Here is a 57,523-nt window from a genome sequence, read left to right on the forward strand (position 1 = left end):
AAGCTGACGGTCGCCGATTCATTTCGAATCGGCTGCATTGGCCGGATCGGCGAGCGCGAGATGCGCGGCGCGCTCGAAGCGGTACGCGACATGCTGCAAACGATGGGCATAACGGGCATATCGACGCAAGCCGCCTGATTCCGAGGCGGCGGCCGGAATGCAAATCGCAGCCGCGAGTCAGCCGCTTCGAGAGTTCATACGCCGCCCGAAGGCTGGCTCACGAAGCCTGCGCGTAATACAGATTCTGCGGATGCCGGGCCTCGGCGAAGAAGAACCATCGTTCCGCGACCAGCCCCGCGTATTGCGTAACGAAAGCGGCACAAACCAGCCCGATCGACGACACGCCCGTCCCCATCATCATCACCATCAGCACGATCGGCACGCCGAAGGCGCCGGCAAGAAACGTCCACTTGATGCGGCGCAACGCGCCGGGAGTCTTCCCGTGGAAGAATTCACGCAGATTGAACGCGCCGGCCGTGAAGCCACGCGATTTCTGCACGACGTTCGGGCCCTTGATGCCGGTCGCGCTTTGCACCGTCGATTTCGGACGCAGGCGAGCATTGCGCACGAGCGACGCCACGCGACTCGCACAGCCAGCAAGCGTCAGAATGCAGGCGCACGTCGCGAGTCCGACGGTGAGTGATGGCGCGAGCCAGGCCGCGCACACGGTCGCGAGCGTAAAGCCGGACGCGCAGCCGAGCAGCACGAAGTTGACCATCGTGAGCGGCGTCGCCCATTCCTGCAGAAAGCGCAGGCACGCATAGATCATCGCGGTGCACACGAAGAGCGCGCCGCTCGCAACCACGCCGAGCGCGCCGATCGCGAGCGACCATGGCGACGCGAACCAATGCGCGACACCGTACGCGAACGCGCAGGAAAGGAACGCGGGCAGGCACAGGCATTCGCGCGAGAGCCACGACGTGCGCCACATCGCGATGGCGCGCCACGCGCGCTCGGGATGTCCGAGGTGGAAGAACGAAGCGATGAGCCCAAGCACGCCGAGCACGACCGACACTGCCGCGCCGACGACGAAGAACGTCTGCGTCGGCGCCGCGACGATGCCGAAACGCAGCGCGGCTTCGACGCCGACGAGCGCGATAAAAAGGCCCTGCGCGGCGCCGCTCAACGTCGTTAAGAATACGACCGAGAATGCGGGTTTCATTGGCTGCTCCGAAAGTCGATGAAGTCGATGTAGGGAATCACACGCGCACCGCCAGCGAGGCGAGATGCAGTTCGCCGCGTTCGGGTTGCGCATCCTGCGGCTGACAGGAGCACGCACCGCTACCGCACGACGTGACCGGCTGCCGCGGCAGATAGTGGTTCGCGGGCTTCGTGTCCCACTCGGGCATCAACTGGTATCCGCCGCGCTCGCGTATCGCCTTCGATACGACCGAGTCCGGGTCGTGAATATCGCCGAAGAGCCGCGCCGAGGTCGGGCAAGCGAGCACGCACGCGGGCTTGCGATCGCGCTCGGGCAGCGCCTCGTTATTGATGCGATCGGCGCAGAGCGTGCACTTGGTCATCTCCTGGCGCGCTTCGTCGAGTTCGCGCGCGCCGTACGGACACGCCCACGCGCAGTACTTGCAGCCGATGCACTTGTCGAAATCGACGAGCACGAGGCCGTCCTCCTTGCGCTTGTAGCTCGCGCCCGTCGGACACACGGGCACGCACGGCGGGTCCTCGCAGTGCAGGCACGACTTCGGGAAGTGGATGGTGTCGGCGAGCGGGAATTCGCCCGCCTCGTAGGTCTGCACGCGGTTGAAGAAAGTGCCGGAAGGATCGGCGTCGTAGGGACGCGAGTCGGAGAGACTGCCCGCCTCGCCCGACGTGTTCCATTCCTTGCAGCTCGTCACGCACGCGTGGCATCCCACGCAGACGTTCAGGTCGATCACGAGCGCCATCTGGGTCATGTGCGGCTCCTGTCAGGTGTTCTTGATGCTGTTGCGCAGGCGCGCGGCGAATTCCCCGCGACCCGCGAAGTAGGTCTGCACGACGCGCTGGATCACGCCCGTCATGCCGGGCGCGGCGCGCATCGGTGCGAATTGCGGGAGCGTGTGGTCCGCGTCGGCTTCGGCCGGGTAGACGCGCACGCGCACGTCGTACCATGCCGCCTGGCCCGTGACCGGATCGGAATTCGACAGGCGCGAAGCGGTGGGTGTCGCGCCCGGCAGTTCGTCGGTGATCAGGTGATTGAGCAGGAAGCCGCGCTGCGATTCGTTCGCATCGGGACCGAGATTCCACGCGCCCGCCGCCTTGCCGATCGCGTTCCACGTCCACACCGTGCCGGGCTCGACGGTCTCGCTGTAGCGCGCCATGCAGCGCACCTTGCCCCACTGCGATTCGACATAAATCCAGCCGCCGTCCTCGATACCGTTCTCGCGCGCCATCAGGGGATTCATGTACAGATGGTTTTCGCCGTGAATCTGCCGCAGCCACGCATTCTGCGAATCCCATGAGTGATACATGGCCATCGGCCGCTGCGTGACGGCCGCGAGCGGGAAGCGCGCGAGATCGGTTGAATCGCGTTCGAGCGGCGGATACCAGAACGGCAGCGGATCGAAATAATGCTCGACGCGCGCACGCAGATGATCAGGCGGCTGGCGTCCCTTCGTGCGACCCTGCGCGGCGAGGCGGAACTTCTGCATCACATCGGAGTAGAGCTGGATCAGGATCGGCTCATTGAACTTGCGAAAGCCTTTTTTGACCGCCCAGTCGAGATACGGTCCGTTGCAGTTGCGCATGTACTGCAAGGTTTCGGGCAGCGTGTAGTGAAAGACGCAATCGTTCTTCGCGTATTGCTCCCACTGGTTCGGATTCGGCTCGCCGACGAGCGCGTCCTTGCCGTCCTTGCCGCGCCAGCCGATCAGAAAGCCCACGCCCGAGCCCGGCGACGTTTGATGATTGACGATGAACTCCGGATAATCGCGATACTTGCGCGTGCCCTCGGGCGTCGTGAACGCGGGCAGCTTCAGGCGGCTCGCGAGCTCGATCAACACTTCCTGGAACGGTTTGCATTCGCCCGTCGGCGGCACGACCGGCACGCGGACCGAATCGACCGGACCGTCGAATTCGGAGATCGGACGATCGAGCATCGACATCGCGTCATGGCGTTCGAGATAGGTCGTGTCGGGCAGGATCAGGTCGGCGAAGGCGGTCATTTCCGACTGGAACGCATCGCACACGACGATGAACGGGATCTTGTACTCGCCGTTACCGCGCTTGTCGGCGAGCATCTTGCGCACTTCGACCGTGTTCATCGACGAATTCCACGCCATGTTCGCCATGAAGATCATCAGGGTGTCGATGGGGTAGGGGTCGCCGCGCCACGCGTTCGTGATGACGCTGTGCATCACGCCGTGGACCGCGAGCGGGTATTCCCACGAGAACGCCTTGTCGATGCGAACCGGGCCGCCCGCATCGTCGATGAAGAGGTCTTCGGGCGCGGCCGGCCAGCCGAGCGGACCGCTCGCGAGCGGCGTGTTCGGCTTGACCGCGTCAGGATGATTCGGCGGTTTCGCCGACGGCGGCACCGCGCGCGGAAACGGTGACTTGTGCCGGAAGCCCCCCGGCCGGTCGATCGTGCCGAGCAGCGACATCAGCACGGCGAGCGCGCGGATCGACTGGAAGCCGTTCGAATGCGCGGCGAGTCCGCGCATCGCGTGGAAGGCGACCGGGTTGCCCGTGACGGTCTCGTGCGTCTTGCCCCATGCATCGGTCCAGCGGATCGGCAGCGTGATCTTGTGGTCGCGGCTCACTTGCGCCATCTCGGCGGCGAGGCGCCGGATCGTCGCGGTGGGGATGCCGGTGATGTCGGCGGCCCATTCGGGCGTGCAATCGGCCACGCGTTCGCGCAGCAACGCGAACGACGGCGTGACGGGCGTGCCGTCGTCGAGCGTGTAGCGGCCGTCGAGCGCGGGGTCGGCGTCGTGGGCGTGATGCGGCACCGCGCGATTCGTCGCGCGATCCCACCACAAGTGGTTCTGCGGGAAGAGCGGGTTGCCTTCGGACGTTTCAGGATCGCGCACGAAGAGCCCGAATGTGTCGCTCGCTTCGTTCATGTCGAGCAGTTCGGCCGCGTTCGTGTAGCGCGCAACGAACTCGTGATCCCAGGCATCGGCGGCGATCAGTTCGTGGATCAGCGCCATGAAGAGCGCGCCATCGGTGCCGGGTCGGATCGGCACCCATTCATCGGCGATCGCCGCGTAGCCGGTGCGAACCGGATTGATCGCGATGAAGCGCCCGCCCGCGCGCTTGAACTTCGAGAGGGCGATCTTGAGCGGATTCGAATGATGATCTTCCGCCGTGCCGATCATGAAGAAGAGCTTGGCGCTGTCGAGATCGGGGCCGCCGAATTCCCAGAACGATCCGCCAATCGTATAGATCATGCCCGCCGCCATGTTCGCCGAGCAGAAACCGCCGTGTGCCGCGTAATTGGGCGTGCCGAACTGCTTCGCGAAGAGGCCGGTAAGCGCCTGCATCTGGTCGCGGCCGGTGAAGAGCGCAAACTTCTTCGGGTCGGTCGCGCGCAGGTGGGCGAGACGGTTTTCGAGTGTGGCGAAGGCGGTTTCCCACGAGACCGGCTCGAATTGCGCGGTGCCGCGCTCGGCGTCGGGCTTGCGCATTAGCGGCTGCGTGAGGCGCGCGGGCGAGTACTGCTTCATGATCCCCGACGCGCCTTTCGCGCAGATCACGCCCTGATTGAGCGGGTGATTCGGGTTGCCGTCGATGTAGCGAACTTCGCCTTCGCGCAAGTGCACGCGGATGCCGCAGCGGCACGCGCACATGTAGCAGGTCGTGGTCTTGACTTCCAGCTTTTCGTCTTGTGTGCGAGCGCCGTGTTCCATCTGTTGCCCCTTCGTGAGTGTGCTTCAACGCTTGAGCGTGCGCCTCTCGAATCGTTCAGCCGAACAGGTGCTGCACGCCATAGGTAATTGCCAGCCCGCCGCAAACAGCCATGCATACAGGATCGCGCCAGTTGCCAGCGCACGCGGACTAGCCTCGCGAATTTGCGAGAAGCGCGTTTCCATGCCAAGGGCGGTCATTGCCATCGAGAGGGCGAAGGAACATGGGAAGCACGGAATAGGTTGTTGGATGCTGCTAATCCTATCCGTGGAATATCGATATGAAAAATCGTGATTTGGGATGGGAAGTATCGGAGTCGCTGATAGATTCGCTAGGAATCTGTTGTTAGGCCAATGATCTGCGGCAGGACGCCCGCGCGACCAGCGTCGAGCTCAGTCGGCAAATGGCGAAACGAAAGGCTCCGCTTCGGCATCGACTGAACGAGTCGTCCCGACGCCAGAAGTGCAAATCGAAACCACGCGCGGCGCGTTGACCAACCGCATCGGATTGCTTGCCGCGGGTTTATCGGAGGCGATGGTCGGCCGCGTGAGGGCGAACGTGGTTTAGTGGTTTCTATCGGCTTGTAGCCAGCAAACCATGAATCTGCGCGACGACCGCCGCGCCTTCACCGACAGCCGAAGCGACTCGCTTCGTCGATCCCGAGCGGACGTCGCCAATCGCGAACACGCCCGGAACGCTCGTCTGCAACGGCAGCGCCGCGACATCGGCGCCCGTCAGCACGAAGCCTTTATCGTCGAGCGTCACGCCGCACGTCCTGAGCCAGCCCGTGTTCGGCTGCGCGCCGATGAACACGAACAGATGATGCGTCGCCATGCTTCTCTCGACGCCGTCTGCATCGCGATAATGCACGCGTTCCAGACGCGCCTCGCCTTCGAGCGCACCCAGTTCGATACGCCGATGCAGCGTCACGTTCGGCAGCGCAACGATGCGCTCGATCAGGTAATGCGACATGCTGTGCTCGAGGCTTGCCCCGCGAATGAACACATGCACGTGCTCCGCGTGCGACGCGAGGAACACCACCGCCTGTCCCGCCGAATTACCGCCGCCGACCAGCAGTACCGGCTCCTTGCGGCATAGCCGCGCTTCGATCGGCGTGGCCCAGTAGTAGACGCCAGCGCCTTCGAAGCGCGCGAGGCCGTCCACGTCCGGCCGCCGATACTCCGCACCGCTCGCGATGACTACCGTGCGCGCCGTGATGCGTTTCCTGTCGGCAAGCTCGACGGCAAGGGGCTGCGCATCGCAATACAGCGCCTTGACCTCGCACGGGATGCCGATGTGCGCCCCGAACTTTTGCGCCTGCACGAACGCGCGGCCCGCGAGCGCGTGGCCTGTGATGCCAGTCGGAAAGCCCAGGTAGTTCTCGATACGCGCGCTCGTGCTCGCTTGTCCGCCGGGCGCGCTGCAGTCGAGCGCCGCAACCGACAGCCCTTCCGATGCCGCGTAGACCGCCGTCGCGAGCCCGGCCGGCCCGGCGCCGACGATCGCCACGTCGTAGACGTGCGCCGGATCGAACTCGGGGATCAAGCCGAGACAGGACGCGAGCTGGCCTTCGTCGGGATTGCGCAGCACGGCGCCGTTCGGACAGACGACGAGCGGGAAGTCGTCCGGTTGCGGCGTCAGGCGTTCGAGCAAGGCGACGGCTTCGGCGTCGAGGTTCGCATCGAGCGTCATGTTCGGAAAGGCGTTGCGGCGCAGAAAATTCTGCAGCGCGAGGAGCCGTGCGTTTCCCGACGCGCCGACCAGCACGACGCCTTGGCCGCGTTCGATCACGAGCACGCGCCGCAGGATCAGCGCGCGCATGATCTTTTCGCCGAGATCGGCTTCGCTGATCATCATCGCGCTGAGTTCGTCGGGCCGCAGCAGTATCGCCTCGACCTCCTCGATGACGTGCGCATCCACGACAGCAGGCTTGGCGGAAAGCTGCGTGACGTCGGACGTGAAATCGCCCCGGCGCGTGTAGGTGTGGATGATCCGCTCGTGGCCCAGGCCATCGCGTCCGACGATCCGCACCTTGCCCGAAAGCAGGACGAACATGCCGGGGCAGCGGTCCCCCGCGCGATAGAGCAATTCGCCCCTGGCATAACGCGACGGATCACCGAAGCGCCGCACCCGGCCGATTTCGGCTTCCGTCAGAAGAGGAAACATCTGCGCGTAGCGCGGATGGCTGAGCACGCTCGGGTCGTCGGCGCTTTCGCTGTCGGGCGCTTTGCCTTGCGGCGTCGGCGAATTGTCCCCTTCCATATCCGATTCTCCTCAGGCTAACGGAGAGATTGCTACTGACTCACGGTACGGGATGTAATGTTTTTGTAAATCAGGGTTTTTACCGGACAGTTCGTCAGGCGCTTGAAGATCGCCCGAACGCGATGCCACGTTCACCGATTTGTCATCAGACGGGTCTAGCTTTTTACAAATTGCATACGTCGCTTCGGGAGGGGCTATGCATACGTCCGGATTCGCAATGATTGGCCTGACTGGCTTGCTCGTCGCCGGGGTGGCGCACGCCGCGGACATCACCGGCGCGGGCAGTACGTTCGCGGCGCCGATTTACAACAAATGGGCCGATGCCTATCAGAAGTCCGCTGGCGGCGGCAGGGTCAACTATCAGGGGATCGGTTCGTCGGGCGGTGTGAAGCAGGTGATCGCGAAGACCGTCGACTTCGCCGGCTCCGACGCGCCGCTCAAGGATGACGAACTGGCGAAGGACGGACTCTTCCAGTTTCCGACCGTCGTCGGCGGGGTCGTGCCTGTGGTCAACCTGCCGGGAGTCAAGCCAGGCGAGATCACGCTCTCGGGCCAGGTGCTCGGCGACATCTACCTCAACAAGATCAGGAAGTGGAACGACCCGGCCATCGCCGCGTTGAATCCCAACAAAAAGCTGTCCGATGCGGATATTGCCGTGGTGCGTCGCGCGGACGGATCGGGGACGAGTTTCATCTGGACGCACTACCTTTCGCAAGTGAACCCCGAATGGAAGGCGAAGGCCGGCGAGGGCGCGACCGTCAACTGGCCGACGGGCATGGGCGGCAAGGGCAACGACGGCGTCGCCGCCTTCGTGCAGCGCATACCGGGGGCGATTGGCTACGTCGAATGGGCGTACGTCAAGCAGAACCGCATGACGTATGCAGCGATGAAGAATGCGGCCGGCACGGTCGTTCAGCCGAGCACCGACACGTTCAAGGCGGCCGCCGCTGGCGCCGACTGGTCCAAGTCTTTCTATCAGATCCTCACCAACGAGCCGGGCAAGGAGGCATGGCCCGTCGTCGGGGCGACCTTCGTCCTGCTGCATGCGAAACAGGACAAGCCGGAACAAGGCCGGGAGACGCTGAAGTTCTTCGACTGGGCGTTCAAGAACGGCGAGCAGGCCGCGCAGAGTCTCGACTACATCACGTTGCCCGCATCCGTCGTCACCGAGATTCGCTCGCAGTGGCGCGCGAAGATCAAGGACGCGTCAGGCAAGTCACTTGCCGAATAGGGTTCGTGCTGACTGCGCATTAAATACTTGCCGAATAGTTTCGGGGCCGCGCATGAGCGAGACGGCGTTTTCGATTCTCGTCCTCTATGCGCGCAACAGGGCATGCAACCTGATGGCGGGAGGCCTTGTTAATGCCTTGGTCGCTCCAAGGCTTTTCGCGCCAGTCACGCGGCCAGCGCGCGAAGTATCTTCACCGCCGCCTGCGATTCCACTTTCTTTTCCTTGTTCAGCCAGCGGACCGCTTCCTGCACCGCGTCCTTGTCCGTCGAGCGGGCGGCGACGCGGCGCACCACCGCTTCGCTCGCGATCACGCTGTCGAGTTGGCCGAGTGCGGCTTGCGCGGCGCACAGATTTTCCATCGTGTGCCGATGTCCGCGTTCGAGAACGGGCGAAAACACTTCGATCATGCACTGAAAACGCGTAGCGGCTTCCTCGATGCTGCGCAGCGCCTTCACGTCCATGCGCTTCATCTTCACGGCGCGCCGTTCCTTCTTCCTGAGCGCATCGCCGGCGAGCGAGACGCGCGCCCGAGCAAATTCTTCGAGCGTCTGGTTCACGACCCGCGCTTCGAGGCTTCGACGTGCATCGGCGAGCGCGCGCCTGAGCATCACGTCGATGCCCGCGTTGCGGATCGCGTCGCAACTCGACATCGACGCATCGCGCCGCTCCCTGCTGATCGTCCGCATAACTGGCGCGACGCGCGAGCCGGTCTTGCGCGCGCGAGAAAGCAGGCCGCACGCCGCTTCGAGATCGTGCGGTTCGCGGGCGATATCGGCGATCCGCTTGAAGCGCTTCCTGACCACGCGCGCCTCGCGTTCATCGAGCAGCGGCTCGAAGGCCCACCAGATTGCGCGCAAGCGACGCAACGTCGTACATAGCGCACGCAAGCCATGTGCGTCAGTATCCGATCCCAATTGCTCGGTCTGGTGCAGCGCTTCGCTCGCGAGGGGCGCGGTCAGCATGACGAACGCATCGGCGACGGGCTGGTCGCGGAGCATGAACGACATCGAACGGCGGGTGCGTGCCGCATGCCGGGGCGGGGCGGACAGCGGTGTGCGCGGGCTCGTTGCGCCAGGCGTTGGAGCGAAAGTCACAGTCATCGTCTCGAAGTTGCACGAGTTCGGCACGACCCGATGTCTTGATTGTGATCGTCGTGCTTTGGGGCCGGATTGTCCCGCCCGAAACCATAGACGTCTTTGATGTCACCCATGTGACAGCGCGGCTCACGCGTTCGACGGGCGTCCCGTCTTGACCGCTTCGAGGCCGTTGACCGCGGCGAGCAGGCGCTTCGGGGGAACGCCGTCGAGCATCGCGAGCGCGGCACGCAGCAGTTCGCTTTTTTTCACGCGAACGCCGTTGTCAAGGCACTTTTGCTTCAGCGATGCGAGCTTCGCGTACTCGGACTTGGGCATGGTGAAGCTGTCGCGTACGACTTTTTCCTTCTTCTGGCGCTTGGCTTTCGCTTCAACCGATGCGTCGGCTTTGACGGCGAGTTTTGGTTCGCTTTTCTTTGCCGGTTTTGCGGCAGGTGCCTTCGCTTTCGTCCTGGCGGCCGGTTCGGCCTTCACCGCAGTTTTGGCCGCGGCACGTCTCGTGGATTGAAGCGTCTTCTTCACCGGTGTCTTGCTGGCGGTCGTCTCCATCTGTTTCTCCTGATCTTGTTGGCGGAAACAGTATATACAGTTTGTGGAGGGATGCCACAGGATCGTACAACGAGTGCAAGATTGATCCTGCGGCAGGGCATCTACGCGCTTTAAATGATTTATATCGCTTGAAGGGTCATCGGTTTACCTTCGATTAAATGACTCGTCACCCTTTCCCCCAGCGCAGGCGCGACACTCATCCCGACGCCGGCATGCATGAACACGCCCGTGACATTCGGCGCCACGCGCAGCACTGAAAATGGTGCCTCGAAAGCCTTGGTGCGCGCGCCATACACGCCTTGCCACCGCTCGACGACTTGCAATTCGCCACCCAGCGTTTCCTCGGCAAGCGAAAGCAGCATCTCATCGATCGCGGAAGAATTGAAGGGCGAAGGATCGTCGGCGTAATCGTGCGAATCGCCAACGATCAAATCACCGTCCGGCGTCGGACTCACGAGCAAGTGGACGCCGTGCTCGAGCAGCGCGGGATGACGCGTCGCCACTTCCTCGCGTAGCACCTCAACTTCAGGAAGATCAGAGAACGCACCGTAGTGCAGGCAACTCAGGCCAGTCAACACCGCGTGATCGAGCGCAAAAGGCGCAGCAGGCCGCACCCGCAGCATCTGCAACCGGCATACACGCGGCTTGAGCGCGGCAAGCTGCGGAGCGAGGAGCGAAAGGTAGTCGTGCCCCGCGCACACCACCACATGTTCCGCCCGCCACACGCCCGCAGTGGTGTCGACAAGCGCACCGTCGATGTTCCGCGCCAGCGTCCCGAAGCGAAACTCCACGCCGTGCGCGTGCCGCAAGTAGTCGATGATCGAAGGCACTGCCGCGCGCGAAAACACTTGCAGATCGTCGCGCCCATGCAGCGCCGCGCGATGCCTGGCGAAGCGTCCATCGTAGAGATCATCGAGCGCCGGGCGCGACAGCAGCTCGGCTGCATACTCAGCGCGAGTCGCAGCAAACGCCTCCATCACACGCGCTTCGGCGTCGCTACGCGCGAACATCAGCGAGCCTGAACGCCGCACATGAAACCCCGCGCTCGCGCCCCAGCCGAGCCATATCTCCCGCGATGCCCGCGCAAGCGCGTGCATCGCGCCGGGCGGCTGTCCGGTCACGAGCACCATGCCGAAGTTGCGCACCGATGCGCCAAGCGGTGTGCCGCTACGCTCGAACACGGTCACGCGCAAACCGCGCCTGGCGAACGCATACGCATGCGAAAGCCCGAGGATTCCGGCCCCGACGATCGCCACGTCCGTATGAAAGTGAGAGTGAGTCATGGTCATCCGTGTAGAAGCGTGGCGCGTACTACAATACGCGCGGTCTCGTCCGATCGGACCGGTAGAGCGGCCCGATCGATTGTCCCCATGTTCATCGCCGGCATCGCCGGCCGCACGCGATGCTCGCCGAACAACGCCATCAATACATCCTGTCGGAACTGTCGAAGAACGGCGCGCTGTCGGTCGCCGAACTCGTGCGCGCGCTCGACGTATCGCGCGAAACCATCCGGCGCGATCTCAACGCGCTCGCCGAACGCGGACTGATAGCGACCACGCACGGCGGCGCGCTGTCGAACGAACGTCGCGAGCCGGACCTCGACGTGCGTGATGCCGCGAACACCGCCGCCAAGCGCGCAATCGGCGAGCGCGCGGCGCAACTGGTGCCGGACGGCGCATCCGTCATCATCGATTCGGGCAGCACGACGCAAGCCGTCGCGCGCGCGCTCGGCGACCGTCACCGGCTGACGGTGTACACCAACGACTGGCGTATCGCGCTCTTGCTCGGACGCCGCAACGACAACAAGGTCACGCTGCTCGGCGGCGAACTGTCCGATCAGGAAGACGCGGTCTTCGGCCTCGATACCGTGCACCAGCTCTCGCAATATCACGCGGATTTCGCATTCGTCGGCGCGGGCGCGATCACGCCGGACGCCTTCCTGACCGACTACTCGCGCCTCGCGGCTGAAGTGCGCAGCCGCATGATCGTGGCGGCGAGCGCGGCGGCGATCGTCGCGGATCATTCGAAGTTCGGCCACGTCACGCCGGTTCGTATCCGCGATTTCGACAAGGCGCGCTATCTCATCACGGAGCTCGCGCCCGACAAGGCACTGCGCCGTGCGATTGCGGCTCGCGGTCCGGAATTGCTGATCGCCTGACAGCACGTGAAGCCTGACCATCACGTCGCTACAGAGACGTTCAGCGTCTGCAACGCGCGCCCGATCGCCGCGACGGCACCGCGTATGTCATCGGCATCGATCGCGCCGATGCATCCCACGCGAAACGTCTCCACGTCCGTGAGCTTGCCCGGATAGAGCACATAGCCCGCATCGCGCACGGCTTCGTAGAAGCGCTTGAAATCGTAGGACGTATCGCGCGGCGCGTGAAACGTGACGATCACGGGCGCTTGCACGTCGGCATCGAGATACGGCTCGAAGCCGAGCGCCGTCATGCCGTCGATCAGCGCGGCGCAGTTGCTTCGATAGCGCGTCCCACGCTCCGGCTGGCCGCCTTCTGCAAAGAACTGATCGAGCGCCGCGCGCAATGCGGCGACGACATGCGTCGGCGGCGTGAAGCGCCATTGTGTCGTCTTCAGCATGTACGCGTACTGATCGTGAATATCGAGCGCAAGCGATCGCGCGATACCTGCCGACGCTTCCAGCAACGACCGCCGCACGATCACGAAGCCCATGCCCGGCACGCCTTCGAGGCATTTGCCGCTCGCGGAAATCAGCGCGTCGATGCCGCCCTTCGATACATCGATCGGCAGCGCGCCGAATGAACTCATCGCATCGACGATCAGGCGCTTGCCGTGCTGTGCGCACAGCGCCGCGATTTCGTCGAGCGGATTCAGCAGACCTGCGCTCGTCTCCAGATGCACCTGCGCGACATGGGTGATGCGCGGATCGCGCTCGAACATCGCCTGGATGCGCGCAACGCTCGCGGGCTCGTCGTCGTGGAACTTCAACTCGACGGCAGCGATGCCAAGCCGCTCCAGAATTTTCAGCATGCGCGCGCAATATGCGCCGTTGTTCGGCACGAGCACGACGGCATCGTGCGGCACGAGTGAGCCTAGCGCGGCCTCCACGGCAAACGTGCCGCTGCCCTGCATCGGCACGCAGACGAAATCGTCGTGACCGGAGACTATCGCGAGCAGATCGCGGCAGATGCTCTTCGTCATCCGGTTGAAGGCCTCGTCCCACGATCCCCAGTCGTAAAGCATCGCTTCGCGGGTCGCGGCCGACGTGGTGAGCGGGCCAGGGGTCAGCAAGACCGGGCCATTTCCGTGGATCACGTTTCCTCCGTTCGATGTTCAGTGACTTCGCCGAGACTTGAACCGTCCGGCGCATCTGAAAAAGCATAAGCCAAAAAGTGGCGAAATGTGTTTATTGTGGGAGAAATGTTGCATCGTCATGGCTTTGTCACGAAGTTCTGTGATGCTTCGGTTGCGCTGCTGGCGAACCCGTTGCGGGCGCCGCGCGAAACGAACAAACGTGTGTCCATCCTCACGAAACTGGATGAATCCGCCTTTCCGGAGAACTGGCAACATGACAAGCAATCGCCTTTTCACATCGAACGAGTTCGCGCAGCGTGTGCTGTCGGCGCTCGCCGTGGCCGCGTTCACGAGCTTCGCGGCGCTGCCTGCGCAAGCCGCCGATGCCGTCGTGCTTTACACCGCCGACGGCCTCGAAAACCTCTACAAGGATGTCCTGCCGGCCTTCGAGAAGAAGGAAGGCGTGAAGGTCAACATCGTCACGGCAGGCAGCGGCGAAGTCGTGAATCGTGCGACCGTCGAGAAGGATTCGCCTAAAGCCGACGTGATCGTCACGCTGCCGCCGTTCATCCAGCAGGCCTCGCAAAACGGCTTGCTGCGCACGTATCAGAGCGTCAACTACAAGAACGTGCCCGCGATTGCGAAGGCCCCGGACGGCGCATGGGCGACGTTCGTGAACAACTACTTCTCGTTCGCGATCAACCCCGAAGTCACGAAGACCACGCCCAAGACATTCGCGGACCTGCTGCATCCGGACTTCAGCGGCAAGATCGCGTATTCGAACCCGGCGACCGCTGGCGACGGTATGGCCGTCATCATCCTGACGAGCGCGCTGATGGGCGAAGACAAGGCGTTCGAGTACCTGAAGGAACTGGAGAAGAGCGCGAAATTCCACACGAAGGGCACGGGTTATCTCGACGTCCTGCTCTCGCGCAACGAGATCGCGTTCGCGAACGGCGACCTGCAGATGGATCTCGACGATGCAGCTAATGGCGGCCTCTCGCTCAAGCCGGTCTTCCTCTCGGCGAAAGCGGGTGACGCGCCGACGACGTTCCAGTTGCCGTACGCCATCGGGCTGATCAAGGGCGGTCCGAATCAGGCGGCGGGCGAGAAGCTCGTCGACTATCTGATGTCGAAGGAAGTGCAGGCGAAGGTGCCGGATATCTACGGCATTCCGGGGCGCACCGACGTGCCACTCGCCGGCAAGAACGGCGAGGCGGTCAAGCAGGCCATCGCGGGCGTGAAGCTGATTCCGGTCGACTGGAACCATGTGATGGACAAGAAGGCGACCTGGACGACGCGCTGGAAGAGCGACGTGATCGGCAACTCGGGCAAGGAAGTCGAAGTGGTCAAGCCGAAGTCGTAAGCCTTCCACTGCAATGCAAAGAGGACGCGAACCGTGAACACCCTGACGCTGGCTCCGGCCACGCTCGACGCCGCAGCGCCTGCCCAACGGCACGAATCGGGCGGCGTGCGCATCGAGAACCTGAGCGTGCGCTTCGGCGCGCGCACCGTGCTCGACGATCTGTCGCTGACCATCGAACGCGGCGAGTTGCTGACGGTGCTCGGCCGCAGCGGCTGCGGCAAGACGACGCTGCTGCGTTTCATCGCGGGCTTCGTTCAGGCGGACGGCCTCGCGGGCAGGCTGACGATCGCAGGACGCGACCTGACGCATGTGCCGCCCTTCAAGCGCAACCTCGGCTTGCTGTTCCAGAGCTACGCGCTTTTTCCGCATCTCTCGGTGTTCGACAACGTCGCGTTCGGCTTGCGGGCCCGCCGCCTGAAAGCGGGCGAAATCGCACGACGCGTCGCCGATGCGCTCAAGCTGGTGCAACTCGGCGACGCGGGCCACGTGATGCCGGCGCAGTTGTCGGGCGGGATGCAGCAGCGCGTGGCGCTGGCGCGCGCGCTCGTGATCGAGCCTGACGTCCTGCTGCTTGACGAGCCGCTCTCGGCGCTCGATGCCAATTTGCGCGCCTCCGTGCGCAGCGAGTTGAAGGCGCTGCATGAGCGCTTGCCGAACCTGACGATCGTCTGCGTGACGCACGATCAGGACGACGCGCTCGTGCTCTCGGACCGCACGCTTTTGATGCGCGATGGCCGTATCGCACAACTGGGCACGCCGCGTGAACTCTACGACAACCCGAAGGACGCCTTCGTCGCGCGCTATCTCGGCGCGGCGAACCTGTTGCCGCCATCGGTGATGTACCCGGTCGGCGATGCGCGTCACGCCGTGCGTGACCGCGTGGCGTGCATCCGTCCCGAGTGCCTGTCGATCGTGCCGCTCGGCGCGGCGCGCCTGCACGGCACGATCGCGTCGGTGGAGTGGTATGGCGCGGCGTTGTCGGTGTCGATCATGCTCGATGCGATGCCGGATGCACCCGTGCTCGTCACGATGCAGCGCGCCCACGGCCCTATGCCCGAGAAGGGCGCTCGTGTTTCCCTACGCCACGAGGTTGACGATGTCGTCCTTATCGACGAGTGAACTCCGCATCGACGATGCCGCGCACGCCGTCGCGAAACGGCGGCGCGGGCGGCTCGCGCAATGGCACCTGTGGTTCATCCTGGTCGTGGTGCTCGGCCCGCTCGTGATCTATCCGCTCCTGCGGCTCCTCACGCTCAGCGTGACCGATGCGCACGGCTTCAGCCTGCACGCATACACCGCGTTCTTCGGCAATCCGGAGACGAGCGGTGTGATCGGCAAGACGCTCGGCATCCTGTTCGCGAGCGCGACACTCGCCTCGCTGCTCGGCGTGCTACTCGCGTCGATGCTGTTCTTCAAGCCTTTCCCGGGCGCAAAGCTCGTCACGCGTTTCCTCGAATTGTTCGTCGCGTTTCCGTCATTTCTGGTCGCGTTCACGCTGATCTTTCTATACGGGTCGCAGGGGTCGGTGAGCATCGGATTGCAGCGGCTCTTTAATCTGCAGCACCCGCCGCTCGACTTCCTGTTCGGCATCGGCGGCGTGATTCTCGCGGAGGTCGTGTTTTATGCGCCGTTTGTCGTGCGCCCGACGCTCGCGTCGTTCGCCACGCTCGATACGCGTCTCATCGAAGCCGCAAGCAGCCTCGGCGCGAACGGCCGGATGGTCGCCTTCAAGGTGATCCTGCCGCTCGCGTGGCCGGGTATCGCGGCGGGCACGATCCTTTGCTTCCTGCTCACGCTGAACGAATTCGGCATCCTGCTCGTGCTCGGCAGCGCGCACCTGATCACGCTGCCGACCGCGATCTATAGCTCCGCGACGGTCGATCTCGATTTGTCAGCCGCGGCTGCGGGCGCGGTCGTGATGCTGGCGATGTCGCTCTCGCTCTATGCGCTGTATCGGCGGATCAACCGGCGTAACGGAGGCCGCAATGGCAACTGAATTGACGCTCGGCGCGAGCGCTCCGAAGTCGCGCACGCTCAGGCGGATCGGCGCGTGGGCCTTCATGGGTTTCGCCGCGTTGTTGTGCTTCTGGCTCTTCGTGCTGCCGGTGATCGTCGTGGCTTTGTCGAGCGTGGCATCCCACTGGTCGGGCACGATCCTCCCCGATGGCTTCAGCCTGCGCTGGTTTGAACGCCTCGGCTCCAGCGACTTCGACGCGCTGACGACGAGCCTCTCGGTCGGCTTCGGCGTCGCGGTGCTGGGTACGGTGCTGGGCCTCTGGCTCGCGCTGGCGCTCGAAGGACGCGACCGGCGCGGCGTGGGCGCGTGGGTCGACACCATCGCGATGATGCCCAACGGCGTGCCGAGCGTCGTGCTCGGGCTCGCCGTGCTGATCGCGTATCACAAGAAGCCGCTGGACATCTCCGGGTCGGCGGCAATCGTCGTGCTCGTGCAGCTCGCGCTCGTGCTGCCGTTCTGCTACCGGTGCGCCGCCGCCGCGCTGCGCCCCGAACTCACGGTCCTGCGCGAAGCCGCCGCGAGTCTCGGCGCACCGCCCGCGATGGTGCTCGGACGCGTGGTCCTGCCACAGCTCGTGCCCGCGATCCGCGCGAGTTTGGCGCTGGGATTCGCGTTGTCGCTGGGCGAACTGGGCGCTACGTTGACCGTGTATCCACCGGGCTTCGCGACCGTGCCGATCGTGGTCGTCGGGCAGGTGAACCGTGGCTATTACCTGCCAGCATCGGCGCTTTCGCTGATCCTGCTCGCGGTGTCTCTTGCGGCTTTGCTGCTGATCGCGGTGAAGGCGCCGAAGCGGCGCAGCGTCTGAGTGTGTGGTTTTGTGCCGGGCATCCCGTTCATGCGGGATGTTTTGCCACGTCAAAAAATGTGGCATATTGTGGCAACGTGCAGCAAAATATGGAGCCACGCTGGCTCATCACGGAAGGAAATCATGTCGACATCAACCGAAACGTTTATCGAAGTGAATGGCCGCGAGTACCAGCGTCCGCGCGCGCTAACTGTCGTGATCTGCGTCGACGGCTGCGAATTCGACTATCTCGAAGCGGCCGTTGCGGCCGGCGTCGCGCCGTTTATCGGCAGCATGCTGCGCTCGGGCTCCGCCTTTCGCGCCGACTGCGTGGTGCCGTCGTTCACCAACCCGAACAACCTGTCCATCGTGACGGGTGTGCCGCCTTCGGTGCACGGCATCTGTGGCAACTATTTCTTCGACCGCGACGCGAACGGCGGCAAGGGCGCCGAAGTGATGATGAACGACCCGGTCTACCTGCGGGCGGGCACGGTCCTCGCGGCGGCCGCGGAGCGCGGCGCGAAGGTGGCCGTGGTGACGGCGAAGGACAAGCTGCGGCGCCTGCTCGGCTGGCAGCTCGACGGCATCTGCTTCTCCGCCGAGAAAGCGGACACGGCGACGGTCGCCGAGAACGGCATCGGCGAAGTGATGGAACTCGTTGGCCAGCCGCTGCCGGACGTGTACAGCGCGGCGCTGTCCGAGTTCGTGTTCGCAGCAGGGGTGCGGCTTGCCGAGACGCACGAACTCGACCTCATGTATCTCTCCACGACCGATTACGTGCAGCACAAATGGGCGCCGGGCACGGAGGGCGCGAACGCGTTCTACGCGATGATGGACGGCTACCTCGCGCGCCTCGACGCTCTCGGCGCGGTGATCGGACTGACCGCTGACCACGGCATGAACGCGAAGCACGATCCCGTAACCGGCGAGCCGAACGTGCTGTATCTGCAGGACTGGCTCGACGCGACTCCCGATGTGCCGAACGCACGAGTGATCCTGTCGATCACCGATCCGTACGTGGTTCATCACGGCGCGCTCGGTTCGTTCGCGACGGTTTATCTGCCGCGTACGGTCGATGCAACGGCGCTCGCCGCGCGCCTCGCGCAATTGCCGGGCGTCGATCTCGTGCTCGATAACGCGGCTGCGTGCGAGCGTTTCGAGTTGCCGCGCGATCGCGTGGGCGATCTCGTCGTCGTGAGCGGACGCAACACAGTGCTCGGCACGCGCCGCGCTGAGCACGACCTCTCGGGTCTCACCGTGCCGCTGCGTTCTCACGGCGGCGTGGCCGAGCAGGAAGTGCCGCTCTTGTTCAACCGCGCGACTGATGGCATCGAGTCGCGGCTAGCGGAAAAACGGCTGCGCAATTTCGATGTCTTCGATATCGCATTGAACCATCTGGTGCTTGAATCATGAACGCTATCGCGACGATGGAACAGCAGGCGCTGCGCGTGGAAAAGCTGCGCCTGAAGGGTGAACGTGCGGCGCGCGCGCGCACGCTCGACGTAATCGATCCGTACACGAACACGCGTGTCGGCACGGTGCCGATGGCCAGCGTCGACGACGTGCGCGAAGCGTTCGACTACGCCGCGAACTATCGGCCGACACTGACGCGCCATGAACGCGCGCAGATTCTCGAACGCACGGCGGCGCTGCTGCGCGAACGGACCGAGGAAGCATCCGATTTGATCTCGCTCGAATCGGGCTTGTCGAAACAGGACTCGCGCTATGAAATCGGGCGCGTCGCCGACGTGCTCCGGTTCGCCGCAATGGAGAGCTTGCGCGACGATGCGCAAAGCTTCTCGTGCGATCTCACGCCGCACGGCAAGGCGCGTCGCGTGTTTTCGCAGCGCGAGCCGCTTCCGGGTGTGATCGTTGCGATCACGCCTTTCAATCATCCGATGAACCAGGTCGCGCACAAGCTCGCGCCCGCGATCGCGACGAACAATCGCGTGATTCTGAAGCCGTCGGAGAAGGTTCCGCTATCCGCGTATTACCTCGCCGACGTGCTCTACGAAGCCGGCTTGCCCGCGCCGATGCTGCAGGTCCTGACCGGCGATCCGCGCGAGATCGCGGACGAACTCGTCACGCATCGCCACGCCGCGCTCATCACGTTCACGGGCGGCGTCGCGATCGGCAAGGCGATCGCGGCAAGGGCGGGGTATCGACGCGTGGTGCTTGAACTCGGCGGCAACGATCCGCTGATCGTGCTCGACGACGCCGACGTGGAACGCGCCGCCACGCTCGCCGTGCAAGGCTCGTACAAGAACTCGGGCCAGCGCTGCACGGCGGTGAAACGCATGCTCGTGCAGAAGGGCATCGCGTCGCGCTTCAAGGAACTCGTCGTCGAAAAGACGCTCGCCTGGCGCTACGGCGATCCCTTCGACACCGATAACCCCATGGGCACCGTGATCGATGCCGCCGCCGCCCAGCTTTTCGAAACGCGCGTGAACGACGCGGTATCGAAGGGCGCGCGTCTGCTCTGCGGCAATCGTCGCAACGGTGCGCTTTATTCACCGACCGTACTCGATCGCGTCGATCCTTCGATGACGCTCGTGCGCGAGGAAACCTTCGGCCCGGTTTCGCCGATCATCGAATTCGATACCATCGACGACGCCATCCGCATCAGCAACGGCACGGCGTTCGGCTTGTCGTCGGGCGTGTGCACGGACCGCGCGGACCTGATCACGCGCTTCGTGAACGAACTGCACGTGGGCACGGTGAACGTGTGGGAAGTGCCGGGGTATCGCATCGAACTGACGCCGTTCGGCGGCATCAAGGACTCGGGGCTCGGCTACAAGGAAGGCGTTCAGGAAGCGATGAAAAGCTTCACGAATCTCAAGACGTTTTCGCTTCCCTGGGAATAACACATGGCACTGACGATCGCCGATATCCGGCATCTCTTCGACACTTTCGGCAACACGTCCTACAGCGGCGAACCCGTGACCCAGCTTCAACATGCATTGCAGACGGCGGCGCTCGCGGAGGAAGCGGGCGTTGACGAGACGCTCGTCGCCGCGTCGCTGCTGCACGATCTGGGGCATCTGCTGAATCGCCAGGGCGAGACGCCGAGCGAGCGCGGTATCGATGACCTGCATCAGTATTTCGCGCTGCCGTTCCTGCGGCCGCTTTTCAGCGATGCCGTGCTCGAACCGATTCGCTTGCACGTCGATGCGAAGCGGTGCCTGTGCGCGATCGATGCGGGATACTTTCAGCAACTGTCGGCGGATTCCGTGCGCAGCCTCGCGTTGCAGGGCGGCGTATTCAGTGCCGAAGACGCCGATACGTTCATGCGCAAGCCCTTCGCAAAAGAAGCGCTCCTGCTGCGCCGCTGGGACGATCTTGCGAAGCAGCCTCAAAAAGCGACGCCTTCGCTCGATCACTATATGGGCATCGTCGAGCGTGTGAGCGCCTGACTCGCTAGCTTCCCGCGACCCTGCGCGTTTGCGCGGCTACCGCGTAGCGATTCACCGGCCGCGGCAAGCCGAGATTTGCGCGCAACGTCGAGCCTTCGTATTCGGTGCGGAACAGCCCGCGTCGCTGCAGTTCCGGCACGACGAGATCGGCGAATTCGATCAAGCCTCCCGGCAGCCACGGCGACATGATGTTGAAGCCGTCCGCGGCGCCTTCTTCGAACCATTGCTGCAACCGGTCGGCAATGCTCTCCGGCGTGCCCACGACCTGCTGGTGACCGCGCGCCCCCGCGATGCGCAGATACAGATCGCGTATCGTCAGGTTTTCGCGCCTAGCGAGGTCGAACAGAAGCCGCTGCCGGCTCTTGCCGCCGTTGGTTTCCGGTAGGTCCGGCAACGGTCCATCGACGGGATACTGCGAGAGATCGACCCCGCCCGACATGTTCGACAGCAGCGACAAACCCACGGTCGGATGGATCAGGTCCTGCAAGGCTTCGAACTTCTCTCGTGCTTCGGCTTCGGTCCTGCCGATTACCGGGAAGATGCCGGGCATGATCTTCAGATGATCCGGCTGCCTGCCGTATCGCGCGAGCCGACCCTTGACGTCGCGATAAAACGCCTGCGCTTCGTCCAGCGTCTGGTGCGCGACGAACACGACTTCGGCCGTCTGCGCCGCGAGTTCCTTGCCCGCCTCCGACGCGCCCGCCTGCACGACGACCGGCCAGCCCTGCGGAGAACGTGCGACGTTGAGCGGCCCGCGCACCTTGAAGTGCTTGCCGCGATGGTTGAGCACATGCAGCTTGTCGGGATCGAAGTAGACGCCGCTTTCTTTGTCGCGCACGAAGGCGTCGTCTTCCCAGCTATCCCAGAGGCCCGCGACCACGTCGTAGAATTCGCGCGCCCGTTCATAGCGCACGGCGTGATCCGGATGCTGCTCGAAGTTGAAGTTCTGCGCTTCCGATTCCGTGCTCGACGTGACGAGATTCCATCCCGAGCGTCCGCCGCTCAGCTGATCGAGCGACGCGAATTTGCGCGCGAGGTTGTACGGTTCGTTGAACGTCGTCGATACGGTCGCGACCAGTCCGATGTTGCGCGTGACGACCGAGAGCGCCGATAGCAGCGTCAGCGGTTCGAAGTGATCGGCGCGTGCGGTGCGCGAGAGCGACGGGAGATGGTTGTCGCGGACGCTGACGCCATCGGCGAAAAAGATCGCGTCGAACTTCGCCTGCTCGGCGATCTGTGCGAGTCGCGCGTAGTGCGCAAAGTTGAGGCCGCCGTCGGCCTCGGCATCGGGATGACGCCACGCGGCGATGTGATGCCCGGTCTCCATCAGGAACGCGCCCAGATGCATTTGCCGCTTCGGCTTTTCTTGCTGTTCGTTGTGGCTCATCGTGTCTTTGATCGGAAGGCTTTCGTTGATCGGTAACGCTATTGGCTAAACGGCATCGCCATGCAACTGCCCCAGCTCGCCGAGAATCTCATCGCGCAACGCGACGAAGCGCGTATCGCTGCGATCGCGCGGCCTCGTGAGCCCGACATCGATCACCTTGCCGATACGCCCAGGCCGCGCCCGCATCACGACAACGCGATCGGCAAGGAACACGGCTTCATCCACGTCGTGCGTGACGAGCACCATCGTGATCCGCTCGTGTTCCCAGATGCGCTGTAATTCGCGCTGCAAGCGTGCGCGCGTGAGTGCATCGAGCGCGCCGAACGGTTCGTCGAGCAACAGAAGGCGAGGGCGGTTCACGAGCCCGCGCGCAATCGCGACGCGTTGCGCCATCCCGCCCGACAACTGATGCGGAAAATGATGCTCATAGCCGCACAATCCGACGAGCGCGACATGCTCTGCCACCGCGCGCCGCTTCTCTTCGCGCGACAGCGGCGCGTTCTTCAGCGCAACAGCGATGTTCTGCTCGACATCGAGCCACGGAAAGAGCCGATGGTCCTGAAACACGATGCCGCGCGCGAGATCGGTTGTGCGTACTTGCTCGCCGGCGAAGTCGATTTCGCCGTCGAACTCGTCGTCGAGTCCGGCGATCAGGCGCAGCAGCGTCGACTTGCCGCAACCGCTCGCGCCGACGATGCTCACGAACTCGCCGCTCGCAACCGACAAGTCGATGCCGTCGAGCACCGGGCGCGCGGCAGCATCGCCTGCAAAGCGTTTGGTGACCTGGCGCAGGTCGAGCCTGCTGTCCGAATCCTGGATCACGGTCGACACGTTGAAGCTCCTATTTCGTTTGACGCGCATCGCGCGCATGAGTGAACCAGCGGCGCTGGATGGCGCGCGCGAACGCATTGAGCGCCCAGCCCGTCACGCCGATCACGATGACGCCGAGCACCACGAGATCCATGCGGAACTGCTCGCTGCCATCGACAAGCGTGTTGCCGATCCCGCTGCCCGCGACGAGCAGATACTCGGCACCGAGCGTCGCGAGCCACGAATAGATCAGCGCGAGATAGATGCCGGTGAAGACCGAAGGCAGCGCGGCGGGCAACACGACACGCGTGACTGTCTGCCATTTGTTGTAGCGAAACACGCGCGCCACGTCGAGCAAGGCGGGCGACACGGCACGGATACCGTCGCTCGTATGGACCACGACCGGTACGAGCGCCGCGAGCGAGAGGAACACGACCTTCGCGACGTCGCCGAGGCCGAACCACACGGAGATCAGTGGAATCCACGCGAAAAGCGATACCTGCTTGAACGTGTTGAAGCTCGGACCGATCGCGCGGTTCGCGATCTTCGAGACGCCGAGCAGCGCTCCGAGCGCGAGCCCTGCGACGGAACCGATCGTGAAGCCGGTCAGTTCGCGCGCGAGCGATGCAGACAGCGCGCGCCATAACGCGCCGCTCTCCACCTGATCGATCGCCGTGTGCAGCACCTGCGCGGGCGACACCATGATGCCGCGCGTACTGCTCGCGTTGCGCGACACGTACCACCACGCGGCAAGCGCGACGAGCGGCAGGACCCATCCGCGCCATCGGCCGGAAGATTGATCGGCGGCGAGATTGCGCCCGGCTTCGAGTTCGAGTGAGGTATCGGCCATTGCGTGCCCCGTCATGCCGCGTTACCGCGTTGCAGCCGCGCTTCGACGACCGTCAGAAAGCGGTCGGCCAGATAACCGATCGCTCCGACCACGAGTACCGACGCCAGCACGAGGTCGAGCTGGAACAACTGGCGTCCGTAGACGATCAGGTAGCCGAGCCCTTCCGACGATGCCACGAGTTCCGCCACGACGAGCGTGAGCCACGCCTTCGTGAACGCGAGCCGCACGCTGGTGCCGATCACGGGGATCGCAGACGGAAGGATCACCGAGAAAATCGTCTGTGAGCGCGTGTAGCGGAACACTCGGGCCACTTCGTTGAACGCATTTGGTGTTTGCCGGAAGCCCTGCAGCGTACCGAGCGTGACCGGCACGAGCGCCGCGTGAGCGATCAGGATGTACTTGAGCGGCTCGCCGATTCCCACGACGATCATGAGGAACGGCAGCCAGCCGAGCACCGGCACTTGCACGATTGCGTTGAACGCGGGCAAGACGTAAGCCTCCGCCGTGCGTGAGAGCCCGAGCACGCCGCCGAGAATCAGACCGAGCAGCACACCGGCGCCGAACCCGACCGCCACCCGCGACAGGCTCGCGCCGACGTGCATCCACAGTTCGCCGTTGCGGATCATCGCGGCGAGCGTATCGAAGACGAGCGACGGCGGCGGCAGCACTTGCGCCGAGATCCAGCCGTAGTGCGAGCCGAGCGTCCAGAGCGCGGCGCACAGCGCGGGCAGGAGCCAAGGCAACGCGATCCAGCCGAAGGAGCGTCCCGCGTTGGTAAGCGAAGCGCGAGCGTCGATTCCATCGACATCGACAGCAGGATGGAGAATACGAGCGAAACCGTTCGACATGATCGAAGCTCCGGAGTCAGGATGCGATCGGCTTGCCCGATGCATCGAAGCGCGGCCAGTAGGTCTGGAGCTTGAGCGTCTTGAGTGCTTCGTCGAGGTACTTCGGCTCGAACCAGCCGTTCACGCTGACCGGCTGACGGATCAGGTTCAGGCGCAATGCATCATCGGCGACGGCCTGGTAACGCGCGACCAGAAACGGATCGATCAGGGGCGAACTGCGGTCTTTCAACTGCTGGTTCGCATACTCGGACTGCCACGATTCCGCGGGCACGCCGCTCTTCGCCCACAGGTCGAAGAGCGCGGCGCGATTCGCTTCATCAGACGACCATTGCGACGCCCGCACGACCGACGTCACCACTATCTGCACGGCATCGGGATGCGCGCGCTCGAAGTCTTCCAGCACGAGCAAATGCGCCTGACGCGTCAACTGCAATCCACCGTCGCGCGATGCATAGACGATCTTCGCGAGCCCTTGCCGTTGAAGCTTGAACAGGTTGTAGTCGAGGAAGACGGCATCCACGCCCTTCGATGCCAGCGCCGCCTGCGATGCCGCCGAATCGAGATTGATCACGCGCAGATCGCGTTCGGTGAGGCCGTTTTCCTTGAGGACGTTGTCCGCGACGAGCTGCAGGTTCGTCCCCCGGAAGATGCCGACGCGCTTGCCCTTCAGGTCCTTCACGCTCTTGATGTCGGAATCGGGCGGCACCGCGAGATAGACACCCGCGCGCACGTTCGACGCCAGCAGCAAGCGCGTTTTCAGCCCGTTCGCGCGGCCGAGCACGGAGGGCAAATCGCCCTGATAGGCGAAGTCGATCTGCTTGTTCGCAAGCGCCTCGTTCACGGCGGGACCGGCGCCCTTGAAGAAGATCCATTCGACCTTCGTGCCGTCGGCCTTGAACGCGTCCTCGACGCGATGCTGCAGGAGCGCGGTCGCGGCAGGCGAACCGCCGAAGACCGGCGGATCGCCCGTGCCCTGTTGCGCCACGCCGATCTTCACGACATCGGGCGCGGCGGCGAACGCGCTCGCGCTCGCGAGGATGCCGAACGTGATCGTCAGTTTTTTGAGTAGGAGTCGCAGTTTCATCGTTTGAGCGGAAATAGAGGCAAAGGTTGTTACGTGCGCGTCGAACGCGAGACTGTGCGGCTCGTGCGGCCGTCGATGCTGACCGGCACGTCGCCGCTCACCGTCGCGCGGCGCACGACGCGGTGCGCATCGGCGTAATCGGCGACGGCATAGTGCTGCGTTGCGCGGTTGTCCCAGATCGCGACGTCGCCTTGCGTCCAGCGCCAGCGCACGGTGTTCTCGAGACGCGTAACGTGGTCCTGGAAGAGTTCGAGCAGGCGATCGGAATCATGCTGCGACAGCCCGACGAAGCGCTGCACGAAATGCCCGAGCACGAGGCTGCGCTCGCCCGTCTCCGGATGCACGCGCACGACCGGATGTTCGGTCTCGTAGAGCGTCGAGGTGAACGCCTTGCGATATTCGAGTTCCGCGTCGGTGGCGGGCGTCGCGCGGGTCGCGGCGTAGTCGTAAGCGTTCGAATGCACGGCCCAGAGCGTATCGGCAAGGTTGCGCAGCGGCTCCGGCAGGTGCTGGTAGGCGGCGACCGTATTGGCCCACACCGTGTCGCCGCCGGCCGGGGGAATCACGACGCCGCGCAGGATCGAAATCTTCGGATACGCATCGACGAACGTGACGTCGGTGTGCCACGAGTTCGCGCGCGTGCCGTGCTTCGAGTCGAGTTCGAGCAGACGGCTGCCGCTTGCCACCGATGCCACCGTCGGATGCGCGACGGTCTCGCCGAAGCGCGCGGCGAAGGCTTCCTGAGCGGCGTCGTCGAGGTGCGACTGGCCGCGGAAGAACAGCACCTTGTGCTCAAGCAGCGCGGCGTTGATGGCGCCGATGGTGGCGTCGTCGAGTTTGGCGTCAAGCGCCACGCCGCGTACTTCGGCACCGATGCGCCCGCCTACCGGACGAACCTGCAATTGCGGTTGCTCGGGCGATCGTTGTGCCGTGGACGGATGCGAAAGAGTGGCTGTGCCGGTCATGCGGATCTCCGTTTGGGTCGATTTTGTGGGGAGTCGTTCGCGGAAGACTGCTTCGCGATCGATGCATTGAAGCATCCACTGCGACCCGATCCAACGAAGCGATTCGACTATGCTTTTCATGTGAAGGGTCGATGGCATATGGGGGTTCGAGGTCTCTTCCCCCTAGTGCGATCATCGTGATATATTAAATATCAACGCTTCAGCGGACTTCAATCAGGGCCTCAATGTTCGATCCATCGCTACTCGGCCGACTTTCCTTCACTCCCGCCGATCCGGTCAAAAGCCCGCTGCCGCCGGGCCGCAACCGTCTCGGCATCGCCGATGAGCGCGACGCCGTGCTCTACGTTCCATCCGCACTCGATACGAATCGGCCGGTGCCGCTTTTCGTGATGTTTCATGGCGCGGGCGGTTTCCCGGAAAAAGTGCTGCCGTTCATCGAAGAACACGCCGAGCGCGAGAAATTCCTGATTCTTGCGTCGCACTCGATGTATCCGACCTGGGATATCGTGGTAGGCGGCAGCGGCCCGGATCTGGAGCGGTTGCAGCGGGCGCTCGTGGAAGTGACGTCGCGTTATTCGGTAGCGCCGGATCATCTGGCGTTTGCCGGATTCTCGGACGGAGCGAGCTATGCGCTCTCGATCGGCATTACCAACGGGGACATCGCGAGTCACGTGATCGCGCTATCGGGCGGTTTCATGTCGGTCTTCACGCAGGAGGGCGCGCCGAAGGTCTTCATCGCGCACGGCTTGAGCGACGAGCAACTGCCTGTCGAGACGAGCGCGCGCGTGAACGTGCAGAAGCTGAAGGCAGCGGGCTACAACGTGCGCTACATCGAGTTCAACGGGCCGCATGCGATCCAGCCGGCTATCGTGAGCATGGCAATCCAGTTCTTCCTCGACTAGCGGGAGTGCATGAATGGATTTTGAAATACCGGAATCGCTGGTTCATCCGCTCCTCGCGATGATCGAATCGGGCTCGCCGCTCGCACGGCAACTGCATGAGCATGGCGCGTGTCACGGCAGGATGATGGTGTCGAGCGCGCTGTTCGATTCGAGGTCGCTCAACACGCTCTACTCGCTGAGCCGCGCGAACAACGAGAGTGCGCTGATGTTCCAGATGCTCGCGCTCGACAACATCCACAACGCGCCGCAGGCCCGGACGATTCCGTCGCTGGAGCATGTGGTGCCGGGCCTCATTGCGTATCTCGCGCGCGATGCGATCGACGGCTGGCTCTATTGCCGCGCGAAAGACGCCACGCTGCTGCCGTGGCTCGTGCACCGCATGCGATACGTCGAGCCGGATCAGGGCGCGCCGTATGTCGTCATCGACATGCTGGCGAACACGATGCAGGCGGCCAACTCGCCGCGCGCCGACCCGCACATGCGCCACGCGGGCATGACGACCTCGCTCGTGATCTACCGTCACGACATCGTCGATCGCACGATTCCGGAGTTGCTCGCGGAGTTCGGCTTCTACAAGGAATGCGCGGAGTTCAAGCGCGAATACGAACGGCAGGCAGAGCGCTTCGTGAGGTTTCAGCCGCGCTTCGGCGGGCAGTTCGTCGTATCGAAGGCGGCTTTCACGATCGATGCAAAGGGCGTCGCCGAACTGACGCGCATCGTCGATGGCGTGAGCGCGAAGTGCGTCAACGACGAGGAGACGCTCGAGCGCCGCTTCCAGTTGACGGCCGACGCCGGCTTCTGGCGTGCGGCGAACATCGAGAGCGGCTTCGACGCGATCCCGCTGCATTGCTACCTCTGCCTGTTTCATCTGGAGTGGCATCGGCCTGTCTGGGCGCATGTGGCGCACGTCGCCGAGTATCGCTATCAGGCCGAACTGCGCGACAAGCTGGTGCTGCCGGTCCACCATCGCGACCTGATCGACATCCTCACGTCGAAGAGCGAGGTGCTCGTGCAGGACTTCGTCGCGGGCAAGTCGGGCGGCACGACGATCCTTTGCCAGGGCGCGCCCGGTCTCGGCAAGACGCTGACCGCCGAGGTCTATTCGGAGGTGGTCGGCAAGCCGCTGTATCGCGTGCATTCGGGGCAGCTCGGGACGACGGCGGCGTCGGTCGGCGCGACGCTGTCGGGCATCCTGCAGCGCGCGGTGCGCTGGGACGCGATCCTGCTGCTCGACGAAGCCGACGTTTATATCCGACGCCGCGACAACGATCTTGAGCACAACGCGATCGTGGCGGAATTCCTGCGCACGCTGGAGTACTTCAACGGCCTGCTGTTCATGACGACCAACCGCATCGACGATGTCGACGATGCGATCCTGTCGCGCTGTATCGCGAAAATTCAGTACGAGATTCCGCCCGCGGCCGATGCGATCCGTCTGTGGAAACTGCTCGCCGGGCAACTGGGCGCGGACCTCGATGACGGCCTGATCGACATGCTGACGGCTGCGTATCCGAACGCGAGCGGACGGGATATCAAGGAACTGCTGAAGCTGACGACGCGCTATTGCCGCGCCAGGCAAATCCCGCTTTCGGAGGATGCGTTCAGGATGTGCGCGAGGTTTCGCGGGCATGCGTGAGGCGGGTTTCAGAGTGTGTCACCGTTAAGTTTGCGATTACGTGACACTCTGTGCTTTCCTGGCGCGCGCGACGGGCTTCTCACGCCGGCCGCATCGACTGGCATGACACTTGCCTGTCAGCTTGGCCGCTGACAGGGAGAAGCCCGATGTTGTCTGACGAAGCGTTGCAGGACTGGCGCAGCAACGCGCTGCAGCTCGAAGCGGCGGTTGCGCAGGCGGTCATCGGCCAGCCGCAGGTGACGCGCCTCATCACCGTGGCGCTCTTCGCGCGCGGACATGTGCTGCTCGAAGGCGACGTCGGCGTCGGGAAGACCACACTGCTGCGTGCGTTCGCCCGGGCGATCGGCGGCGAGTTCGAGCGCGTCGAGGGCACCATCGACCTGATGCCAGGCGATCTCATCTATCACACCTATGTCGATGCCGAGGGCGCGCCGCGCATCGATCCCGGCCCGCTGCTGCGTCATGGCGAGCGCCTCACGACGTTCTTCTTCAACGAGATCAACCGCGCGCGGCCGCAGGTGCAATCGCTCCTGCTGCGCGCAATGGCGGAGCGTTCCGTGTCCGCGTTCAATCGCGAGCATCACTTTCCGCACATGACAGTGTTCGCGGATCGCAACAAGGTCGAGAAGGAAGAGACCTTCGAGCTGGCGTCCGCCGCGCGCGACCGCTTCATGTTCGAGCTGAACATGACGACGCCACCCGAGCCCGCGATCCGCAGCCGCCTCGTCTTCGATCCGCATTTCCATGACGTCGATACGGTGCTGGAACAGGTGCCTGACGGGATGTTCGCGTGGCGCGAGTTGAACGCGGCGGCGGCGTCGATCCAGCGCAGCGTGCGCGCGAGTGAAACCATCGAACGATACGTGCTGCAACTCTGGGAAGCGACCGAACGGCCGTCGCAATACGGCATCGTGCTCGACGACGTCGATATGGACCGGCTCGTACTGGCCGGCGCGAGTCCGCGCGGAATGAGCGCGCTGGTGCGCGCCGCGCGCGTGGTCGCGTGGCTTGCGGGACGCACGCACCTGATCCCGGAGGACATTCACGCGGTGTTGCCGGCGGCGCTCGGTCATCGCGTGTTCTTCACGCCGATCTATGAACTGCGCCGCGCGGAACTCGCCGACGCGCTCGCGCAGGCGATCATGCTGCGCGTGGCCGCGCCCTGACGCGGCGGCTGCGCGATGAGCCCGGCTCAGGAATTCCACTATCGGATGCCGTCGCAGGTGCACGGCTATCGTCCGGGATCGCATCACGGTTCGAGCATCGGCGGCGGACAGGCCTTCGCGACCCACGCACGCCTCTTCGATCACCCCGATCCGCGTCGCCTCGATCTGCGCGCCAGCTTGCGGCATCCGGGGCGCGAGTGGCTCGTGCGGCTGCATCGGCAGCGCTCGGCAGTAACGGTGCATGCGCTGGTGGACGTATCGGCATCGATGAGGTTCGGCTCGGCGCGCACCAAGCTCGACATTGCCGGCGATTTCGTCGATTCGCTGGGACGCAGTGCGTTTCGCGTGGGCGACCCGGTTGGCATGCTCGCATTTGATACTGCGTTGCGCGATGAACTGATGATGCCTCCGCGTCGTCATCGAGGCGCGGGCGCGGCGATGCGCGCGTTGTTGCATGAAGGGAGCAGGCTGGCAGCGCGACGCGGCGGCAGCGGTGCGGCTGGACTGCGGCACGCGGCGGAACGACTTGGCGGCCGCGAAGGAATCGTGTTCGTCGTATCCGACTTTCACTGGCCACTCGATACCTTGCGCGGTTCGTTCGAGCTAATGGCTCCCGCGCTCGTCGTGCCGCTCGTCGTGTGGGATCCGGTCGAACTGGAAGCGCCATCGCGCAACGCGCTCCTGATGGTGCGCGATGCGGAGTCGCAGGAGCGGCGCGCGTTGTGGATGCGCCCCGCGCTGCGCATGCAATGGCGCGATGCGGTCCAGCATCGGCGCGCGCAGATCGATGAGTTGTGCCGCGCGCACGGCGTGCGTCCGCTGTATCTGAGCGGAACGTTCGATCCGGAGGCGCTGTCGCGATACTTCCTGGAGATGGCCGGATGATCGCGCGATGGGTCATCGTGATTGCCTTGATGGCGCTTCTGCCTCACGCGTTCGCGCAGCAATCGGCCGTCGCGACGACCGAGCAGCCGCGCAGTTTCGGCTACGTGCTCGGCGACGTGATGACGCAGCGCGTCTTGCTGCGCGCGGGCGGTCGACCGTTCGAACCGTCTGCGTTGCCGCCGCTGGAGCGCACCGGGGCGTGGCTCACGCGACGCGCGGCTGCGATCGAAACGGACGGCGCCGGGAACCGATGGCTCGTGCTCGAATATCAGGTGATCAACGCGCCGCAGACGCTCACTGCAATCGCGTTGCCTGCTGTGACGCTGATCAATAGCGCGTCCGGCGGCGCGGCACTTAGCGTTGCCGCATGGCCGGTGAGCGTGGCGCCGCTGACGCCTCGCAGCGCCTTCGCACAAGGCGCGCTGCAACCATTGCAGCCTGACCGGCAGCCCTCGCTGCTGCCGACGGCACCGCTGCAGAGGCGCTTGACTGTGTCGCTAGCGGCACTGGCGTTTGTCGCGTTCGCGTGGCTCGGATGGTGGTTGTGGCGCAATCGTCTCGATGCCTGCCAGATGCCTTTCGCGCGTGCGTGGCATGTGCTGAAGCGATTCGATCCGGCCCAGGTCGATCACGATTCCGACGCTTGGCGCCAAGTCCATCGCGCACTGAACGATGTCGCCGGTCAAGCTCTCCATCCGGGCACGCTCGACGCTCTATTCGTCCGCGCGCCATATCTTGAACCGATGCGCGCGCAGCTCGAACGCTTCTACGCGCACTCCGGCGAGCGGTTTTACGCCCTCGCGCCGGCGCGCGAGCGGTATCGGCTGCTGGACTTGTGCCGCGATTTGCGCCGCCTCGAAAGGCGCCATCGACGATGACCGCCTCGTTCGGTTTCGCCTCGCCGTGGATGCTTGCGCTGCTTCCGCTTGCGTTGTTACCGCTCGCACCGCGCAGCAGCGACACGCTGCTGTACTCGCACGTCGCATGGTTGCCGCGTGACCGGCTGGGTCATGCCGCCGGCATCGCACTGCGTGTGCTCGCGGTGGTCACGATGCTGTTGATCGTGATCGGACTCGCCGATCCCCGCGAGACGGAAAAAGCGGTGACGCGTGTCGCGCGAGGCGCCGAGATCATGGTGCTGATGGACCGGAGTTCGAGCATGGATGCGTTCGTTCCGCCGAAGAGCGTCTATGCGGCGGGCGCGATGGCGGGCGGCGAGTCGAAGAACGCGTCGGCGCGAGAGGTGCTCACGCGCTTCATCGAGAAACGCGGCAGCGACCGCGTCGGGTTCATGATGTTCGGCACGAGCCCGCTTCTCGTCTTGCCGCTTACCCGCGACAAGGAGGCGATCCGGAGCGCCGTGGCCAGCACCGGCATCGGACGGGGGATGCCGGATACGCGGCTCGATCGCGGGCTGCTCGCGGCCATCGGCCAGTTCGAACGGCGCGACTACAACGGCAATCGCGTGATCATCCTCGTCTCGGATGGCGGCGCGCATATCGATGCGCCGATGCGCTCGCGTATCGCGATGGGGCTCGCGCGCGAACGCATCACGGTGTATTTCATCTATCTGCGCAGCAGCGCGAACAGCACCGATCTGAACGCGATCACACCGGCCGACGAGTCGTCCGAGGAGGTCGAATTGCATCGCTATTTTCAGTCGCTGAAGACGCCTTATCGGCTTTACCAGACCGACGATTCGAGCGCGATGGCGGCGGCGATGGCAGAAATCGATGCGCAGCAGAATTTTCCGGTTTCGTACGTCGAGCGTGTGCCCGAGAGAAGCCGCGGTACGTCGTTTTTTGCTCTGGCGTTGGCCGGCTGTGCGCTGCTGTTTGCGTTGCGATTTGCATTGTTGCGGAGTTGGTCATGAGGCGGCGCGTCGTTCATGCGGGGTTCGCGGCGGCTGTGCTTTGTTGCGCCGCCTGGGCTGGATTCGAAGGCTGGCGTCTCGTCGATGCACAACGGAGCAATGCGGCTGTGATGCGTGCGGGTGCTGCGTCGGGTGTCGTCGGTCAATCGCCACGTGTGAAGCTTGCGCAAGCGGTTGCTCTATCGAAGGCAGGGCAGCGAGACGCGGCAGCGAAGCTCTACGAAGGGCTCATCACTAGCGCCGATCCTGACGAGATCGGGCGGGCCGCGCTATTTGATCTTGCGAACATGTATCTGCGCGAAGCGATCGCCGTGGGCGCGGGCAATCCGATCGCGTCGGCGCCGCTTGTCGAGCTTGCGAAGAATCGTTATCGCGAGTTGCTCCGCGCGAAACCCGACGACTGGGACGCACGCTATAACCTCGAACGCGCGCTGTGGCTGCAACCTGAGAGCGCGCAGGCTTTCGACGACGGACGCGAACCTTACGAGGTACGCCGCATGATCAAGGTGCCGGACGTCGCGCTTGGGGATTTGCCGTGACCGTCACGGCAGCGCTTCGGCAATGGGCGCTTGCTGTCGCGCTCGTATTGCTTGCGGCCGCGCTATGGATGCCCGGCGTGCGGTTGATACGCGACCGCTTCGATTACGTCGTGACCTTCGACATCACGCAAAGCATGAATGTCGAGGACGTGATGCTGGACGGCGTGCGCACGAGCCGCCTCGTCTATGCGCGCGAGGCGATGCGTCGAGCGTTGCGGCGGATGCCGTGTGGGTCGAGAGTCGGATGGAGCGTGTTCACTGGCACACGATCGCTGCTGTTGCTGGAACCGCTGGAAGTATGCGAACACTACGATGCGCTCGCGACATCGCTCGACGGAATCGACGGACGAATGCGTTGGGCCAACGCGAGCCGTATCGCGAACGGGGGACTGTTTTCGGCGATCCACCAGGCGAAGCAGATGGGGGACCACGTAGCGGTGGTTTTCGTGACCGACGGACAAGAGGCGCCTCCGCGGCCGCTGTCCGATACGTCGATGCCGGGGATTACACCGGGAGAAGTTCGCGGGTGGCTGATCGGTGTCGGTGGCGATCAGCCAGCGCCGATTCCGAAAACCGATAGCGACGGCCGGCCCGCGGGGTTCTGGCTCGCAAGCGACGTCGTGCAGACGAGCGCGATGTCGTCCGCGCAACGGGGCGAAGTGAGTCATGAGGAACTGTCGGCGCTGCGAGGCGGGTATTTGAAGACGCTTGGTGGGCAGACGGGGCTGGAGTATCGGGCTTTGCCGACAGCGGAGGCGCTGGGGGATGCGTTGCTCGATTCGCGGTTTGCGGAGCGGGTTGGCTCGACGGTGGATGTCCGCTGGTGTGCTGCGTTGGGGGCTCTCGTCATGCTCGTCGTGGTGTTTTTGCCGGATTTTCGCGGGGTAGGTGCACCGACGCGTCGATAGCGGGTGGCGTCCTTCTGCGGTGTTCGCCGGCATAAGGGGGAAAACCGCCGCGTTTGGTCTTCATTCGGACTGTTGGGTCGCCGCATACAGCGGCATTTGCAAGCGTTGTTTTCCACCCGGCACTTGTCCCGATTCTGCTTTTTTGGCCGGACGCAATCCTTCTGCTCGATGTCCTTTATTTTCAAAGTTTTAGTCTGGATTAGAGGTGGTCGTCGACCGGAATTGGCATAGCCAGTGCACTAATGCCACGGGGCAACGACGACCGCTTTAAAACCATCAACAGTTCATCGTGGGTTCCAAGATCGTGTTGTTCGCTTAAGCGTCTCTGTCAACGCGCTTAAGGCCCGATATTCAACCGCCCTCCTGGAGTCATCATGAAAACGATATCTATCTCTGCTCTCCTGGCTGCAAGCGCTTTGGCGCTGCCAATGCCCGTCTTCGCGGGCGATTATGGTGATCACCCTGATAGGGTCGATGGAAGTGCGCCAGCATCGCAACCGGTTCAGACCGCTCATCGGGCTCACGCGAAAGCCGCGAGCGGGAATCATGGCGATGTCGGAGGGGACGAATCGGTCAGGACGCAATCCGGCCGACGTGCTCCTGCCGACAGCATCGATGCGATGTACCGTGGAGGGTGATGGCGGTTCTGGCGGGGCGAATTACGCAAGTCCCGAGGCGGCTGGGTACTCGACTTTAGCTGCGCGATTCACAGACATCGTTTCGCTTTTTGCGCTGCTGATTCTTTCGTGGACGGGCATGGTTTGCCAGGGCATGAGCCTGCTGAAGAAGCAATCGCGATGTCTGTGAATCGCACACCTTAGCTGCGGCCTTGTCGCGACGCTTCTGCAGCAGGATATCGGGTTCGGCACCGTGCTGATCAACGGCCCGCCACAACAGAGAAGGCTCGCCGCGCAAGGTCACAAACACTTCGTCCAGATGCCACGTGGTGCCCGGCTTCACGCGATGGGCAATGCCCGCGCCAAGTTTGTCGCACCAGCGCCGAATCGCGGACAGAGACCCGGCCCCTGTGTTTCACCTAAGTCTCATCGCGCAGACTCCCAACGACGGCGCCCAAAAATTTCATCGCGCTTACAGCAAGGCGCGCACATCGCCAGCGACGACATACCAGGCTCGCGCCGCGCCACCTCCCACAGCATCGGCGGTCGCCGGCTCCGATCCATCATTCGAATGACCACACGCCCCGATACACCGACGCGCCCGGCAAGCGAGTCCGTCGAATGGAGAGTGCATCCGCTCGCTCAATCGCATGTGGGCGGCGCCCGCATTCCCGCGGCCCACGAGCTTTTCATCTGGCGACTCCCCGGCGCCTGGCGGCAGATCTCCGCGACCAACATAGGTCAATGGCTCTCCAGTGCGGAGCGCACCCGCATCAAGGCGCGTCCCTACGCGACCCACAGCAAGCGATTCGGCCTTGCCAGGGCCGCATTGCGGCTGGTGGTGTCGCAGATGCTCGTCTGCGAGCCCGGAGGGATTGTTTTCGACGAGTTCCCTGACGACCGTCTCGTCGTCACTCATCCGCCTCATGGAAGGCCGCTCGCCGTGGATTACAGGCAGGCTGGCATCTGGACCGTGATCGCAGCCAGCGGGACACCGGTGGGTGTCGGGCTGGTCAACCCGCTGCAAATGGATACGTCGCCCGCGCTCACGCTTTCACCGCCACCACACGACGATCCGATCGAGGATGCGCACCGGATAAGCCTCGAACGAGCAAAGCGATGCGGACTCGCAATGCCGACCGTTTCCAAAGACGTATGGCATAGCCTCGAACTCCCGATGCCCGGTTCGATTCAAGCCGTGGTAACCACCCAGCAGCCGATCACCCGCGTCGAAGCGTTCGGATGGCAGGGCTGAGGCTGCGCCGTCGGAAAACGCCGCGATAAGATGCAGCAGACGCTTCCAGGCGCGAAACATGCTGCTCCACACCGCCCAAGTCGACGTTGCGCCCTCCAACATCACCAGCAAGGCACAGGAACGAGCATGCTGACCATCGTCATCACTGCGCTTGTCACGCTTGTCATCGTACTGATCGCCGCGAATCTGATCAGCGGCGAGAAGCAGATCGAGCACAACATCGAGCGCCTCTACGCAAGCGACGACCCGCAGTTCCCCCGCTCGATGAGCCTGCTGCTCGGTCCGCCCGTCGTTTCCGGCAATCGCTTCGAGGTGCTCCTGAACGGCGACGAAATCTTCCCGTCGATGCTTGCGGGCATTCGCTCTGCGCAGAAAACCATCACGTTCGAAACGTTCATTTACTGGTCAGGCGAGATCGGCGAGCAGTTCGCCGCCGCGCTTGCAGACAAGGCACGTTCGGGCGTCGCGGTGCACGTGCTGCTCGACTGGGTTGGATCGTCGAAGATGGACAAGCGTTATCTGCAGATGCTGCGCGAAGCCGGCGCCGACGTGATCCAGTATCACAAGCCCCGCATCTCCGGCCTCGGCCGGATGAACGATCGCACGCACCGCAAACTGCTCGTGATCGACGGACATACCGGATTCACGGGGGGCGTCGGCATCGCGGAGGAGTGGACCGGCCACGCCCAGGACGAAAAACACTGGCGCGATACGCATTTTCGGGTGGAAGGCCCGGTCGCCGGGCACATGCAGGCCGTCTTCATGGACAACTGGATCAAGGCGACCGGCGACGTGCTGCACGGACCCGATTACTTTCCGGAGATCGCTCCGGCGGGCGACGGCGTCGCGCACATGTTCAGCAGTTCGCCCTCGGGCGGCAGCGACGACATGCAGCTCATGTATCTGATGGCGATCACCGCGGCGACGCACACGATTCATCTGGCGAGCGCGTATTTCGTGCCGGACAAGCTCACGATCAATGCGATTGTCGAGGCGACGCGCCGCGGCGTGAAGGTGCAGATCGTGACGCCGGGCAAGCACATCGACACGCACACGGTGCGCGAAGCGTCGCGCGCGGGCTGGGGTGACCTGCTGAAGGCTGGCGTGGAGATTCACGAATACCAGCCGACGATGTTTCACTGCAAGCTGCTGATCGTCGATGAATTGCTGGTCTCGGTGGGATCGACCAATTTCGACAACCGCTCGTTCAAGCTCAACGACGAAGCGAACCTGAACATCTACGATCGCGATTTCGCCAAGGCGCAGATTGCCATCTTCGCCGACGACATCAAACGGTCGAAGCGCATCACGCTCGATGACTGGAATCGCCGGCCGCTGATCGAGAAGCTCATCGAGCGCACTGTCGCGCTGCTCGACCCGCAGCTTTGAGCGCCGGACGCTAGCGGTAAACCCTTCCTACGTTCGCGTGTAGCCTTCATGCGGGTTTGCGAGGCTGAACCGGCTGGGCACACTACGGAAACGTCGGAAAGCGCGGAGTGCCTTCTACCTCTCGCGTTTCCGCCGTCATCCAGTCAACGTTGGGGCAAGGCAGACGTTTCCGCCAGCTTCCGACGCTCACGCCCGGAGGATCGCCATGTACATCGGACTGCTAGTCTCGCAACGTCGGCCGGCGCAGGAATATAGCCCACACCATGCCGACATGCCTCCCCCGGATACTGAGCGCGCGCGCCGCATCGCGAAGCTGTGGGAAATGATTCGAGTCGCGTTTTACAGGCTCGTGTGACGGGTGCAGCCAGGGCTCACGCTTCGGTCCAGGCGCACACGTCACCTGTCGAAAGCAGAGCTTCGCCGAGCACGAACCTCGCATTCGACGGCGCCGGCGCGTATTGCGTCGTCGCGCTGAAATTGAACGCGAACGTTACCTCGCCGCGACGACGCGTGCGCAGTCCTTCCGGCAACGCCTGCACAGCGACACCCGCATCGCCTGCCGCCTGTCGCAGCAGCGTGCGATGCAGCGAATGCGTGAGCCACGCGGCCACGTAGCGAACGCGGCCATGACTCACGATCGCAGGCCACCCGTCCGCGAAACGCGCTTCTACTTGCGCTTCACCGTTCGCGCGAACGTGCTCGCGCCAATGCAACGCGATGCCGCTTTCCCCGCTCATCCATAGCGAAGGCTGCAACGTCGGCCGCAACGATTCGACTTCGAGCACCTGCATCGGCAGCACGTGCTGCAAGGCGCCTGGCGGAAGATTGCCGGGAATCGAGAACGCGCCGGTCTTCGAGCCGCTACGCGGGCCGAAGACCCACTGCGCGGAACTGCTTTCGATCTGCCGGACGAGTGCATCGTCGATCACGGCGATGCTCGGTACCACCACCAGCTTGTAGCCGGAGAGATCCGCCTTTGCCGAAACAATATCGACATCGATCCCGAGCTCGCGCAGCGCCTCGTAGTAGTCGAAGGCGAGCGTCTGATAGTCGAAGGCCGTGCCATGCCGCTGGATCTCGAACATCCACTGCGTTTCGTAGTCAAACACGACCGCGACCTGCGCGGGCGCGGCGGCCGGCAAGTCTTTAAGCACATCGGACGCCGCTATTTCTGCCGCAGCGCGCCGCACTTCGATACCGCCCGGGGACAACTCGTTGTTCGGCAGATGAAGCCCCGAATGCATCTGCTCCTGTGCATACGGGCACTGGCGCCAGCGGAAATACGACACGAGTTCCGCACCGTGCGCAAACGCTTCGAAAGCCCAGAGCCGCACCATGCCGGGCGCGGGGACCGGATTGAACGGCGCCCAATTTACAGGCCCCGCCTGCTGCTCCATCACCCAGAAGCGCCCGCCGCCGATGCCGCGATACCGGTCGTGATCAAACGCGGATACATCCGGATGCGAGGTACGCGCGTAACGCGCCTTCTGCTCCTCAGGCAGCGCAATCGATTCGGTGCGCGCGATCGGATAGCTGTCCCAGGCCGCGACGTCGATGCTCTTATTCGCGGCGAAGCGATAGTGATCGAAGGTGGTGAAGAAGCCCATGAAGTTGTGCAGCATGTCCGCGTTCGGCGCGAAACGGCGCAGGACGTCGATCTGCTCGCGATGAAAGCTCGCCACTTCGTCCGACATGAAGCGCCTGAAGTCGAGCAGGTGGATCGGGTTTGCGTCGGTGGGCGTGAGGTTCGGCAAGCCGATCGCATCAAAGGACGGGTACTCCATGCTCCAGAAGACGTTGCCCCACGCCTCGTTCAACCGATCGACGGTTTCATGACGGCGTTCGAGCCACGCCTGGAAGCGCTTCAGTGCGGCCGGCGAGTAGCTCGGCACGGTGTCATGGCAGCCGAGTTCATTGTCGGTCTGCCACGCTACGATCGACGGATGCCGCCCGTAGCGCTCCGCCATCGCGCTGACGATGCGCACGCATTCCCGCCGATACGTCTCGCTCGAAATGTCGTAGTGACGGCGCGAGCCGAAGTTCCAGCGCGTGCCATCGGCGCGCACGGGCAGCACGTCCGGATGCGCATCGATCAGCCACTTTGGCGGGGACGCGGTCGGCGTGCCGAGCACGAGCTTGAGTCCGGCCCCAGCGAGCGTTTCGATGGCTTCGTCGAGCCAGCCCCACACATACTGGCCCGCGCGCGGTTCCATCCGGCTCCATGCAAATTCCGCTATCCGCACGTGTGTGATGCCGAGTTCGGCCATGCGTTGCGCGTCGTCGGCCCACATCGAGCGGGGCCATTGTTCCGGGTAGTAGCAAACACCGAGTTGCATTAAAAGTCTCGCTCGTAAGTGAAAGTAAGGGGGCGTTCAGCCCTTGCTCGCGCCGAAGGTCAGGCCGGCGACGAAGTGCTTTTGCATCGCGAAGAACATCAGCACCGAAGGCAGCGCGGCAAGCACGGAGCCTGCGGCGACGAGGTTCCAGGCGGTCGTCCATTGCCCCTTGAGTGCGGCGACGCCTACCGTGATCGGCGCGGCTTCGTCGCCTTGCGTGAGGCACAGTGCCCAGAAGTAGTCGTTCCAGACGAACGTAAAGACGAGGATGCCGAGCGCCGCGAGCGCCGGCCGGATCAGCGGCAGCACGATTTGCCAGTACACCGTCCATTCGCTTGCACCTTCCACGCGCGCCGCCTCGATCAGTTCGAACGGCAACTGCTTGATGAAATTGCGCAGGAAGAGGGCGCAAAACCCCGTCTGGAACGACACGTGAAAGATCACCATCGCCCACACCGTGTTGAAGAGGCCGAACTTGAGCGCCATGTCGCGAACCGGGATCATCAGGATCTGGATCGGCACGAAGTTGCCCGCGACGAATGCGAACAGCACGGCCGTATTGCCGGGGAAACGATAGGTCGCGAGCGCGAAGCCCGCCATCGAAGCGAGCACGATCGCGCCGAGCACGGAAGGCACCGTGATCAGCACGCTGTTCGCGAAGTAGTGCAGCATCGGCGTCTGCGTGAGCGCGGCGCCGTAGTTGTCAATCAGCGCGAAATGCCTGGGCCAGGTCCAGTAGTCACCGTGGCTCAGTTCATCGGATGAGCGGATCGAGGTCAGCAGCACGGCGAGCATGGGTAGCAGCCAGATCACGAGCGCGATCGGCAACGAGAGCTTGTACAGCGTGCGATTGAGCGGTTTCCACCGTTCGACGGGAAGCGGATACATGAATGGACTCCCTGTAATTCAGCGTTCTTCGCGCAGCATGCGGCGCAGGTGGAACACGATGTAGACGAGCATGATCGCGAAAAGCACCACGGCAATCGCCGCCGAATAGCCTTCGCGGTAGTACTTGATCGCCTGGTCGTACATGTAATAGGCCAGCACGGTGGAGCTGTCGAACGGACCGCCGCCGCTCATCACCGCGATCAGGTCGAAGCTGCGCAGCGCGCCGATCACCGTGAGCACGACGGCCATGAACGTCGCGGGGCGCAACTGCGGCAGGATCACGTGCCACAGAAGACGCACGCCCTTCGCGCCTTCCATGCGCGCGGCCTCGACCACTTCCGGATTGATCGCGGTGAGGCCCGTGAGATACAGCACCATGCAGAACGGCGTCTGCGGCCAGAGTGCGGCGAAGATGATGCCGAACGTGACCGAGTGCGGATCGCCGAGCACGGGAATGCCATGACCGGTAATCAGTCGCAGGAGGCCGAACGTCGGATCGTAGAACCAGCTGAACACGAGTCCGACCACGACACCGGACAGCACGAACGGCGCGAAGAACAGCGACTTCACAAGACGCATGCCGCGCATCTGCTGGTTCAGATAGAGCGCGAACAGCAGGCCGAGCGGGGGCGCGAGCAGGAAGAACGCGAGCCAGAGCAGGTTGTTTTTCAGCGCCGTATAGAACGTGTCGGAGTGAAACAGTTCGATGTAGTTGTCGAAGCCGACGAAGGTCTTCGGCGTCATGCCGTCCCAGTTGTAGAAGCTGAGCGAAATGCTGCTGATGATCGAATAGATCACGCACAGGCTGAAGAGCGCGACACCCGGCAGCAGGAAGAAAAGTGCCGCTCGATTTTGATGGCGTCGCGTCGACGACGCGCGCCGCTGCTTTGCCGCCGGCAGGCGGCGCGCTAAGGAATGAGACATGGTCTGGCCTCTGCGGGAATCGAAGACGAGCGCCGGCGGATAGCGCCGGCGCCCCACGCGCTTACTTGTGATAGATGCGCTTGCGGGTCGCTTCGAGGCGTGCGAGCACGGTGTCGAGTTGCGACGGATCGCTATAGAACTGCTGCATCGCCTTCATGCCTTCGTCGGCCATTTCCTTCGTCATGTCGCGATCGTAGAACTGGGCGATCCCGCCTTTCGTGTTCGCGAGGATCTGGAACCCAACCTTCGAAATCGCGTCTTCCGGTTCGGCCGATTTGTTGTTCGACGGCAGTTGACCCCAGCCGCGTGCGAGATCGGCGTTGATCTCCGGCTGCTCCATGAACGCGAGCAGCTTGCGGGCATCGGCCTTGTTCTTCGCTTTCGCCGGGATCAGCAACACGTTGACGGGCCCGTCCTCGGCCATCGGCACCTTCGCGTCGATCACGGGGAACGGGAAGAAGCCCGTTTGCGGCCTGACTTGCGCGGGGATGCTCGCCGAGAAGAAGGTGCCCATCAGCATCATCGCGGCCTTGCCGTTCACGAGGAAAGGCGCGATCGAGTCGAGGTCGTACGACAGCGCGTTGTCGATGTAATAGTGATCGTCGATCAGCGTCTTCCACGCGGTGTAGACCTTCTTCACGCGTGCGTCGGTGTACGGGATTTCGCCCGACATCAGTTGCTGGTGGAACGCGTTGCCGTTGATGCGGAGATCGAGATAGTCGAACCAGGCGGCGAGCGTCCAGCTATCGCGCGCGGCGACCGCGATCGGTGCGACGCCGCTTGCCTTCAGCTTCTTGCAGGCATCGAGAAATTCGTCCCAGGTCTTCGGATCGCTCTTCACGCCGGCCTTGTCGAACAGGTCCTTGCGATAGAAGAAGCCGTACGCGTCGTAGCCGAGCGGTGCGGCGTACTGCTTGCCCTTGTACGTCGATGCATCTTTCACTGACGCATACTGCTGCGTCCAGCCGTTCTTGCTCCAGTCCGCCGACAGGTCTTCGAGCAGGCCGCGCTGCGCGTAGTACGCCATGCGTTCGCCGTTGTGCCACGAGACGACGTCGGGCGGATCGGTGGCGAGCCAGCCGCTCATCTGCACCTTGTACGCTTCCTCGGTGATATAGGTCACCTTGAGGTCGACGTCGGGATTGGCCTTCTTGAACTTGTCGAAGGCGTCCTGCCATGTCGAGCGCTGGTTGCCGCGCGCCGATACGTTGACGTTGAGCGTGCCGGCATCGGCTGCGGCGCTTATGAACACCGTGGCCAGCACGGCGGCGGCGGCCGACAGACGAGCCAGACGGCGAAAGCGGTTTGCGTTCATCTATGTCTCCTGGATTTGCTTTGCCCGGCAGCGCGCTGCCGCCGGTCGATTTGACCCGCTCTGCGGCGGGGTTGGAATTCGTTCAAGCGGCGATGCGCGCCGGTTCGGGCGCGGCGCGCCTGAGCGCGACGCCGTCCGCATCGAACAGATGGCAGGCGTCGGCGGGCACGTGCAGCGCGAGGCGTTCGCCGGGTCCGATCGTGGCGTCGCCGGGGGCCTTCGCGACGAGCACGCCGTCCGCGTGATCCGCGTGCACGTAGCTGTGTTCGCCGAGGCGCTCGGTGAGGGCCGTCACGCACTGGATCGACTGGCCGTCGCCTTCCATGCGCAGATGTTCCGGGCGGATGCCGAGCGTGACGGGCTGGCCGCGTTGCAGCCGCTCGCCCTCGACGTGAGCGACGAGCGTCTCGCCGCTCTTCGCCAGCTTCACCGTCACGCTGCCCGCGCCGATCGATTCGACGGCCGCATCGACGAAGTTCATGCGCGGCGAGCCAATGAAGCCCGCGACGAAGCGCGACTTCGGATGGTGATAGAGCGTGAGCGGCGCGCCGATCTGCGCGATGCTGCCGAAGCGCTCGGCATCGGCGCCTGCGTGCAGCAGCACGATCTTGTCGGCGAGTGTCATCGCTTCGACCTGATCGTGCGTCACGTAGACGACGCTCGAATTCGGGAACCGCTGATGCAGCCGCGCGATCTCGATCCGCGTCTGGCCGCGCAACGCCGCGTCGAGGTTGGAGAGCGGTTCGTCGAAGAGGAACACGCCCGGCTCACGCACGATTGCCCGGCCGATCGCGACACGCTGGCGCTGCCCGCCGGACAACGCCTTCGGACGACGGTCAAGCAGCGTTTCGAGTTGCAGGACGCGGGCGGCCTCGCGCACCTTCCGGTCGATGACGTCTTTCGGGGTTTTCGCGAGCTTCAGCCCGAACGCGATGTTCTCGAACACCGTCATGTGAGGAAAGAGCGCATAACTCTGGAAAACCATCGCGACGCCGCGCTCCGCCGACGGCACTTCGTTCATCACGCGGCCGTCGATGCGCAACTCGCCCTCGCTCATGTCCTCCAGTCCGGCGATGATCCGCAGCAGCGTCGACTTGCCACAACCCGACGGTCCAAGAAAGACACAGAACTCGTGGCGGGCAATATCGAGACTGAGACGGCGAATCACAGGCGCGTGTTCGCCATACGATTTCTGCACGTCAGAAAGCGTCACAGTAGCCATGCGGCCTCCAGAATTTAAGCGATTAAATTTGCGGAAAAAAGAAATGGCGAGCCCTTGCGTAGTGGGCATTTAATCGCTTAAATTGATGGCTGGAAAATGTAGTCACGACGGCGTCTCCTTTTCTGTTTCCGCAAAGTTAGCAACAGCGCGCCGCTGGCGCAACATTTGAAACACATTCCCTTTTATTGGGATATTGATGGTCACTCTCACAGAAGTCGCCAAGCGCGCGCGGGTCACGGCCGCAACCGTGTCCAACGTGCTGCGCAACCGCGAGAAGGTGCGCCCGGAAACGGCCGAACGCGTCCTGAAGGCAATCTCCGAACTCGGTTATCGGCCGAACCTCAACGCACGCGCGCTTGCGGAAGGACGATCGTCGACGCTGGCGCTGATGCTCTCGAACCTCTCGAACCCGTTCTATCCGGAGTTCGTGCTCGCCGCCGAGCGCGCCGCGCGCAAGGCGGGGCACTTCCTGATGGTCTGCAACACCGACGACGATGCCGAGATCGGCCGCGCGTATCTGAACCAGATCGCGGGGACCCTCGCCGACGGCGTGCTCGTGATGAACACCGACATCGCGATCAACGAACTGTGCATCTCGGCAATGCACAGCGCGCCGATCCTGCTGGCGATGTGGGAGCATCCCGAGGCGCCGCCCGCCTTGCCGTGCATCGCGGTGGACTTCGCGCGTGCGGGGGCGCTGGCCGCCGGGCATCTGCTGGAGCTTGGGCATCGCGAAATCGGCATGCTGGTCGGGGATGGCTGCGGAGGTTTGCAGGACGCACGCTCGAACGGGTTCAGGGCGGCGTTGCGCGAGGCGGGTGTCGAAACGGACACGAGCGCGGAACTGGTGGTGCGCGATTCAATCGATTCGGGCTATGCGGCGTGCATGCGCCTGATGGCGAGCAAGCCCAGCCTGACGGCGATCTTCGCCACCAACGACTTGCTCGCGATCGGCGCGGGGCAGGCGTTGATGTCGATGGGCCGCGCGATTCCGGGTGACGTATCCGTGATCGGCATCACGGACATTCAATTAGCCCATCAGGTGCATCCGGCGCTGACGACCGTCGCGATCAATACAACGGCGATCGCGGAGCTGTCCATCGAGCGGCTGATCCGACTGATCCAGCAGCCCTCGCAGGCGCCGGAAATGGTATTGGCGCCGCCGCCTGAGCTGGTCGTGCGCGCATCGACTGGCGTGCGGCGTTCGCGCGCGCGATGAGCGGGTTCAGACCACCGCCTGACTGGCCGCCGCCGCGCGCCCGCGCAGCCAGTTGATGCTCGCGAACAGCAACACGGCGAACACGATCAGCATCGTCGCGACCGCGAGGATCGAAGGATCGATGGAATCGCGGATGCCGCTCCACATCTGCCGCGGCACGGTTCGCTGATCCGGCCCGCCGATAAACAGAATGACGATCACTTCGTCGAACGAGGTCGCGAAGGCGAAGACGCTGCCCGTCGCGACCGCGGGCGTGATGAGCGGCAAGGTCACGCGGCGGAACGTGACCCACGGCGTCGCGCCGAGACCGGACGCGGCGCGCAACAGACTCTGATCGAACGACAGCAGCGACGCCGTCACGGTGATCACGACAAACGGCGTGCCGAGCGCCGCATGCGCGAGCACCACGCCCGGATACGAGTTCACGAGACCGAGCGGCGCAAAGATCAGATAGAAACCCGCAGCGACGACCACGATCGGCACGATCATCGGCGAGATGATGATCGGCATGATCAGCGAACGAAGCGGAAACTGCGTGCGGCTCAGGCCGAGCGCGGCGAGCGTGCCGAGGCAGGTAGCGATCAGCGTCGATGCCGCGCCGATACCGATGCTGTTCGCGAGCGAGCGCTGCCAGTCCGGGCTCGTCAACGCCTGCTCGTACCAGCGCATCGAAAAGCCCTGCAACGGATACGAGAAATACGATCCCGAATTGAACGACAGCGGGATGATCGCGAGGATCGGCGCGATCAGGAAGAACAGCACGAGTGCCGTATGCACGCGCACCCAGCGCGCGGCGATGCGTTCGGTCAGCACCCTGTTGCGTTTGTCTTGCATGCGTGCCTCCGTTCAGCCGAAACGCAACCGGTCGATGCCCACGATCCGGTTGAACAGAAAATAGAAAACCGCCGTGAAGATCACGAGGTACGCCGAGAGCGCGCCCGCAAGCCCCCAGTTGAGCTGCGTGTTCGTTTGTATCGCGATGAGCTGGCTGATCATCTCGTCGCCTGCGCCGCCGAGCAACGCGGGCGTGATGTAATAACCCAGCGCGAGCACGAAGACGAGAAAGCACCCCGCGCCGACACCCGGAAGTGTCTGCGGCACGTAGATGCGATAGAACGCCGTGAACGGATGCGCGCCTAGCGATTGCGCCGCACGCATATAGACGGGGGAGACGCTTTTCATGACCGAATAGATTGCGAGGATCATGTATGGCAAGAGAATATGCGTCATGCCGATCAGCACGCCGGTGCGGTTGAAGACGAGCGGCAACGGATGGCTCACGAGCCCGAGTCCCGACAGCACGCTGTTGATCACGCCGCCCGGTTGCAGCAGCACGTACCATGCGGTCGTGCGCACGAGTAGCGACGTCCAGAACGGCACGATCACGAAAAGCATCAGGCGGTTGCTGCTTTTTGCGGGCAGGTTGGCGAGCAGCCACGCAACCGGATAGCCGAGCACGAGACAAAGCAGCGTCACGGTGGCGCTGATCGATATCGTGCGCACGAATGCCGGGCGATAGACCGAGGCGTTCTCCGGCACGGATGCGATGGAGCCCGCGGGCGTCACCTGGGCATCGACGGCTGCGAGTACGTAATCGGGTGTCGGCGTTGCGGCAGCGCGCTTCAGCAATCTCCATATCTCGGGCGAATTCCAGCGCTCGTCGAGCTCGATCAACGCGGGCTTCCATGCCGGGGGCGCATCTGTCGGCAGGCCGCGCGCCGTGCGCATCAGGAGGCTGCGAAACTCGGGCTGGGCAAAGTTCAGACGACGCGCAACGGTGCCGAGCTGTCCGCTCTGCTGCGCCTGCCTGAGTCCCGAGGCGAGCAGGGCGAACGTACGCTCGTCCGGTACGCCACGCCCGTCCCAGGCATCGAGCGCGCGCGTGAGCGCGGGCATGCTTTCGGGCACTTCGCGGTTTTGCACGCTGCGCGCGAGCAGCAGCGCGATCGGCGCAATGAACGTGGACAGCAGGAACACGATCAGCGGCAGTGCAAGCAGCAGCGCCTGCATCGACGCACGGCGGCGTGCCTTTTGAAACGACTCGCGGCCGCCGGCTCTCGTCGGAGAGCCCGGGGCCGCGGCATGGGCCGAAGTGGGCATGGTGCTGGTCGCGGTCAAGGTGGGCTCTCGTCGAACGGTGGCGTTATTGCGTCAGCCAGACCTGAAAACGCTTGTTGATCTGGTCCGCGTTGTCGGCCCAGAAGTTCGCGTTGATCTGCACCGCGCGCTTGAAGTTGGCGGGCGCGGTTGGCAGGTCGGCGAGGCGCTGCTTGTCGACGAGCGGGATCGCGTCCTTGCGCGGCGGCGCGTACGCGATGTACTTCGAGAGATCCGCATAGCTCTTCGGTTGCGACGCCGCTACGATGAATTTCGTCGCCGTGTCCGCGTGTTTCGCGCCCGCGGGAATCGCCCACCACTCGAAGTCGTACACCTGCGCGTCCCACACGGCCTTGAACGGCTTGTTGTCTTTCTTCGCGGCGTCGTCGATGCGGCCGTTGTAGACCTGCGTCATCACTACCGCGCCATCGGCGAGCAGTTGCGGCGCCTGCGCACCCGCTTCCCACCACACGATGTTCTTCTTGATCGTATCGAGCTTCTTGAACGCGCGGTCGACACCGGCCGGCGTGCCGAGCACCTTGTAGACATCCTTCGGATCGACGCCGTCCGCGATCAGCGCCCACTCCATCGATACCTTCGGCGACTTGCGAAGCCCGCGCTTGCCGGGAAATTTCTCCAGGTCGAAGAAGTCGTTGACGGTGGTCGGCGCGGTTTTCATCTTGCTTGCGTCGTAGGCGTAGACGGTCGACCACACCATGCTCGCCACCGCACAATCGCTGATCGAACCGGGAATGAAATCGCTCGTTTTGCCGAGCAGCTTCTTGTCGAACTTCTTGAGCAGACCTTCGTCGCAGGCCGTGATCGCATCGTTCGTTTCGAGGTCGATCAGATCCCACGTCGTGTTCTTCGCCTGTTCCATCGCGGAGAGTTTCGCGAGACCGCCGTCATACGATTCGGTCGAGAAGGTGACGCCGGTCGCTTGCGTGAACGGATCGAAGTAGGCCTTCTTTGCGGCCGCCTCGTAGGCGCCGCCGAAGGTCACGACGGAGAGCGTCTCCGCTGCCTGAGCGTGGACGTTGGCGAGCGCGAGTACGGCGAGTGCGGCGCATTGGACTTTGATATTGGTGCGCATGTCGGTAGGCTCCTGCGGTAGCGTGTGTGTGTGAGAGGAAGTTACGCCGGTGTGACGGAATTGAGCGCGGACGCGCTACGTGAAGCGTTCATCGCGAGGATCTTGCAATCGTCGTGGCGCCAGGCGATGTCGATCGCGCTGCCGGGCGAGGGCAACGCGTGGCGTTGCGTATTGGGCAGCTTCACGACGATGTCATCGCGCGAACCAAGCTTCAGATGCACGCGATGATGGTCGCCGCAATAAACGAGTTCCTCGACGCGCGCGTGGACCACGTTGCTATGTTCATCGACGTGCGTGCCTTCCGCGCTCGGGATATGCGCGCGCTCGGGGCGCAGCGCGAGCATCGCTTCGTCGCCTGCGGAGAGGCCGAGTTCGCAGCGTCCGCGAATCACGCTGCCGTCCGATAGCGCGAGCGTCGCCCAGTCCTCGCTTGCGTTGACGACGCGTCCCTTCAAGCCGTTGTTCTCGCCGACGAAGTTCGCGACGAAAGCGTTCTGCGCGTTTTCATAGAGTTCGGTGGGCGTGGCGGCCTGCTGGATGCGGCCATCGGAGAACACGGCCACGCGGTCCGACATCGTCAGCGCCTCGGCCTGATCGTGCGTCACGTAGACGATGGTCAGCGAAAGCTCGCGATGCAGCCGCATGATCTCGTACTGCATGGTCTCGCGCAGGCGCTTGTCGAGCGCGCCGAGCGGCTCGTCCATCAGCACGACGCTCGGCTCGAACACGAGCGCACGTGCAAGCGCGACGCGCTGCTGCTGTCCACCCGACAATTGCGAAGGACGCCGGTTCGCAAGATGCGGCAACTCCACCATTTCGAGCGCACGCTTGACGCGCGCCTTCTGGTCGGTCCTGCTCACGCGCCGCACCGAAAGCGGAAAGGCCACGTTCTCCGCGATCGTCAGATGCGGGAAGAGCGCGTAGTTCTGAAACACCATGCCGATGTCGCGCAGATGCGGCGGCTTGTCGTCGAGACGCCGGCCGTCGAGGCGGATCTCGCCCTGCGTCGGCGATTCGAAGCCCGCCAGCATCATGAGAGTCGTCGTCTTGCCCGAGCCGGATGGTCCGAGCAGCGACAGGAACTCGCCCTTGCGAACGTCGAGGTTCAAGTCTTCGACGACATAGTGCGTGCCGTCGTACGACTTACTCACGCCCGAGAACGAAATGAAGGACTGGTTTGACATCGTGATGGCACCCTGTCGATGGTTCTTTATGGCCGCGACACTTTCTGCGCGAGATAGCGCGCGAAGTCGTAGTTCGGCCGTTCGAGATGGCTCAGATGGCCGGGCTTCGCGAGCGGCGCCTGTACCCCGCGATAGACCGCCTGCACGCCACGCTTGTCCTCGGCATTGACTTCGTCGAGGAGCGCCTTAAGCGTCGCCATGTAATCGTTCGCCTTGGGATCGGCGATGAACTCGGGCGCAAGGCCGCCGCCGAAGCGGATATGCACGCGGCCGGTGCCTTGCGGCTGCAGCACGAGATACCAGAAGTAACCGGGCGTCAGCGTGACGAGATGCGTTGGATAGATCGCGAGAAGCGCGGTCGTCTTACGCCAGTGGCCCTGCAAGCGCTGATTGTCGGGATGCGCGTTGCCGATGGGCAGCGACGCTTCCTTCGTGATCCAGTGATAGTTGAACGCAGCGAGCCCGGGCGGACATTCCATCTCGTCGAGCCGCGAGTGCGGACCAACCGTCGCGCGATGCAGCATCGGCAAGTGATAGCTCTCCATGAAGTTCTCGGCGAGGATCTTCCAGTTGGTGTCCCAGACGTGCTCTTCATAGAAGGTTTCTATGTAATCGGCCATGCCGTAATCGCGGATCAGCATGTCCAGTTCGGCGAGTTGCGTGGCGACGGGCGGCGCATTCGTATCGAGCGTCACGTAGATCCAGCCTTGCCACACTTCGCAGCGCACCTTCGGCAGCGCATAGCTTTCCTTGCAGAAGCCTGACTGCCGATCCATCATCGGTGCGCCGCGCAGCCCGCCGTCGAGGTTGTAATTCCACGCGTGATACGGACACACGATCCGGCGGACGTTGCCGCGTCCTTCGAGCAGCACCGACATCCGATGCAGGCACACATTGGACATCGCGCGGATCGTATTCGTCTCGTCAAGCAACACGACCACGGGTTGTCCCGCGATCTGCGCGGTGAGATAGTCGCCCGGCGCGGCAAGTGCGCTCGCGCGACCCACGCATTGCCACTCACGCTGAAAGATCGTGCTTTCTTCGAGCGCCAGAAATTCAGGCGACGTATAGACGCCCGGCGGCATCGAGCGGGCATCGCTGAATGGCCGTTCGCATCCGGTTTGCAGGTCGTTCACCAGCGCTTCTACCGCTGTCGTTCGTGCCGCGTCTGCCATGAAGCCCTCCATGATCCATTCCTTCGGGAGCGCGCCAAGTGCTTGAGGCTTGCCGCGTTACGCTCATCATGGACATCAATCTATCAAGCCAAATTGCCAGTTAAAATATTGTTTTCGGATACAAAGCAAAGCTTTTGCCTATACAGCTTGCGAGTCTTCAGCGCTTTTACGTGTCGAGATGCAGTCGTCGAATATAGGTCTCGCAGAACGCTGAAAAGCGATGCACCACTTGTCGCGGCTTCATCGTGCGCGATTGCGCGATCCCCAGCGTCGTGGCGTTGACGCTGTCCTTGAAGTGCTTAATCACGAAGTCTTCGCCATCCACGGTGCGATTCGACTTCAGCGGAAAGTTGAGGATGCTGAAGCCGAGTCCGTTAGCCACCATGCCGCGCACCACCTCCGGCTGCGACGAGCGAAATGCGGGAACCGGCCGCGTGCCCACGGCATCGAAAAGCGCGGCGAAATACTCGCGGCTATGCGGCAGATCCAGCATCACATAAGGCTCGTGAAGCAAATCGGCGAGCGATACCTTGCGCGCGCGGGCGAGCCGGTGCGTCTTCGGCAGAATCGCGTAAGGCGGTAACGAAAGCAGCGGCGTAAAGGCGATTTCCTCGGTCAGATCGAGACTGTAGGTCAGGGCGATGTCGAGCGAACCGTCGTGCAGACCGCGTAGCAAGCCGTCCTGATGCGCCTCTACGGTGCGAAACGAAATGCCCGCGTGCTCGGCCGTGAACCGGCTGATGAGACCCGGCATCAATGGCGGCGCAAGCGAGACCAGACATCCCAACGCGATGGAACCCGTCACGCCGCCGTCCATTTCCTTGGCGGCCATTTGCAATTCTTCGGCGATCTTCAGCAGATTGCGCGCTTGCCCGAGCAGGTCGCGGCCGGCTTGCGTGAGTGATAGGCCGCTCGCGTGATGTCGTATGAAGAGTTGCACGCCGAACGAGACTTCGAGGTCCGCGAGCGCTGTTGAAATCGACGGTTGCGAGATGTGCAGACGCTTGGCGGCCGCCGTGAAAGAGAGCACTTCGGCGGTCACCACGAAATAGCGCAACTGACGCAGCGAGTAGCGCAAAGGGTGGCTTTCCATCGGAAACGCTCCATGTTCAGGCCTTGAATGCGCGCATTGTGACGCGCTCAAAATCGCTTGCATAGCCTAATTCGATGCAATGCATTTTTTAAATATGTTTTTCGGATTCTGTTTGAGGGCGTAAATTTTCCCCATGACGAACGGCCTGCGGCGACTTATCACGCTTAAGCCAATTGCTAAAAACGCCTTTCAGAAGGATATAGCCATGACAGTGGAAAGAACCTCAATCGATACGCTCATCGTCGGCGCCGGCCAGGCCGGCATTGCCATGAGCGAGCACCTGAGCAAGCTCGGCGTGCCGCATCTTGTTCTGGAACGCGATCGTATAGCCGAGCGCTGGCGCACAGGGCGATGGGACTCGCTCGTCGCTAACGGCCCTGCCTGGCACGATCGATTCCCGAATCTCGAATTCGACGATGTCGACCAGGACGGGTTCGCCTCCAAGGATCAGGTGGCGGATTACTTCGTCGCGTATGCACGTAAGTTCGACGCTCCGATCCGCACTGGCGTCGAAGTGAAGAAGGTCGTGCGTAACGCGGGGCGGCAGGGTTTTACGATCGATACATCGGAAGGCACGATCGAGGCTAACCGTGTGGTCGTCGCGACCGGGCCTTTTCAACGGCCCGTGATTCCGCCGATTGCTCCTAAAGGCGGCAATATCACGCAGATTCATTCCGCCGACTATCACAATCCCGCGCAGTTGCCCGAAGGCGGCGTGCTGGTCGTCGGCGCGGGTTCGTCGGGCGTGCAAATCGCCGATGAATTGCAGCGTGCGGGCAAGCAGGTATATCTCTCGGTGGGCGCGCACGATCGTCCGCCGCGCGCGTATCGCGGCCGCGATTTTTGCTGGTGGCTGGGCGTGCTCGGCGAATGGGATGCAGAGGTCATGAGACCGGGCAGGGAGCACGTCACCATCGCAGTGAGCGGGGCGCGCGGCGGCCAGACCGTGGACTTCCGGCGGCTTGCGCATCAAGGCATCACGCTCGTTGGTCTGACAAAATCATTCGATGACGGCGTCGTGACGTTCGAAGCCGATCTCGCCGAGAACATTGCGCGCGGCGACGAGAACTACCTGACGCTATTGAATGCGGCTGATGCTTATGTCGCCCGCAACGGTCTCGACCTTCCGGACGATCCAGAAGCCCGCATCATTCCCGCCGATCCGGAATGCATGACGCATCCGCTCAGCGAACTCGATCTCGCCAAAGCGGGCGTGACGTCGATCATCTGGGCAACCGGCTATGCGGTGGATTTCAACTGGCTCGATGTCGACACGTTCGACGAGAAGGGCAAGCCCAGGCATCAGCGAGGCGTGTCCAAAGAGCCCGGCATCTATTTTCTGGGCCTGCCCTGGTTGTCGCGCCGAGGCTCCGCTTTCATCTGGGGTGTCTGGCACGATGCCAGGCATATCGCCGACCATATCGTCACGCAGCGCAAGTACCTCGAATATCGCGATGCCTCGCAGCGTCGTGCAGAGGACCGTTGCACCGAGAGCGCACCATGCGTTCACAACGTTTGCGCTTAACTCATTTCTTTTTAGCATCGAGGTAGATCAATGACCCAGCCTACGCACACCCGCATTCGCATGTTCAACACGAAGGACACGTACCCGAACCAGACGCTGGACAACGATCTTTGTCAGGCTGTGCGCGCCGGTAATACCGTGTATGTGCGCGGTCAGGTCGGTACGGATTTTGAAGGCAATCTCGTCGGTCTCGGCGATCCGCGCGCCCAGGCCGAGCAGGCGATGAAGAACCTTAAGCAACTGCTGGAGGAAGCGGGCAGCGACATGACTCATATTGTCAAGACCACGACCTACCTGACCGACCCGCGTTATCGCGAGCCGGTGTATCAGGAAGTCGGCAAGTGGCTCAAGGGCGTGTTTCCGATTTCGACCGGCCTTGTCGTGGGCGCTTTGGGACAACCGCAATGGTTGATGGAGATCGATGTGATCGCAGTCATCCCGGATGGCTGGACGTCGCCTCAGGCCTAAGGAGCAGCGCATGACATTCTCCATCATCGGACGTTGTCAGGAATCCGGGCAGCTTGGAATCGCGATCAGTTCATCGAGTATCGCCGTGGGCGCACGATGCCCGTGGGTGCGTGCGGGTGTTGGGGCGGTGGCGACGCAGAACGTTACGCTGCCTGCGCTCGGTCCGCAGATTCTCGACCTGCTCGAAACGAAGCAGTTCGATCCGCAATCGGCGCTGGACCATGCGCTCGGTGCGAACGACTATAGCGAATATCGTCAGGTGACGGTCATCGATACGAATGGACGCACCGCATTCTTCAGCGGCAAGGAAGCGCTTGGGATCTACACCGCTGTGGCGGGAGAGCAGTGCGTCGCAGCGGGCAACATGCTGGCGGGGACTCACGTCATCGAAGCGATGGTTCCGGCCTTTCAGAATACGCAAGGCTCGCTTGCCGACCGGCTGCTCGCGGCCATGCACGCCGCAATGACGGCCGGTGGCGAAGCGGGGCCGGTGCATTCGGCGGCGCTGAAGATTGCGGGCGACCCTATCTGGCCGATCGTCGATCTGCGGGTCGACTGGGCCGACGATGACCCCATCGGTCAGCTTGATAGCCTCTGGCAAGCGTATCGTCCGCAGATGCAGGACTACGTGACCCGCGCTTTGAATCCGACAGCCGCGCCCAGCTATGGAGTGCCCGGCAATGAATGAGATGTCGAGCCGCGATCTGCTCGAACGGCTGATCGGCTTCGCGACAGTCAGCCGGCATTCGAACCTCGAACTGATCGATTTCATTCGGCAATATCTGGCTGACCTTGGCGTCGAGAGCGAGCTGTTTTACAACGTTGAGCGCACGAAGGCCAATCTGTTCGCGACCATCGGTCCCAGTGACCGAAGCGGTATCGTGCTTTCAGGCCACACCGATGTGGTCCCTGTCGATGGACAGGATTGGACCTTTGATCCGTTCACGCTCACCGAGAAAGACGGGCGGCTATACGGCCGCGGCACGGCGGACATGAAGGGCTTCATCGCTTCGGTGCTGGCGGCGGTACCACGCTTTATCGAGCGATCGCTGAGGCTGCCGGTGCATCTCGCCTTCTCGTATGACGAGGAAGTCGGATGCCTCGGTGTGCGGCCGATGCTGGCCGAGCTTGAAAAGCGTCGGTTGAAGCCCGTCTTGTGCCTGATCGGCGAGCCGACCGAACTCAAACCGGTGCTAGGTCACAAGGGCAAGCTGGCGATGCGATGCCATGTCAAAGGCGCCGCGTGCCACTCCGCTTACGCGCCTTATGGTGTCAACGCGATCCAGTATGCAGCGCGACTGATCAACCGACTGGAGGAGATCGGCGAGCAGTTGGCGCGGCCTGCATATCACGATGAGCGTTTCGATCCGCCGTTCTCGACCGTGCAGACTGGCGTGATAGAAGGAGGGCGAGCGCTCAACATCGTGCCCGCGGAATGCCAGTTCGATTTCGAGGTGCGCGCGCTTCCGGGCTTCGATGCGAATCGGGTGACCGACGAACTACAGACCTTCGCCGAAGTCGAGTTGCTGCCAAAGATGCGTGCGGTGAAGTCCGATGCCGGCATACGCCTGCAAGCGCTCAGCGCATATCCGGGATTGGCCACGCCGCCCGACAGCGAAGCCGCACGTTTGCTCGCGTTACTCGCTGGCTCCGCGGAGTTCGGTACGGTCGCCTTTGGTACCGAGGGCGGACTCTTCGATCAGGCCGGCATTCCCACGGTGGTGTGCGGACCCGGAAGCATGGACCAGGGGCACAAGCCGGACGAATTCGTCACCATCGAGCAGTTGAACAACTGCGATGCCCTGCTGGCTCGCCTCGCCGATTACCTCTCCAAGCCGTCCTGAAAGACGCCGCGTAGGAGCATCTACCTTTGATTGCCCCAAGTACGGCCCGACCGTACAACGAGCGCGCTCGTCCGCGCAAAACAGGAGACGAAGTTGAATACTCAAGAACGCAATGCTTCACCGTTGATCGAGAAGCACACCATCGGCTATGTGCCACCTGAAGATCGTCATGGAAAGGTGCGCGATCTGTTCACGCTGTGGTTCGGCGGGAATATTGCGCCATTGCCGATCGTGACCGGCGCGCTCGGCGTCCAGATCTTCCATTTGAATCTGGTGTGGGGAATCGTGGCGATCATCGTGGGTCAGGTTGTCGGTGGCGTGCTGATGGCCTTGCATTCGGCGCAGGGACCGCAGATGGGCATCCCGCAGATGATCCAGAGCCGCGCGCAGTTCGGCTCATGGGGCGCACTGCTCGTCACCGTGATCGCGGGCGTGATGTATGTCGGCTTCTTTGCTTCGAATATCGTGCTTGCCGGGAAGTCGCTTCACGGCATCGAAAACTCCGTATCGGTGCCGGTGGGTATCGTGATCGGCGCGGTGGGATCGGGGCTGATCGGGATTATCGGATACCGGTTCATTCATATTCTGAACCGCGTCGGAACCTGGGTGCTTGGGATCGGCATCTGCATCGGTTTCGGCTACATCCTCACGCATATCGCAACGGACGACTTCTTCACGCGCGGCGGCTTCAACTTCGCCGGCTGGCTCGCGACCGTCTCGCTGTCCGCACTCTGGCAGATTGCTTTCGCGCCCTACGTCTCCGATTATTCGCGTTACCTGCCAGCCAGCGTGCGCGTCGCATCGACGTTCTGGGCGACCTATCTTGGCTGCACAATCGGCTCGACGCTCGCGTTCGTCTTCGGCGCGGTCGCGGTGCTCGCGGTCCCGCCGGGCGCTGACGCAATGGACGCCGTCAAGCTGGCGACCGGTCCGCTCGGGCTGCCGATGCTCGTGCTTTTCCTGCTGAGCGTGATCAGCCATAACGCGTTGAATCTGTACGGCGCGGTGCTCGCGGTCATCACGTCGCTGCAAACCTTCGCTTATCGCTGGATTCCGACGGCCAAGGCGCGAGCAGTGCTCTCCGTCGTCATTCTGATGGCGTGTTGCTACGGAGCGATCGGCGCTTCGACGAATTTCGTCGGCAACCTGGTCGATCTCGTGCTCGCTTTGCTCGTCGTGCTCGTGCCGTGGA

At 63.4% G+C, this 57,523-nt stretch carries 50 protein-coding genes and 2 pseudogenes (1 of these 52 cut by a window edge); 25 read left to right on the forward strand and 27 right to left on the reverse strand.

The genetic code is table 11. The annotated features are described in order from the left end of the window. Positions 1-217: 217 nt before the first annotated feature. From AWB65_RS19065 to AWB65_RS19080, 5 genes and pseudogenes are all read right to left on the reverse strand, one after another. On the reverse strand, positions 218-1,162 hold the full coding sequence (locus AWB65_RS19065) for a dimethyl sulfoxide reductase anchor subunit family protein (protein WP_087668623.1): 945 nt from the start codon (positions 1,160-1,162) through the stop codon (positions 218-220). Positions 1,163-1,199: 37 nt separating this feature from the next. Next, positions 1,200-1,910 (reverse strand): 4Fe-4S dicluster domain-containing protein, encoded by a 711-nt coding sequence (locus AWB65_RS19070; RefSeq protein WP_087668624.1) that lies wholly within the window; start codon positions 1,908-1,910, stop codon positions 1,200-1,202. 12 nt (positions 1,911-1,922) lie between these two features. After that, positions 1,923-4,844 carry a molybdopterin oxidoreductase family protein gene (locus tag AWB65_RS19075; RefSeq protein ID WP_087668625.1) on the reverse strand — a complete coding sequence of 974 codons (2,922 nt, stop codon included), beginning with the start codon at positions 4,842-4,844 and terminating at the stop codon, positions 1,923-1,925. A 55-nt stretch (positions 4,845-4,899) separates the two neighbouring features. Further along, positions 4,900-5,063 (reverse strand): annotated as a pseudogene (locus tag AWB65_RS36995) (YeiH family putative sulfate export transporter); the annotation flags it as partial. Positions 5,064-5,415: 352 nt separating this feature from the next. Then, positions 5,416-7,104 carry an FAD-dependent oxidoreductase gene (locus tag AWB65_RS19080; RefSeq protein ID WP_087668626.1) on the reverse strand — a complete coding sequence of 563 codons (1,689 nt, stop codon included), beginning with the start codon at positions 7,102-7,104 and terminating at the stop codon, positions 5,416-5,418. 217 nt (positions 7,105-7,321) lie between these two features. Between AWB65_RS19080 and pstS the strand changes: the two genes are divergently transcribed. Further along, entirely contained in the window at positions 7,322-8,335 is a 1,014-nt protein-coding gene (gene pstS / locus AWB65_RS19085) for a phosphate ABC transporter substrate-binding protein PstS (RefSeq protein WP_235007677.1), read from the forward strand. A gap of 164 nt (positions 8,336-8,499) precedes the next feature. Here the strand turns inward: pstS and AWB65_RS19090 are convergent, their stop codons facing one another. The 3 genes from AWB65_RS19090 to AWB65_RS19100 all read right to left on the reverse strand — a co-directional run bounded on the left by AWB65_RS19090 (position 8,500) and on the right by AWB65_RS19100 (position 11,261). Continuing rightward, the gene (locus AWB65_RS19090; protein WP_235007678.1) at positions 8,500-9,333 is read right to left on the reverse strand and encodes a CHAD domain-containing protein; all 834 of its coding nucleotides are present in this window, start codon (positions 9,331-9,333) and stop codon (positions 8,500-8,502) included. Positions 9,334-9,558: 225 nt separating this feature from the next. Beyond that, on the reverse strand, positions 9,559-9,978 hold the full coding sequence (locus tag AWB65_RS19095) for a hypothetical protein (protein ID WP_087668628.1): 420 nt from the start codon (positions 9,976-9,978) through the stop codon (positions 9,559-9,561). Between the two features lie 119 nt (positions 9,979-10,097). Next, complete coding sequence (locus tag AWB65_RS19100; RefSeq protein ID WP_087668629.1) at positions 10,098-11,261, reverse strand: TIGR03364 family FAD-dependent oxidoreductase; 1,164 nt, start codon at positions 11,259-11,261, stop codon at positions 10,098-10,100. Positions 11,262-11,380: 119 nt separating this feature from the next. Here AWB65_RS19100 and AWB65_RS19105 point away from each other — a divergent pair, with 119 nt between their 5' ends. Then, positions 11,381-12,136, forward strand: a complete 756-nt coding sequence (locus tag AWB65_RS19105; protein ID WP_087668630.1) for a DeoR/GlpR family DNA-binding transcription regulator — start codon at positions 11,381-11,383, stop codon at positions 12,134-12,136. 20 nt (positions 12,137-12,156) lie between these two features. On the opposite strand, the gene AWB65_RS19110 is transcribed toward AWB65_RS19105, so the two are convergent. Then, the gene (locus tag AWB65_RS19110; protein ID WP_087668631.1) at positions 12,157-13,272 is read right to left on the reverse strand and encodes a 2-aminoethylphosphonate--pyruvate transaminase; all 1,116 of its coding nucleotides are present in this window, start codon (positions 13,270-13,272) and stop codon (positions 12,157-12,159) included. A 253-nt stretch (positions 13,273-13,525) separates the two neighbouring features. Between AWB65_RS19110 and phnS the strand changes: the two genes are divergently transcribed. The 7 genes from phnS to AWB65_RS19145 all read left to right on the forward strand — a co-directional run bounded on the left by phnS (position 13,526) and on the right by AWB65_RS19145 (position 20,834). Next, a complete protein-coding gene (gene phnS / locus AWB65_RS19115) occupies positions 13,526-14,617 on the forward strand; it encodes a 2-aminoethylphosphonate ABC transporter substrate-binding protein (RefSeq protein WP_087668632.1) in 1,092 nt (363 codons plus the stop codon). A 33-nt stretch (positions 14,618-14,650) separates the two neighbouring features. After that, positions 14,651-15,736: a 2-aminoethylphosphonate ABC transport system ATP-binding subunit PhnT gene (gene phnT / locus AWB65_RS19120; protein WP_087668633.1), complete on the forward strand. Its 1,086-nt coding sequence runs from the start codon at positions 14,651-14,653 to the stop codon at positions 15,734-15,736. After that, complete coding sequence (locus tag AWB65_RS19125) at positions 15,714-16,613, forward strand: 2-aminoethylphosphonate ABC transporter permease subunit (RefSeq protein WP_087668634.1); 900 nt, start codon at positions 15,714-15,716, stop codon at positions 16,611-16,613. The genes phnT and AWB65_RS19125 overlap by 23 nt, the downstream gene beginning before the upstream one ends. Continuing rightward, entirely contained in the window at positions 16,603-17,442 is an 840-nt protein-coding gene (phnV, locus tag AWB65_RS19130) for a 2-aminoethylphosphonate ABC transport system, membrane component PhnV (RefSeq protein WP_268808254.1), read from the forward strand. The genes AWB65_RS19125 and phnV overlap by 11 nt, the downstream gene beginning before the upstream one ends. 123 nt (positions 17,443-17,565) lie before the next feature. Then, complete coding sequence (gene phnA, locus AWB65_RS19135; RefSeq protein ID WP_087668635.1) at positions 17,566-18,834, forward strand: phosphonoacetate hydrolase; 1,269 nt, start codon at positions 17,566-17,568, stop codon at positions 18,832-18,834. Next, positions 18,831-20,285 carry a phosphonoacetaldehyde dehydrogenase gene (phnY, locus tag AWB65_RS19140; protein WP_087668636.1) on the forward strand — a complete coding sequence of 485 codons (1,455 nt, stop codon included), beginning with the start codon at positions 18,831-18,833 and terminating at the stop codon, positions 20,283-20,285. Before phnA ends, phnY begins: the two co-directional genes overlap by 4 nt. A 3-nt stretch (positions 20,286-20,288) precedes the next feature. Next, a complete protein-coding gene (locus AWB65_RS19145; protein WP_087668637.1) occupies positions 20,289-20,834 on the forward strand; it encodes a phosphonate degradation HD-domain oxygenase in 546 nt (181 codons plus the stop codon). 4 nt (positions 20,835-20,838) lie between these two features. Here AWB65_RS19145 and AWB65_RS19150 read toward each other — a convergent pair whose 3' ends face one another. The 6 genes from AWB65_RS19150 to AWB65_RS19175 are packed head-to-tail and all read right to left on the reverse strand — an operon-like array spanning position 20,839 to position 26,778. Then, positions 20,839-22,221, reverse strand: a complete 1,383-nt coding sequence (locus AWB65_RS19150; RefSeq protein WP_087668638.1) for an LLM class flavin-dependent oxidoreductase — start codon at positions 22,219-22,221, stop codon at positions 20,839-20,841. Between the two features lie 45 nt (positions 22,222-22,266). Next, positions 22,267-23,052, reverse strand: coding sequence for an ABC transporter ATP-binding protein (locus AWB65_RS19155; protein ID WP_235007679.1), 786 nt, complete (start codon positions 23,050-23,052; stop codon positions 22,267-22,269). 10 nt (positions 23,053-23,062) lie between these two features. After that, positions 23,063-23,881, reverse strand: a complete 819-nt coding sequence (locus AWB65_RS19160) for an ABC transporter permease (protein ID WP_087668639.1) — start codon at positions 23,879-23,881, stop codon at positions 23,063-23,065. Positions 23,882-23,892: 11 nt separating this feature from the next. After that, complete coding sequence (locus AWB65_RS19165) at positions 23,893-24,729, reverse strand: ABC transporter permease (protein WP_087668640.1); 837 nt, start codon at positions 24,727-24,729, stop codon at positions 23,893-23,895. A gap of 16 nt (positions 24,730-24,745) precedes the next feature. After that, positions 24,746-25,813 (reverse strand): ABC transporter substrate-binding protein, encoded by a 1,068-nt coding sequence (locus tag AWB65_RS19170; protein ID WP_087668641.1) that lies wholly within the window; start codon positions 25,811-25,813, stop codon positions 24,746-24,748. 29 nt (positions 25,814-25,842) lie between these two features. Further along, entirely contained in the window at positions 25,843-26,778 is a 936-nt protein-coding gene (locus tag AWB65_RS19175) for a TauD/TfdA dioxygenase family protein (protein WP_087668706.1), read from the reverse strand. Between the two features lie 224 nt (positions 26,779-27,002). Here AWB65_RS19175 and AWB65_RS19180 point away from each other — a divergent pair, with 224 nt between their 5' ends. From AWB65_RS19180 to AWB65_RS19215, 8 genes are all read left to right on the forward strand, one after another. After that, complete coding sequence (locus tag AWB65_RS19180; RefSeq protein WP_087668642.1) at positions 27,003-27,680, forward strand: alpha/beta hydrolase; 678 nt, start codon at positions 27,003-27,005, stop codon at positions 27,678-27,680. Positions 27,681-27,693: 13 nt separating this feature from the next. Beyond that, the gene (locus AWB65_RS19185; protein ID WP_087668643.1) at positions 27,694-29,316 is read left to right on the forward strand and encodes an ATP-binding protein; all 1,623 of its coding nucleotides are present in this window, start codon (positions 27,694-27,696) and stop codon (positions 29,314-29,316) included. A 146-nt stretch (positions 29,317-29,462) separates the two neighbouring features. Further along, positions 29,463-30,482, forward strand: a complete 1,020-nt coding sequence (locus AWB65_RS19190) for an AAA family ATPase (RefSeq protein ID WP_087668644.1) — start codon at positions 29,463-29,465, stop codon at positions 30,480-30,482. 15 nt (positions 30,483-30,497) lie between these two features. Then, positions 30,498-31,367: a DUF58 domain-containing protein gene (locus AWB65_RS19195; RefSeq protein WP_087668645.1), complete on the forward strand. Its 870-nt coding sequence runs from the start codon at positions 30,498-30,500 to the stop codon at positions 31,365-31,367. Beyond that, positions 31,364-32,245 (forward strand): hypothetical protein, encoded by an 882-nt coding sequence (locus AWB65_RS19200; RefSeq protein ID WP_087668646.1) that lies wholly within the window; start codon positions 31,364-31,366, stop codon positions 32,243-32,245. The genes AWB65_RS19195 and AWB65_RS19200 overlap by 4 nt, the downstream gene beginning before the upstream one ends. Further along, positions 32,242-33,240 carry a vWA domain-containing protein gene (locus tag AWB65_RS19205; RefSeq protein ID WP_087668647.1) on the forward strand — a complete coding sequence of 333 codons (999 nt, stop codon included), beginning with the start codon at positions 32,242-32,244 and terminating at the stop codon, positions 33,238-33,240. Before AWB65_RS19200 ends, AWB65_RS19205 begins: the two co-directional genes overlap by 4 nt. After that, on the forward strand, positions 33,237-33,779 hold the full coding sequence (locus AWB65_RS19210; RefSeq protein ID WP_087668648.1) for a hypothetical protein: 543 nt from the start codon (positions 33,237-33,239) through the stop codon (positions 33,777-33,779). The genes AWB65_RS19205 and AWB65_RS19210 overlap by 4 nt, the downstream gene beginning before the upstream one ends. Then, positions 33,776-34,687 (forward strand): vWA domain-containing protein, encoded by a 912-nt coding sequence (locus tag AWB65_RS19215; protein ID WP_087668649.1) that lies wholly within the window; start codon positions 33,776-33,778, stop codon positions 34,685-34,687. The genes AWB65_RS19210 and AWB65_RS19215 overlap by 4 nt, the downstream gene beginning before the upstream one ends. 816 nt (positions 34,688-35,503) lie before the next feature. On the opposite strand, the pseudogene AWB65_RS19225 reads toward AWB65_RS19215, so the two are convergent. Next, positions 35,504-35,704, reverse strand: a pseudogene (locus tag AWB65_RS19225) (DDE-type integrase/transposase/recombinase); the annotation flags it as partial. A gap of 228 nt (positions 35,705-35,932) precedes the next feature. Between AWB65_RS19225 and AWB65_RS19230 the strand changes: the two are divergent. Continuing rightward, on the forward strand, positions 35,933-36,559 hold the full coding sequence (locus AWB65_RS19230; protein ID WP_125474154.1) for a 4'-phosphopantetheinyl transferase family protein: 627 nt from the start codon (positions 35,933-35,935) through the stop codon (positions 36,557-36,559). A 126-nt stretch (positions 36,560-36,685) separates the two neighbouring features. Then, entirely contained in the window at positions 36,686-37,948 is a 1,263-nt protein-coding gene (gene cls / locus AWB65_RS19235; protein WP_087668652.1) for a cardiolipin synthase, read from the forward strand. A gap of 371 nt (positions 37,949-38,319) precedes the next feature. Here cls and AWB65_RS19240 read toward each other — a convergent pair whose 3' ends face one another. From AWB65_RS19240 to AWB65_RS19260, 5 genes are all read right to left on the reverse strand, one after another. After that, positions 38,320-40,284 (reverse strand): beta-galactosidase, encoded by a 1,965-nt coding sequence (locus tag AWB65_RS19240; RefSeq protein ID WP_087668653.1) that lies wholly within the window; start codon positions 40,282-40,284, stop codon positions 38,320-38,322. A gap of 36 nt (positions 40,285-40,320) precedes the next feature. Next, complete coding sequence (locus tag AWB65_RS19245; RefSeq protein WP_087668654.1) at positions 40,321-41,172, reverse strand: carbohydrate ABC transporter permease; 852 nt, start codon at positions 41,170-41,172, stop codon at positions 40,321-40,323. A gap of 18 nt (positions 41,173-41,190) precedes the next feature. Further along, positions 41,191-42,096 carry a carbohydrate ABC transporter permease gene (locus AWB65_RS19250; protein WP_087668707.1) on the reverse strand — a complete coding sequence of 302 codons (906 nt, stop codon included), beginning with the start codon at positions 42,094-42,096 and terminating at the stop codon, positions 41,191-41,193. Between the two features lie 61 nt (positions 42,097-42,157). Beyond that, entirely contained in the window at positions 42,158-43,411 is a 1,254-nt protein-coding gene (locus tag AWB65_RS19255) for an ABC transporter substrate-binding protein (RefSeq protein ID WP_087668655.1), read from the reverse strand. 82 nt (positions 43,412-43,493) lie between these two features. Continuing rightward, positions 43,494-44,633, reverse strand: coding sequence for an ABC transporter ATP-binding protein (locus tag AWB65_RS19260; RefSeq protein WP_087668656.1), 1,140 nt, complete (start codon positions 44,631-44,633; stop codon positions 43,494-43,496). Positions 44,634-44,829: 196 nt separating this feature from the next. On the opposite strand from AWB65_RS19260, the gene AWB65_RS19265 reads away from it, so the two are divergent. Continuing rightward, positions 44,830-45,852 carry a LacI family DNA-binding transcriptional regulator gene (locus AWB65_RS19265; RefSeq protein ID WP_087668657.1) on the forward strand — a complete coding sequence of 341 codons (1,023 nt, stop codon included), beginning with the start codon at positions 44,830-44,832 and terminating at the stop codon, positions 45,850-45,852. Positions 45,853-45,858: 6 nt separating this feature from the next. On the opposite strand, the gene AWB65_RS19270 is transcribed toward AWB65_RS19265, so the two are convergent. The 6 genes from AWB65_RS19270 to AWB65_RS19295 all read right to left on the reverse strand — a co-directional run bounded on the left by AWB65_RS19270 (position 45,859) and on the right by AWB65_RS19295 (position 52,494). Then, the gene (locus AWB65_RS19270) at positions 45,859-46,686 is read right to left on the reverse strand and encodes an ABC transporter permease (protein ID WP_087668658.1); all 828 of its coding nucleotides are present in this window, start codon (positions 46,684-46,686) and stop codon (positions 45,859-45,861) included. A 12-nt stretch (positions 46,687-46,698) separates the two neighbouring features. Then, positions 46,699-47,952 carry an ABC transporter permease gene (locus AWB65_RS19275; protein WP_087668659.1) on the reverse strand — a complete coding sequence of 418 codons (1,254 nt, stop codon included), beginning with the start codon at positions 47,950-47,952 and terminating at the stop codon, positions 46,699-46,701. 43 nt (positions 47,953-47,995) lie between these two features. Next, complete coding sequence (locus AWB65_RS19280; protein ID WP_087668660.1) at positions 47,996-49,042, reverse strand: extracellular solute-binding protein; 1,047 nt, start codon at positions 49,040-49,042, stop codon at positions 47,996-47,998. A gap of 41 nt (positions 49,043-49,083) precedes the next feature. Next, a complete protein-coding gene (locus AWB65_RS19285) occupies positions 49,084-50,226 on the reverse strand; it encodes an ABC transporter ATP-binding protein (protein WP_087668661.1) in 1,143 nt (380 codons plus the stop codon). A 26-nt stretch (positions 50,227-50,252) separates the two neighbouring features. Continuing rightward, complete coding sequence (locus AWB65_RS19290; protein WP_087668708.1) at positions 50,253-51,401, reverse strand: SRPBCC family protein; 1,149 nt, start codon at positions 51,399-51,401, stop codon at positions 50,253-50,255. Between the two features lie 166 nt (positions 51,402-51,567). Beyond that, the gene (locus tag AWB65_RS19295) at positions 51,568-52,494 is read right to left on the reverse strand and encodes a LysR family transcriptional regulator (protein ID WP_087668662.1); all 927 of its coding nucleotides are present in this window, start codon (positions 52,492-52,494) and stop codon (positions 51,568-51,570) included. Between the two features lie 205 nt (positions 52,495-52,699). Between AWB65_RS19295 and AWB65_RS19300 the strand changes: the two genes are divergently transcribed. The 5 genes from AWB65_RS19300 to AWB65_RS19320 all read left to right on the forward strand — a co-directional run. Next, on the forward strand, positions 52,700-54,019 hold the full coding sequence (locus AWB65_RS19300; RefSeq protein ID WP_087668663.1) for a flavin-containing monooxygenase: 1,320 nt from the start codon (positions 52,700-52,702) through the stop codon (positions 54,017-54,019). A gap of 30 nt (positions 54,020-54,049) precedes the next feature. After that, a complete protein-coding gene (locus AWB65_RS19305; protein ID WP_087668664.1) occupies positions 54,050-54,487 on the forward strand; it encodes a RidA family protein in 438 nt (145 codons plus the stop codon). Between the two features lie 10 nt (positions 54,488-54,497). Then, entirely contained in the window at positions 54,498-55,175 is a 678-nt protein-coding gene (locus AWB65_RS19310; RefSeq protein WP_087668665.1) for a DUF1028 domain-containing protein, read from the forward strand. Continuing rightward, entirely contained in the window at positions 55,168-56,331 is a 1,164-nt protein-coding gene (gene argE / locus AWB65_RS19315) for an acetylornithine deacetylase (RefSeq protein WP_087668666.1), read from the forward strand. Before AWB65_RS19310 ends, argE begins: the two co-directional genes overlap by 8 nt. Positions 56,332-56,424: 93 nt before the next feature. Further along, on the forward strand, positions 56,425-57,523 hold the 5' portion of the coding sequence (locus tag AWB65_RS19320; RefSeq protein WP_087668667.1) for a purine-cytosine permease family protein. 323 nt of this gene lie beyond the right edge of the window; 1,099 of the gene's 1,422 nt are visible here — the first part of the coding sequence; its start codon is at positions 56,425-56,427; its stop codon lies beyond the right edge, outside the window.

Source organism: Caballeronia humi (genome assembly GCF_001544475.1).
Lineage (GTDB): Bacteria > Pseudomonadota > Gammaproteobacteria > Burkholderiales > Burkholderiaceae > Caballeronia > Caballeronia humi.

Excerpts from the sequence above, each read along its gene's own strand:
- AWB65_RS19165 (WP_087668640.1), bottom strand. The coding sequence starts at position 24,729 with ATGTCGAACGGTTTCGCTCGTATTCTCCATCCTGCTGTCGATGTCGAT.
- AWB65_RS19300 (WP_087668663.1), top strand. The coding sequence starts at position 52,700 with ATGACAGTGGAAAGAACCTCAATCGATACGCTCATCGTCGGCGCCGGC.
- AWB65_RS19145 (WP_087668637.1), top strand. The coding sequence starts at position 20,289 with ATGGCACTGACGATCGCCGATATCCGGCATCTCTTCGACACTTTCGGC.
- AWB65_RS19270 (WP_087668658.1), bottom strand. The coding sequence starts at position 46,686 with ATGCAAGACAAACGCAACAGGGTGCTGACCGAACGCATCGCCGCGCGC.
- AWB65_RS19095 (WP_087668628.1), bottom strand. The coding sequence starts at position 9,978 with ATGGAGACGACCGCCAGCAAGACACCGGTGAAGAAGACGCTTCAATCC.
- phnV (WP_268808254.1), top strand. The coding sequence starts at position 16,603 with ATGGCAACTGAATTGACGCTCGGCGCGAGCGCTCCGAAGTCGCGCACG.
- AWB65_RS19160 (WP_087668639.1), bottom strand. The coding sequence starts at position 23,881 with ATGGCCGATACCTCACTCGAACTCGAAGCCGGGCGCAATCTCGCCGCC.
- AWB65_RS19245 (WP_087668654.1), bottom strand. The coding sequence starts at position 41,172 with ATGTATCCGCTTCCCGTCGAACGGTGGAAACCGCTCAATCGCACGCTG.
- AWB65_RS19310 (WP_087668665.1), top strand. The coding sequence starts at position 54,498 with ATGACATTCTCCATCATCGGACGTTGTCAGGAATCCGGGCAGCTTGGA.
- AWB65_RS19260 (WP_087668656.1), bottom strand. The coding sequence starts at position 44,633 with ATGGCTACTGTGACGCTTTCTGACGTGCAGAAATCGTATGGCGAACAC.
- AWB65_RS19290 (WP_087668708.1), bottom strand. The coding sequence starts at position 51,401 with ATGGCAGACGCGGCACGAACGACAGCGGTAGAAGCGCTGGTGAACGAC.
- AWB65_RS19190 (WP_087668644.1), top strand. The coding sequence starts at position 29,463 with ATGTTGTCTGACGAAGCGTTGCAGGACTGGCGCAGCAACGCGCTGCAG.
- pstS (WP_235007677.1), top strand. The coding sequence starts at position 7,322 with ATGATTGGCCTGACTGGCTTGCTCGTCGCCGGGGTGGCGCACGCCGCG.
- phnA (WP_087668635.1), top strand. The coding sequence starts at position 17,566 with ATGTCGACATCAACCGAAACGTTTATCGAAGTGAATGGCCGCGAGTAC.
- AWB65_RS19265 (WP_087668657.1), top strand. The coding sequence starts at position 44,830 with ATGGTCACTCTCACAGAAGTCGCCAAGCGCGCGCGGGTCACGGCCGCA.
- AWB65_RS19275 (WP_087668659.1), bottom strand. The coding sequence starts at position 47,952 with ATGCCCACTTCGGCCCATGCCGCGGCCCCGGGCTCTCCGACGAGAGCC.
- AWB65_RS19065 (WP_087668623.1), bottom strand. The coding sequence starts at position 1,162 with ATGAAACCCGCATTCTCGGTCGTATTCTTAACGACGTTGAGCGGCGCC.
- argE (WP_087668666.1), top strand. The coding sequence starts at position 55,168 with ATGAATGAGATGTCGAGCCGCGATCTGCTCGAACGGCTGATCGGCTTC.
- AWB65_RS19285 (WP_087668661.1), bottom strand. The coding sequence starts at position 50,226 with ATGTCAAACCAGTCCTTCATTTCGTTCTCGGGCGTGAGTAAGTCGTAC.
- AWB65_RS19075 (WP_087668625.1), bottom strand. The coding sequence starts at position 4,844 with ATGGAACACGGCGCTCGCACACAAGACGAAAAGCTGGAAGTCAAGACC.
- phnS (WP_087668632.1), top strand. The coding sequence starts at position 13,526 with ATGACAAGCAATCGCCTTTTCACATCGAACGAGTTCGCGCAGCGTGTG.
- AWB65_RS19150 (WP_087668638.1), bottom strand. The coding sequence starts at position 22,221 with ATGAGCCACAACGAACAGCAAGAAAAGCCGAAGCGGCAAATGCATCTG.
- AWB65_RS19305 (WP_087668664.1), top strand. The coding sequence starts at position 54,050 with ATGACCCAGCCTACGCACACCCGCATTCGCATGTTCAACACGAAGGAC.
- AWB65_RS19250 (WP_087668707.1), bottom strand. The coding sequence starts at position 42,096 with ATGTCTCATTCCTTAGCGCGCCGCCTGCCGGCGGCAAAGCAGCGGCGC.
- AWB65_RS19280 (WP_087668660.1), bottom strand. The coding sequence starts at position 49,042 with ATGCGCACCAATATCAAAGTCCAATGCGCCGCACTCGCCGTACTCGCG.
- AWB65_RS19210 (WP_087668648.1), top strand. The coding sequence starts at position 33,237 with ATGAGGCGGCGCGTCGTTCATGCGGGGTTCGCGGCGGCTGTGCTTTGT.
- AWB65_RS19170 (WP_087668641.1), bottom strand. The coding sequence starts at position 25,813 with ATGAAACTGCGACTCCTACTCAAAAAACTGACGATCACGTTCGGCATC.
- AWB65_RS19080 (WP_087668626.1), bottom strand. The coding sequence starts at position 7,104 with ATGGAAGGGGACAATTCGCCGACGCCGCAAGGCAAAGCGCCCGACAGC.
- AWB65_RS19125 (WP_087668634.1), top strand. The coding sequence starts at position 15,714 with ATGTCGTCCTTATCGACGAGTGAACTCCGCATCGACGATGCCGCGCAC.
- AWB65_RS19195 (WP_087668645.1), top strand. The coding sequence starts at position 30,498 with ATGAGCCCGGCTCAGGAATTCCACTATCGGATGCCGTCGCAGGTGCAC.
- AWB65_RS19070 (WP_087668624.1), bottom strand. The coding sequence starts at position 1,910 with ATGACCCAGATGGCGCTCGTGATCGACCTGAACGTCTGCGTGGGATGC.
- AWB65_RS19175 (WP_087668706.1), bottom strand. The coding sequence starts at position 26,778 with ATGACCGGCACAGCCACTCTTTCGCATCCGTCCACGGCACAACGATCG.
- AWB65_RS19295 (WP_087668662.1), bottom strand. The coding sequence starts at position 52,494 with ATGGAAAGCCACCCTTTGCGCTACTCGCTGCGTCAGTTGCGCTATTTC.
- AWB65_RS19090 (WP_235007678.1), bottom strand. The coding sequence starts at position 9,333 with ATGCTCCGCGACCAGCCCGTCGCCGATGCGTTCGTCATGCTGACCGCG.
- AWB65_RS19185 (WP_087668643.1), top strand. The coding sequence starts at position 27,694 with ATGGATTTTGAAATACCGGAATCGCTGGTTCATCCGCTCCTCGCGATG.
- AWB65_RS19240 (WP_087668653.1), bottom strand. The coding sequence starts at position 40,284 with ATGCAACTCGGTGTTTGCTACTACCCGGAACAATGGCCCCGCTCGATG.
- AWB65_RS19200 (WP_087668646.1), top strand. The coding sequence starts at position 31,364 with ATGATCGCGCGATGGGTCATCGTGATTGCCTTGATGGCGCTTCTGCCT.
- AWB65_RS19180 (WP_087668642.1), top strand. The coding sequence starts at position 27,003 with ATGTTCGATCCATCGCTACTCGGCCGACTTTCCTTCACTCCCGCCGAT.
- AWB65_RS19205 (WP_087668647.1), top strand. The coding sequence starts at position 32,242 with ATGACCGCCTCGTTCGGTTTCGCCTCGCCGTGGATGCTTGCGCTGCTT.
- AWB65_RS19100 (WP_087668629.1), bottom strand. The coding sequence starts at position 11,261 with ATGACTCACTCTCACTTTCATACGGACGTGGCGATCGTCGGGGCCGGA.
- AWB65_RS19105 (WP_087668630.1), top strand. The coding sequence starts at position 11,381 with ATGCTCGCCGAACAACGCCATCAATACATCCTGTCGGAACTGTCGAAG.
- AWB65_RS19255 (WP_087668655.1), bottom strand. The coding sequence starts at position 43,411 with ATGAACGCAAACCGCTTTCGCCGTCTGGCTCGTCTGTCGGCCGCCGCC.
- phnY (WP_087668636.1), top strand. The coding sequence starts at position 18,831 with ATGAACGCTATCGCGACGATGGAACAGCAGGCGCTGCGCGTGGAAAAG.
- cls (WP_087668652.1), top strand. The coding sequence starts at position 36,686 with ATGCTGACCATCGTCATCACTGCGCTTGTCACGCTTGTCATCGTACTG.